Below are 57671 nucleotides of genomic sequence, written 5' to 3'. Positions count from 1 at the left end.
CTGCAGGCAGAGCCGCTGCATCCGTACCACCGGCTTGCGCCATGTCCGGACGACCGCCACCCTTACCGCCGACCTGCTGAGCGACCATTCCAACCAGTTCCCCTGCTTTCACGCGATCTGTCACGTCCTTAGACACACCCGCAATCAGAGAAACCTTACCTTCCACTACCGTTGCCAGAACGATAACGGTAGACCCCAGTTGATTTTTCAGATCATCAACCATGGTACGCAACATTTTCGGCTCAACGTCCGCGAGTTCACTGACCAGCAGCTTCACACCGTTGATATCAACCGCTTTGCTGGAAAGATTTGCACTCTCCTGCGCCGCAGCCTGTTCCTTCAATTGCTGCAATTCTTTTTCCAGTTGACGTGTACGCTCCAGCACGGAACGAACTTTGTCAGCGATATTCTGGCTATCGCCTTTCAGCAGCTGCGCAACATCGCTTAAGCGATCGCTCTCAGCATGCACGGTTTGTATAGCGCCTTCACCGGTTACCGCTTCGATACGACGAACGCCTGCCGCAGTACCTGACTCGGACACTATGCGGAACAGACCGATATCACCCGTACGGCTGGCGTGAGTACCGCCACACAGTTCGGTAGAGAAATCACCCATGCTCAGAACGCGCACATGGTCGTCATATTTCTCGCCAAACAGCGCCATTGCGCCTTTGGCTTTTGCCGCTTCGAGATCCATGATGTTCGTTTCAATCGGCAAGTTGCGACGGATTTGCGCATTCACCAGATCTTCAACAGCACGGATTTCAGCAGGCTTCATCGCTTCGGTATGAGAGAAGTCGAAGCGCAGTAGTTTATCGTTAACCAGCGAGCCTTTCTGTGCCACATGTGTGCCCAGAACCTGGCGCAGCGCCGCGTGCATCAGATGCGTTGCGGAGTGGTTCAGGCGAATACGCGCACGACGTGCTTCATCCACATCAGCCTGTACTGCATCACCAATTTTCAGAGAACCCGCAGACAGCTTGCCAATGTGACCAATGGCCTGGCCATATTTCTGTGTGTCGCTAACGGCAAACGCAAAACCTGCGCCTTTCAGTTCACCCTTATCGCCAACCTGACCACCAGACTCCGCATAGAACGGCGTCTGATCCAGTACGACAACAGCGTCCTGACCTGCGTTAATTGCGTCTACCGCTTTACCATCAACAAACAGCGCGGTGACTTTGCCGTTCAGTTCCAGGTGCTCGTAGCCTTTAAATTCAGAGGCGCCATCAACACGAATCATTGCATTGTAGTCTGCGCCAAAACCGCTGGCTTCACGTGCGCGACGGCGCTGTTCTTCCATTGCAGCTTCAAAGCCAGCTTCATCAACCTTGATGTTACGCTCGCGGCAAACGTCTGCCGTCAGGTCAACCGGGAAACCGTAAGTGTCATACAGACGGAATGCGGTTTCGCCGTCCAGCGTATCGCCAGACAGTTTTGCCAGTTCTTCATCCAGCAGCGCCAGACCACGCTCCAGAGTACGTGCAAACTGCTCTTCTTCGGTTTTCAGAACCTGCTCAACCATAGCCTGCTGACGCTTCAGTTCTTCACCTGCAGAGCCCATGACGTCCACCAACGGACCAACCAGCTTGTAGAAGAAGGTATCCTTCGCGCCCAGCATGTTGCCATGACGTACCGCGCGACGAATGATACGGCGCAACACATAGCCACGGTTTTCATTCGACGGCACAACGCCATCAGCAATCAGGAACGCACAGGAACGGATATGGTCGGCGATAACGCGCAACGACTTGTTGCTCAGATCGGTCGCGCCGGTGACTTTCGCCACGGACTCAATCAGTGAACGGAACAGGTCGATTTCATAGTTGGAGTTAACGTGTTGCAGCACGGCCGCAATACGCTCCAGACCCATACCGGTATCCACGGACGGTTTCGGCAGCGGTTCCATGGTGCCGTCAGCCTGACGGTTGAACTGCATGAAGACGATGTTCCAAATCTCAATGTAGCGATCGCCATCTTCTTCTGCGCTTCCCGGAGGCCCACCCCAGATATGGTCACCGTGGTCGTAGAAAATTTCGGTGCATGGACCGCAAGGACCGGTATCACCCATCTGCCAGAAGTTGTCGGAAGCATAAGCCGCACCTTTGTTATCACCGATGCGGATGATACGTTCGCGCGGAATACCGACTTCTTTTTCCCAGATTTCATAGGCTTCATCGTCAGTTTCATAGACGGTGACCCACAGACGCTCTTTTGGCAGGGCAAACCAGTTTTCACCGGTCAGTAGTTCCCATGCATATTGAATAGCATCGTGTTTGAAGTAATCGCCGAAGCTGAAGTTGCCCAGCATTTCGAAGAAAGTGTGGTGACGTGCAGTGTAACCGACGTTTTCCAGGTCATTGTGCTTACCACCCGCACGTACACAACGCTGCGAGGTGGTTGCGCGGGAATAATTACGCTTGTCGAGGCCAAGGAAAACATCCTTGAACTGGTTCATCCCGGCGTTGGTAAACAACAAAGTAGGGTCATTGTTCGGTACCAGGGAGCTGCTGGCAACTACCTGGTGTCCTTTACTATGGAAAAAATCGAGAAACGCCTGACGGATCTCAGCGGTGCTCTTGCTCATAATTATCCTGAAGAAATCAAGCTAACGAAATGTCATTACCAGCATCGGCAAGCAAACTGCGCCTCTGGCAATCGAAAAGTGGGAATAAGATAAGTTTTCTTTACTGGGAAGTAAAATCCCGTATGCGGTCAATCGTCAAAATTTCGCCATATTGCCTGAATATCTTCCATCAGATAGCCGCGATAGAGCAAAAAACGCTGGACCTTTACCTTATCTGAAAAATCGACAGGTAAAGGTTCACCGTACTTCCGAATGGCCTGCTCACGCGCAAGCACTGCCCAGTCAATTTCGCACTCACGCATGGCCCGCTCGATAGCTTCACGCGTGATCCCTTTTTGGTTTAATTCCTGGCGCACCCGGGCAGGTCCATAACCTTTGCGGCTACGGCTGGCGATAAACTGTTGCACGAAGCGATCATCATCCAGATAACGACTTTCAATACACCAGGCGATGACCTTGTCGTAATCCTCCGGCGTGGCATCAATTTCTTCTGGTCCATTTTTCCCCATCACCGGAGCGGCCAGCTTGCGCCGCAGTTCCTGCTCGCTGTGATCGCGCATCGCCAGAATACGTACGGCGCGGTCAAGCAGTCGGGAATAAGCGGAACGGCGGGAAGTTGCTTCTGTCATAGTAAGCCTTCAGAAATGAAAAAGGGCTGCATGATATGCAGCCCTTTACTATATGCGATTCAAAACATGCGATTCAAAACAGATTATCAGAAATCTTCGTTCGTTTCTTTTACGTCTTCGCCGCTGTCATCAACGGAGAAATCAGGCGTTGAATCCTGGTTATTGAGCAGTAGCTCACGTAATTTCTTCTCAATTTCTTTCGCAGTTGCCGGGTTTTCTTTCAGCCAGTTGGTCGCATTCGCTTTACCCTGACCGATTTTCTCACCGTTGTAGCTGTACCATGCACCAGCTTTTTCAATCAGCTTCTCTTTCACGCCCAGGTCAACCAGTTCGCCGTAGAAGTTGATGCCTTCACCGTAAAGGATCTGGAATTCAGCCTGTTTGAACGGCGCTGCAATTTTATTTTTCACAACCTTAACGCGGGTTTCGCTGCCAACCACGTTGTCACCTTCTTTCACCGCACCAATACGACGGATATCCAAACGAACAGACGCATAGAATTTCAGGGCGTTACCACCGGTGGTGGTTTCCGGGTTACCGAACATAACGCCAATCTTCATACGGATCTGGTTGATGAAAATCAGCAGCGTGTTGGACTGCTTCAGGTTACCGGCCAGCTTACGCATTGCCTGGCTCATCATACGCGCCGCAAGGCCCATGTGAGAGTCGCCAATCTCGCCTTCGATTTCTGCCTTCGGCGTCAATGCGGCAACGGAGTCGACAACGATAACGTCAACCGCACCGGAGCGCGCCAGTGCATCACAGATTTCCAGCGCTTGTTCACCGGTATCCGGCTGAGAACACAGCAGGTTATCGATATCAACGCCAAGCTTACGGGCATAGACCGGGTCCAGTGCGTGTTCTGCATCGATAAATGCACAGGTTTTACCTTCACGCTGCGCAGCGGCAATAACCTGCAGGGTCAGCGTTGTTTTACCGGAGGATTCAGGCCCGTAGATTTCGACGATACGGCCCATTGGCAAACCGCCCGCGCCCAATGCGATATCCAGAGAAAGCGAACCGGTGGAGATAGTTTCCACATCCATGGAACGGTCTTCACCCAGGCGCATGATGGAGCCTTTACCGAATTGCTTTTCGATCTGACCCAGCGCTGCCGCCAACGCTTTCTGTTTGTTTTCGTCGATAGCCATTAATTACTCCTGTCATGCCGCTTTCGGGTTAAACCGCGAAACGTGATAGATAATGTTCTGTTGAGGCAATTATACTGTATGCTCATACAGTATCAAGTATTTTGTAGAAATTGTTGCCACAGGGTTTGTAACGCGTAGGCGGTCGCCTGTCGACGGACCGCATCGCGATCGCCGCTAAAGCATTCCCGGCGGGTAATCCCCTCGCCGCTCGCGCTGGCAAAGGCAAACCATACCGTTCCCACAGGTTTTTCTTCGCTACCGCCATCCGGCCCCGCAATACCGCTTATCGAAACAGCGAAATGCGCGCGGGCGGCTTTTAACGCGCCTATCGCCATCTCCACCACCACAGGCTCACTCACCGCGCCATGCTGGGCCAGCGTCTCTTCGCGCACGCCAATCATCTGCGCTTTGGCTTCATTGCTGTAGGTCACAAACCCGCGTTCAAACCAGGCGGAGCTTCCGGCAATATCCGTAATCGCTTTGGCTACCCAGCCGCCGGTGCAGGATTCCGCCGTCGTCACGGTTGCCCCGCGCGCTTTCAGCGCCAGGCCAACCTGCTCGCTTAACTGCATCAGTTCACTGTCGGTCATTTCAGCCTCTGTCAGTTAAAAAAATATGCCGGACAAGATAGCACTTTCATGACCAATGTGGGGATGGGGAGAACGTTTTACGAGGGGGATTCCAAAAATTGCTCCGTTGCACAAATAAGACCTGCCGGATGGCGATGCCAGGACATCTTATCCGGCCTACCAGAGATATCTTCCGGTAGGCCGGTGGAGCGATTACTGTACGCGCGCCAGCGCCACCGCCTGACCTAACTGCCAGACTGCCATCGCGTAATGCGTGCTGTGGTTATAGCGGGTAATCGTGTAGAAGTTCGGCAGTCCGTACCAGTACTGATAACCCGTGCCAATATCCAGGCGCAGCAGGCTGGCCTGCTGATGATTCCCCAACGACTGCTGCGGCGTCAGGCCCGCGGCAGCAAGCTGAGAAATGCTGTACTGGGTTTTAAAGCCGTTCGCAAGCCCAGGTGCCTGACCATTTGCCGGAACCGCGACCGTATCGCCTTTCACCCAGCCGTGGCCCTTGAAGTAGTTCGCCACACTACCGATGGCATCAACCGGATCCCACAGGTTAATGTGTCCATCGCCATTGAAATCAACGGCATATTGTTTATAGGAAGACGGCATAAACTGGCCGTATCCCATTGCCCCCGCGAAAGAACCTTTCAAATCGAGCGGATCGTCGCTTTCATCTCGCGCCATCAGCAGGAAGGTTTCCAGTTCACCAGAGAAGTATTCCGCACGACGAGGATAGTTAAACGACAACGTCGCCAGCGCATCCAGAATCCGCGTTTTACCCATCACGCGGCCCCAGCGAGTCTCTACACCAATAATACCGACAATAATTTCCGGCGGAACTCCGTAGACCTGCCACGCACGGTTCAGCGCATCTTCATATTGATTCCAGAAAGCCACGCCGTTTTGCACGTTGTCAGGTGTGATGAACTGTTTGCGATAGCGCAGCCATGCGCCGTTAGGTCCGGCTGGCGGTTGAGTCGTCGGTGCCTGGCGGTCCATCAAACGCAATACCGAGTCCAGACGCTTGGCCTGCGACAGGATCTCCTGCAGCTGCTGGCGGTCAAAGCCGTGCTTGTTCACCATTTTCTCGATGAACTGCTGCGCGTTCGGATTATTGGCAAAATCGCCGCCCGTTTGCATGACGTTGTGCTGTGGCTCAAGCAGGAAGCCGCCGGATGGCGCACCCGTAGTCGTTTGAGTCTCTGAAGGTTTAGGTTTGCTGCTACAGGCAGCGAGCAGTACGAAAAGGGGGAGTAACGCTACATAACGACGCTTGAACATGAGACATCCATTAAACAAATTCAGCCTGGGAGAAGTATGGTAAAGCATCCTCCGCCATACAAGGAAGCGGTAGTCGCTCTCCTTCACAGAATTTACATCCCCTTTCATCTCTGACCATCACATTTGCGAGCCTTCACGCAAAAACTTTCAAATTAAAATATTTATCTTTTATTTTGAGATCAAAATAACACTTTTATATCTTTCAATCTGATTAAAATCAGCCACCGTTTGGCAAGATAACTAAAAATCCCTACAGGAGAGAATAATGATCGACACCATCACACTCGGTGCTGAGTGGTTTATCGGGCTGTTCCAGAAAGGCGGAGAAGTGTTTACCGGCATGGTGACCGGTATTCTGCCCCTGCTGATCAGTCTGCTGGTCATCATGAATGCGCTGATTAACTTTATCGGTCAGCAGCGCATTGAACGTTTTGCCCAGCGTTGCGCCGGAAACCCGCTGTCCCGCTATTTGCTACTGCCGTGCATCGGCACATTTGTATTTTGTAACCCAATGACGCTGAGTCTGGGTCGCTTTATGCCAGAAAAATACAAGCCCAGTTACTACGCCGCCGCGTCTTACAGTTGCCATTCCATGAACGGCTTATTCCCGCACATCAACCCCGGCGAACTGTTTGTCTATCTGGGGATCGCCAGCGGACTGACCACGCTGGGGCTTCCGCTTGGCCCACTGGCGGTGAGCTATTTACTGGTCGGTCTGGTGACCAACTTCTTCCGTGGCTGGGTGACCGATTTCACCACCACTATCTTCGAGAAAAAAATGGGCATTCAACTTGAGCAGAAGGTACATCTGGCGGGAGCAACATCATGACACGTATTCGTATTGAAAGAGGCACCGGCGGCTGGGGTGGCCCGCTTGAACTGGATGCCGTTCCGGGCAAGAAAATTGTCTATATCACCGCAGGAACTCGCCCCGCGATCGTCGACAGGATAGCAAGCCTGACCGGCTGGCAGGCCGTTGATGGCTTCAAAGAGGGCGAGCCGCCGGAGAGCGAAATTGGTGTGGCGATCATCGACTGCGGCGGCACGCTGCGCTGTGGGATCTATCCCAAACGTCGTATACCGACGGTGAATATTCACGCTACGGGTAAATCCGGCCCACTGGCTCAGTATATTGTCGAAGATATCTATGTCTCTGGCGTAAAAGAAGAAAACATTACTGTTGTCGGCGAAGCGTCCGCCACGCCAACGCCCGCAAGCAGCAGCATGGGACGCGATTACGACACCAGCAAGAAAATTACCGAGCAAAGTGATGGTCTGTTGGCAAAAGTGGGGATGGGCATGGGTTCAGCCGTTGCGGTTCTGTTCCAGGCCGGGCGCGACACCATCGATACCGTCCTGAAAACTATTTTGCCATTTATGGCGTTCGTCTCAGCACTGATCGGCATCATTATGGCTTCGGGTCTGGGAGACTGGATCGCCCATGGACTCGCACCACTGGCCAGCCATCCGCTGGGATTGGTCACTCTGGCACTGATCTGCTCTTTCCCACTGCTGTCGCCTTTCCTCGGCCCCGGTGCGGTTATCGCCCAGGTTATCGGCGTGCTAATCGGTGTACAGATTGGTTTGGGGAATATTCCCCCACATCTGGCGCTACCTGCCCTGTTCGCCATTAACGCCCAGGCCGCATGTGACTTTATTCCTGTCGGGTTGTCGCTGGCCGAAGCGCGTCAGGACACGGTCCGCGTCGGTGTGCCATCTGTTCTGGTGAGCCGCTTTCTGACCGGCGCGCCAACCGTTCTCATCGCCTGGTTTGTTTCCGGCTTTATTTACCAATAAGAGGCACTCAAAAATGACCGTGATTTATCAAACCACCATCACCCGTATCGGCCAGAGCGCCCCGGATGCATTGTGCGACCAGATGCTGATTACCTTTCGTGAAGGCGCGCCCGCGGATATCGAGGAGTTTTGCTTCATCCATTGCCACGGCGAGCTGAACGGTTCGTTGCAAGCTGGGATCCAGTTTGAACTAGGCCAGCATCACTACCCGGTCACCGCCGTTGGCAGCGTGGCGGAACAAAACTTACGTGAACTCGGGCATATCACTCTGCGCTTTGACGGACTGAGTGAAGCGGAATTCCCCGGTACCGTACACGTTGCAGGTCCCGTACCGGACGGTATCGCGCCGGGCTGTATTTTGAAGTTTGTTGCTTAAGATTGAAGGAGATAAAGATGAATCAGGTTGCCGTTGTCATTGGTGGAGGCCAGACCCTTGGGGCATTCCTTTGCCGTGGGCTTGCGACAGAAGGATACCGCGTCGCGGTGGTGGATATTCAAAGCGATAAAGCCGCCAACGTGGCGCAGGAAATTAACGCCGAGTTTGGCGAAGGTACAGCCTACGGTTTTGGCGCAGATGCCACCAGCGAACAGAGCGTGCTGGCGCTGTCGCGCGGAGTGGATGAAATATTCGGTCGTGTTGATCTGCTGGTTTACAGCGCGGGTATCGCTAAAGCCGCGTTTATCAGCGACTTTCAGCTTGGGGATTTCGACCGCTCGCTGCAGGTCAATCTGGTTGGCTACTTCCTCTGTGCACGTGAATTCTCACGCCTGATGATCCGCGATGGTGTGCAGGGACGCATTATCCAGATCAACTCCAAATCAGGGAAAGTGGGCAGCAAACACAATTCAGGCTACAGTGCGGCAAAATTTGGCGGCGTGGGCTTAACCCAGTCACTGGCGCTGGATCTGGCGGAATACGGCATTACCGTGCATTCACTGATGCTCGGCAATCTGTTGAAATCACCGATGTTCCAGTCGTTATTACCGCAATATGCAACCAAACTTGGCCTTAAGCCAGATGAAGTTGAGCAGTACTACATTGATAAGGTTCCGCTTAAGCGCGGCTGCGATTATCAGGACGTGCTAAACATGCTGCTGTTTTACGCCAGTCCGAAAGCCTCTTACTGTACCGGGCAGTCCATCAACGTCACCGGCGGTCAGGTGATGTTTTAATGTTGAATTGCCGGATGGCGTCTGCGCTTATCCGGCAAAATCAAAGGAGTACATAATGGTTTCCGCACTGATTACCGTCGCCGCTATCGCCTGGTGCCTGCAACTGGCGCTTGGTGGCTGGCAAATATCCCGCTTTAACCGGGCGTTTGATAGGCTTTGCCAACAGGGTCGGGTTGGTGTTGGTCGCTCCGGTGGGCGTTTTAAGCCGCGCGTGGTAGTGGCCATCGCGCTGAATGAGCAGCAGCGAGTTACAGACACGTTATTTATGAAAGGTCTTACGGTATTCGCCAGACCCGGCAAAATTGCCACGATAACCGGCAAACATCTTGATGATTTACAGCCTGATGTGATCTTTCCCCATGATCCGTTAGCACAGAATGCACTATCATTGGCGCTTAAACTGAAACATGGGTAATTTCGTTGTGAATGCTAATAGCTTGCGAAATTATCATTTTGCAACCTATACCCCAAATAATTCGAGTCGCAGGAAGACCAACGCACATGCAGCTTGAAGTATGACGGGTAAATACATAAGTCAGGGTAATCACGCCTATGAAACCTCGTCAGCGTCAGGCTGCCATATTGGAGCACCTGCAAAAGCAGGGAAAATGCTCGGTTGAAGAACTGGCCCACTACTTTGACACGACTGGCACGACCATTCGCAAAGACCTGGTCATTCTGGAGAACGCCGGAACCGTCATTCGTACCTATGGCGGCGTGGTATTAAATAAAGACGAATCCGATCCGCCAATTGATCACAAAACGCTAATTAATACGCATAAAAAAGAGCAGATTGCCGAAGCTGCCGTCCGTTTTATACACGATGGAGACTCTATTATCCTGGATGCGGGCAGCACCGTACTGCAGATGGTGCCGATGCTCACGCGCTTTAGCAATATCACCGTCATGACCAACAGTCTGCACATTGTTAACGCCCTTTCGGAGCTGGACAACGAGCAAACCATCCTGATGCCGGGCGGGACCTTTCGCAAAAAATCTGCGTCATTTCACGGTCAGCTGGCAGAAAACGCCTTTGAGCAGTTCAGCTTTGATAAACTCTTCATGGGCACCGACGGCATTGACCTCAATGCCGGCGTGACCACTTTTAATGAGGTGTTTAGCGTCAGTAAAGCGATGTGTAATGCCGCTCGCGAAGTGATTCTGATGGCTGACTCGTCAAAATTTGGGCGCAAAAGCCCTAATGTTGTATGCAGTCTGGAAAGCGTCGACAAGCTGATTACCGATGCAGGTATCGACCCTGCATTTCGTCAGGCGCTGGAAGCAAAAGGGATTGAAGTGATCATAACCGGAGAAACCAATGAGTGATGCACTACTGAACGCGGGCCGTCAGACGTTAATGCTGGAACTACAGGAAGCCAGCCGTTTGCCTGAGCGACTGGGCGATGATTTTGTCCGCGCCGCCAATACTATCATCCACTGTGAAGGCAAAGTCATTGTCTCCGGTATTGGTAAATCAGGTCATATTGGCAAAAAAATTGCGGCGACCCTCGCCAGTACCGGCACGCCTGCCTTTTTTGTGCATCCGGCGGAAGCGCTGCACGGTGACTTAGGGATGATCGAAAACCGTGATGTCATGCTGTTTATCTCCTACTCCGGCGGTGCGAAAGAGCTGGATCTCATCATTCCGCGCCTGGAAGACAAATCCGTCGCCCTGCTGGCAATGACCGGAAAACCGACCTCACCGTTGGGCCTGGCCGCCAAAGCCGTGCTGGATATTTCCGTTGAACGCGAAGCCTGTCCGATGCGCCTGGCACCGACGTCCAGTACCGTAAATACGTTGATGATGGGCGATGCGCTGGCAATCGCCGTAATGCAGGCGCGCGGCTTTAACGAGGAAGATTTTGCCCGCTCGCATCCGGCAGGTGCGCTGGGCGCTCGTCTGTTAAATAAAGTGCATCATCTGATGCGCCGTGACGATGCCATCCCGCAGGTGACGCTTACCACCAGCGTCATGGACGCGATGCTGGAGCTCAGCCGCACGGGTCTTGGCCTGGTCGCGGTCTGCGACGACCAGTCACTGGTGAAAGGGGTCTTTACCGACGGCGACCTGCGCCGCTGGCTGGTTGGCGGCGGAGCGCTCACCACTCAGGTTAGCGAAGCAATGACCCAGAATGGCATTACACTGCAGGCGCAGAGCCGCGCGATTGACGCCAAAGAGATCCTGATGAAGCGCAAAATCACTGCCGCACCGGTGGTCGATGAAAACGGTAAACTCACCGGTGCTATCAACCTGCAGGATTTCTATCAGGCCGGTATTATCTAATCCTTCAACCCCAGACGCTTCGCCAGCCGGTGCAGGTTGGCGACGTCTGTTTCCAGCGCCCGCGCACTTGCCGCCCAACTATGGTTATTTTGTGCCAGCGCCCGGCGGATCATCTCCCGCTGGAACGACTCTGTTGCTTCACGCAGGTTGTGATGCTGTGGGATCTCCGCAACAACTTCCGCCGCCGGTGTTACTGGCGCTTCATCCTGCAGGGCAAAATGCTGCGCCTCCAGCACCACTTCATCCCCTGCCCTGGTCGCCCTTGCCAGAACCACCGCGCGGTGAATGGCATGTTCCAGCTCGCGCACATTCCCGGGCCAGGCGTAGCTCAACAGATGACTACGCGCACCAGGACTTAACACCACGCGGGAAAGTCCCAGCCGCAGCCGACACTGTTCGCAAAAATAACCCGCCAGCAAAACCACATCTTCACCGCGCTCACGCAGAGGCGGTACCGAAAGGGGAAAGACGCTCAGCCGGTGGAACAAATCCGCACGGAAATTCCCGGCCAACACCTCTTCGCGTAAATCACGGTTCGTCGCCGCCAGCACTCGCACATCCACGCGCAAGCTGCGATCGTCACCCACGCGCTGAATATCACCGTACTGCAATACGCGCAGCAGCTTAGCCTGTAGCGCCAGCGAGAGTTCGCCTATCTCGTCGAGAAATAGCGTTCCATTGTCGGCCATTTCAAACTTACCGCTACGATTGCTGATAGCCCCGGTAAACGCGCCTTTTACGTGACCAAACAGTTCGCTTTCGGCAACGCTTTCCGGCAACGCCGCGCAGTTCAGATACACCAGTGGATTCACCGCGCGCGGTGAACCTTCATGGATAGCTTTAGCCACCAGCTCCTTCCCGGTCCCTGTTTCGCCGCTAATCAGCACGTTGAGATCGGACCCCGCCACAATCTCAATCTCTTTTTTCAACTGCATCATATTGGGCGACAGGCCAATCATCTGGGTTTCCGTCACCTGCTCGAAAGCCGTCGACGAACCTGGCAGCATATTCTGGCTTTCCAGCTGTTCAATCAGCAACGCATTGCTCAATGCGCCAGCCGCCAGCGCGGCAATCAGCCTAAGCTCCTCATCGCTGAAAACATCGAACTGATCGGGCTCCATGCCATCCAGGGTTAACGCACCAATCAAATTTTGACCGGCGAACAATGGCAGTCCAATACAGGCATGCACCTTCAGACTCTCCTGCCCCGGAATCAGACCATCATACGGGTCTGGCAAATCGCTGTCGGCAGGGAAACGAACCACGTCCCCGGCGCGGGCAATCGCCTCCAGACGCGGATGCCCTTCCAGAGTAAAGCGTCTGCCGAGAACATCCTGCGCCAGCCCATCGATCGCCAGCGGAATAAACTGTCGCGACTCGTAGCGCAGCAGTGCCGACGCGTCGCATTCCAGCACCTGACGCAAGGTGGTGATCAGGCGTTGAAAACGGTCCTGATGCCCAATACCGCTTTGTAATTCAATGGCGATGCCCGCCAGCACGTCTACGGAAAAGCTCATGGCTACCTCATTGTCATTTTGACAATTCATATTGTCATATTGACAATAAAATACATAGTCATTTTGACTACCACCTTATAGGCAATAAATAACAAACCCTTCAAAATCAAATAAATAAAAAGTTGGCACGCAACCTGCAATTAGCAAAACATCTTTTTTGAAAAACGCTGAATTAATTGAGGTTGTTATGTCTATTCTGGTTAAAAATAACATTCATTGGGTTGGCCAACGTGACTGGGAAGTGCGTGATTTCCACGGAACTGAATACAAAACGCTGCGCGGCAGCAGCTACAACAGCTATCTCATCCGTGAAGAAAAAAATGTTCTGATCGATACAGTAGACCACAAGTTTAGTCGTGAATTCGTGCAGAACCTGCGCAGTGAAATTGACCTCGCGGATATCGACTACATCATCATTAACCACGCTGAAGAAGACCATGCCGGGGCGCTGACCGAGCTGATGTCCTGCATCCCGGACACGCCGATTTACTGCACCGCCAACGCCATTGACTCTATCAACGGGCACCACCATCACCCGGAATGGAACTTTAACGTAGTGAAAACCGGTGATTCGCTGGACATTGGTAACGGCAAGCAGCTGATCTTCGTTGAAACGCCGATGCTGCACTGGCCGGACAGTATGATGACCTACATGACCGGCGATGCGGTGCTGTTCAGTAACGACGCCTTCGGTCAGCACTACTGCGACGAACGTCTGTTTAACGACGAAGTTGACCAGACTGAACTGTTCGAACAGTGCCAGCGTTACTACGCCAACATCCTGACGCCATTCAGCCGTCTGGTTACACCGAAAATTACTGAGATCCTCGGCTTCAACCTGCCGGTCGATATGATTGCCACTTCCCATGGCGTGGTATGGCGCGACAACCCGACACAAATCGTTGAGCTGTACCTGAAATGGGCGGCAGATTATCAGGAAGACCGCATCACCATTTTCTACGACACTATGTCCAACAACACCCGCATGATGGCGGACGCGATTGCCCAGGGCATCAACGAAGTTGACCCGAATGTAGCGGTGAAAATCTTTAACGTCGCCCGCAGCGACAAAAACGAAGTTTTGACCAACGTCTTCCGCTCTAAAGGCGTGCTGGTCGGGACTTCCACAATGAACAACGTGATGATGCCGAAAATCGCCGGTCTGGTGGAAGAGATGACCGGCCTGCGTTTTCGTAACAAGCGTGCCAGCGCCTTTGGTTCACACGGCTGGAGCGGCGGTGCAGTAGACCGTTTGTCCACGCGTTTGCAGGATGCAGGTTTCGAGATGTCACTGAGCCTGAAAGCGAAATGGCGTCCGGACCAGGATGCACTGGAACTGTGCCGCCAGCACGGCCGTGAAATCGCGCGTCAGTGGGCTCTGGCTCCATTGCCGGAAACAACCGTGAAAGCCGTAGCCCAGGAAGAAGCCTGTGCATGTGCCGCTGCGGCTGCCGCCGCTCTTGGTCCAAGCATGCAGTGCAGCGTGTGCCAGTGGATTTACGATCCGGCGAAAGGCGAACCGTTGCAGGACGTTGCACCGGGTACGCCATGGAGCGAAGTTCCGGACAACTTCCTGTGCCCGGAATGCTCACTAGGTAAAGACGTCTTCGACGTACTGGCAACGGAGGCAAAATGAGTCACGGCATTGTCATCATTGGTTCGGGCTTCGCCGCCCGCCAGTTAGTCAAAAATATCCGTAAGCAGGATGCGAATGTTCCGCTGACCTTGATTGCCGCGGACAGCATGGATGAGTACAACAAGCCCGATCTCAGCCACGTTATCAGTCAGTCACAGCGTGCAGACGACCTCACCCGCCAGTCGGCGGGGGAGTTTGCCGAACAGTTTAATTTGCGCCTGTTCCCACATACCTGGGTAACCGACATCGATGCCGATGCCCACGTAGTGAAAAGTCAGGACAAGCAGTGGCAGTACGACAAGCTGGTGCTGGCGACGGGCGCTTCAGCCTTTGTACCGCCGGTTACCGGACGTGAGTTAATGCTCACGTTGAACAGCCAACAAGAGTATCGCGCTTGTGAAACGCAGCTGCGTGACGCCCAGCGGGTGCTGATTGTCGGCGGCGGCTTGATTGGTAGTGAACTGGCGATGGATTTTTGTCGTGCCGGTAAAGCGGTAACGCTTATCGACAACGCCGCCAGCATTCTGGCTTCGCTGATGCCGCCAGAAGTCAGCAGTCGCTTACAGCATCGTCTGACCGATATGGGCGTACACCTGCTGCTGAAATCACAGCTTCAGAGCCTGGAGAAAACCAGCACCGGTATTCGCGCCACGCTCGATCGTAGCCGCAACGTAGAAGTCGATGCGGTGATTGCCGCCACCGGACTGCGACCGGAAACCGCACTGGCGCGTCGCGCCGGATTGAACATCAATCGTGGCGTCTGCGTCGACAGCTACCTGCAAACCAGCCACCCGGACATTTATGCTCTCGGCGACTGTGCGGAGATTAACGGTCAGGTGCTCCCGTTCCTGCAGCCGATTCAGCTGAGCGCCATGTATCTGGCGAAAAACCTGCTCGGCGGCAATGCGCCATTGAAACTGCCAGCCATGCTGGTAAAAGTCAAAACGCCAGAACTGCCTTTACATTTGGCCGGGGAAACCCAGCGCCGCGATCTGAACTGGCACATCGCCGCCGAAGCACAGGGGATGGTAGCCAGAGGGATGAACGACGAAGGCCAGCTGTGTGCATTTGTCGTCAGTGAAGACCGCATGAAAGAGGCCTTTGCGCTGCTGAAAACGTTGCCCGTATAAGTCTGTGATGCCGGATGGCGCCGCTTCGCGTCTTATCCGGCCTACGACTTTGCCCGGCAACGCTGCTACTGATTTATTAACCTCACGCACATGGATGTGCGTTGCCACTTGTCGGTATGCCCCGACATGTTTTTCTTGCCCCGCCAGTCCCGGGGCTTTTTTTATTTTTGCGTCAACACCCGCGCCGCGGCAATCACGCCCTGCCCCAATGACAACCCGCCGTCGCCCGCCGGTAAACGCTGCGGGAACAGTAAGGTAAAATCACGCAGATAAAACGCCAGACGGGCCGACAATAAGCGGTTATGCATCACGCCACCGCTGAATACTAACGTTTTAATTCCGCGCGCTTCGGCCTGCTCACGCATCAGCGTGGCAAAACCACACGCCAGCGCGTCGTGAAACGCCCACGCTCTTTCTGCAGGGGCGGTCTGCCAGGTCAGCCATTGCTGCCAAAAAATTGCTAAGTCCAGTTGATTGCCATTAAGCGGCACCGTAACAGGGTGATCAACACCTGCACACTGCGATGCCAGCGCCTCCAGCGCACAGGCCGCCTCACCTTCATAACTCAACGATTCCGGCGCACAATGCAACGCGGCGGCAACCGCATCAAACAGTCGTCCGCACGACGATGCCAGCGGGGCATTGATTCCCCGCTCGATGGCGCGCGCCAGTACGTTCCAGTTTTGATGCTGTAGCCCCGATGTTTCCGGGTAACGCTGCCAGTCAGGAACAAAACGCAGGCACTGCGCGAGCAGATTGCGCCATGGCTGTTTTGCCGCCAGATCGCCACCCGCCAGCGCTACCGCCGGTAAGCCGCCAAGGTGTTCGCATTCACGATAGTTGACCCGCAGACATTCGCCACCCCACAGCTCGCCATTTTCCCCCATGCCGATGCCGTCCAGCGTCAGAGCAATCACATCGCCGCCATCGAGCGGCCAGCCGTGCTCGGCAAGACATGCAGCGGCATGAGCATGGTGATGCAATACCGTTTCGGTTGGCAGATTCATTTCGCTGGCCCACTGGCTGGAAACATAGCCAGGGTGGGCATCATGTACGATACGCTGTGGCGTAAAATCATAAATATTCTGGATCAGGCGTAGCGCATCACGCCACTGCTGCTGAATGCCGTCATCGCTGAGATCGCCTAAATGCTGGCTGATAACCGCCTGTTCGCCACGCACCAGGCAGAAGGTATTTTTCAGATCCGCGCCTAAGCACAGCATCGGCGGCACGTCGCGAAATCCTGGCGGCAGCGCGACCGCATCCGGCACGTAACCCCGGGAACGACGCAGCATTTCCCCACTGTCACGCACCACGGAGTCATCCATCCGCTGCACAATTTCGCGGTTATGCAGCAGGAAACCATCAGCAATCGCACTTAAATCTTCCAGCGCCTGGGCGTTGGTAATGGCCGGAGGCCTGCCGCTGAGGTTGCCGGAGGTCATCACCAGTGGACAATTCATCTCTTGTAAGAGCAAATGCTGCAATGGATTCGCGGGCAGCATGACGCCCACTTCCGTTAACCCTGGCGCAATGCCCTCGCTCAATGCAGCGACATAGCGTTTCTGCACCAGCACGATCGGTGCGGCGGGGGTTGTGAGTAAACGACGCGCGGGTTCAGGCAGTCCGTCATCACCTGGCAGCATTACCGCCAGCGGTTTCGCCGGACGGTGTTTACGCAGCCTGAGCAGCGCGACGGCGTCATCATTGCGCGCATCGCACACCAGATGAAACCCACCAATGCCTTTAACCGCCACAATACCGCCTGCTTTCAGTCGCGATACCGCCGCCTGCAGCGCCTCTTCTTTCTCCGCCCGCTCATCCGTGCTGAACCACTCAAGATGAGGGCCGCACGCCGGACAGGCAACGGGCTGGGCATGGAAGCGACGATCATACGGGTCACGATACTCTTTGTCACATTGCGCACAGAGTGGGAACGACGCCATCACGGTGAACGGGCGGTCATAGGGCATGGCGCGGATAATCGTAAAGCGTGGACCACAGTGGGTGCAGTTGATAAAGGGGTATCGGTAGCGACGTTCGCCGGGGGTATTCATTTCAACAAGGCATTCGGGACAAGTCGCGGCATCCGGAACGATTTGCGTATTCATCGTACCGCCAGCACTTTGACGAATCGAGAAATCGGCAGGCTGCTGCATCCAGGCGATTGCTTCGCTCTCAACGCTGTCAATGCGCGCCAGCGGTGGGCAGTGTTGATGTAACTGCGCAATAAATTCCGCCGGATCTTCCTGTAAACGCACAACCACACCATCACCGTCGTTACACACATCGCCATGCAGTTGTAACCGCTGCGCCAGTTGCCAGACGTAGGGGCGAAATCCGACGCCCTGTACTTTGCCGCGAATACGCAACTGTACGCCGGAGAGGGTGTTTATTGTCATTAGATTATTCCCGCAGTCATCAATCCCGGTTAGCCTGATGGCGCGATGCTTATCAGGCCTACGGGGATGCGAACAGTAGGCCGGATAAGGCGAAGCCGCCATCCGGCATAAGTACTACCGTATTTTACGCGGATTTTCAGATATCAGAACAGCAAAGATGCGGTGGAATCCAGCGCCGCGCGACGGCGTTTTTCCGCACTAAGTTGCTCAAGCTTATTGCGATCGACATAAATCAGCGCGTGAGTCGGGCACACTTCCATACAGGCAGGACCGGCCTCGCGATGGTGGCACAGGTCGCACTTATTGGCTTCAGCTTTTTCTGCACGGACGTTCAGACCCGCGCCGCTGTTACGCACAACCGGACGCACGACTACTTCCATTGCGCCGTAAGGACAAGCCACAACGCAAGTTTTACAGCCAATGCAGCGTTCCTGCATTACGTGAACAAAACCTTTATCACGGCTGATCGCACCGTTCGGGCAGACGTTAGCGCACGGCGCGTCTTCACACTGGCGGCACAGCGTCGCCGTGGAGACATTAACGCCTTTGATGACGTGAATGCGGGGTAAAAAAGTTTCAGGGGTCAGCGATGCGCAGTCCTGGTTATCCTGATGGGATACCACGCAGGCCACTTCACAGGTACGGCAACCAATGCATTTATTGGCGTCTGCAATGATGAAACGGTTCATCAATTTCTCCAGCAATGACAGAATATCTGCCGAAGCATTCACAAATCGTGCCAGAATTTAATTTACTGTTATTAAAGGGATTTTATTTTGAAGAACGCAAGAAGAGCGTGTCATCGTCACTAGTGACGATGACAAATGACAGCCGTCAGCGCGAAGCGGGCGGCGCAACTGAGTCGCGCTGGATGAGTTCACCGGTGAAAGTCTTTGGCGGCGTAAACGCCCCGTCACCCAACATAAAGATCAGGCGCCCAATCGTTTCCTGAATCATTTCTGTTACCGGAATTTTAACGCTGGAAAGCGCCGGAATAGTGTATGCCGCGAGGGCGATATCATCAAAGCCAATCACCGACACCTGTGCAGGAACGCTCACGCCATGCTCGTGCAACTGCTTCATCGCGCCGATCGCCATATCGTCATTACTAGCCACCAGCGCGGTAAAATTGACCTTGCGCGAAAGCAAAGTATCCACACCCGCTGCACCGCAGGCTGGCGTCCATTTCCCTTTAACAATCAGATCATTATTTAGCGCGATACCTTGATGTGCCAGCGCGTCTTTATAACCTGAAAGTCGCTCCACGCCGGTTGGAGAATCCATCGAGCCGGTAATAAAACCAATCTCTTTATGCCCGGCGGCAATGAGCTGAGTAACGGCGTTAAAGCTGGTCTGCTTTTGATCACACCATACGCTGTGGCTACTGTTTTTCCGCAGGCGTCGATTAAGCACCATAATCGGCTGGCTGTGGGCATCGATGATATCGTCTATCTCATCCACGCTGAGAAAACGCGGATAAATCATAATCGCGTCACAGCGCAGGTCGAGCAGGTACTGGATCGCCTGACGCTCTTCCTCAGCGCTGTGCTTACCGTCAGCCAGCAACAACTGGCGTCCTTTATCTTCCGCCATCCGCGCGGTATGAAACAGCAGCTCGCTGAAATAGACGCCGTGATAAAGGGTATTTGTTACCACCAGGCCCAGCGTCTGCGTGGTTTTCGCCGCCAGACTGCGCGCCAGCAAGTTTGGGCGGTAACCACTCTCTTCAATGGCCTGAAACACGCGGTGTTTGGTCTCCTGGCTGACGTAGCCGTTCCCGGAAAGCACCCGGGAAACTGTCGCTTTCGACACCCCGGCACGCTTCGCCACCTCCAGCATCGTGGTCATATTACTCATCCCTATTCTCTCAATGTGACGCAGTGTACTGCACCGTTTCGCCGCTGTCCTTGCTGCTAAATCGCAGACGCTGACATCTGGTGATCGGAGTCACAATTACAAAAAATGATCAAAATTAAATCTTGCTCACTACTCATATTTTAAACATTATTTTGTGGAACCGGTTTCCTATCTGCGTTTCATAACCCAGAAAAGCGACCCGACGTAAACGGATAAAACATAACGTACCCTACTGATAAAACAGGATTAAATCCGATGTCCAAGAATTATGCAGCGCTGGCGCGCTCCGTTGTGACGGCTCTGGGAGGCGTCGACAACATCACAGCAGTGACCCACTGTATGACCCGTTTGCGTTTCGTTATCAAAGATGACTCGCAGGTCGACAGCGCGACTCTGAAGACGCTTTCTGGCGTACTTGGCGTGGTGCGTAGCGATAACCAGTGCCAGGTGATCATCGGCAACACCGTTTCGCAGGCGTATCGCGAAGTAGTCAGCCTGTTGCCTGCCAATATGCAGCCCGCTGAGCCGCAAACCAAACCCCGACTGACGCTGAAGCGGATTGGCGCGGGGATCCTCGACGCGCTGATCGGCACCATGTCGCCGTTGATCCCGGCAATTATCGGCGGATCAATGCTCAAGCTGCTGGCAATGATCCTCGAAATGACCGGCGTGCTGGAGAAAGGATCGTCCACGCTCACCATTCTGACCGTTATCGGTGACGGCGCATTTTTCTTCCTGCCGCTGATGGTCGCCGCGTCGGCCGCTATCAAATTCAAAACCAACATGTCGTTGGCAATCGCCATCGCGGGCGTACTGGTGCATCCCAGCTTCATCGATCTGATGGCGAAGGCTGCGCAGGGTGAGCACGTTGAGTTTGCCCTGATCCCGGTGACGGCAGTGAAATACACCTACACGGTGATCCCGGCGCTGGTGATGACCTGGTGCCTGTCATACATCGAACGTTGGGTCGATCGTATTACTCCGGCGGTAACCAAAAACTTCCTCAAACCAATGCTAATCGTGCTGATCGCCGCGCCGCTCGCCATCGTCATCATTGGCCCGATCGGTATCTGGATCGGTAGCGCAATTTCAGCGCTGGTCTATACCATTCACGGCTATCTCGGCTGGCTGTCGGTGGCCATTATGGGTGCGCTGTGGCCGCTGCTGGTAATGACCGGTATGCATCGCGTCTTCACGCCAACCATTATTCAGACCATTGCCGAAACCGGAAAAGAAGGCATGGTGATGCCGTCGGAAATCGGCGCCAACTTGTCGTTAGGTGGTTCATCGCTGGCAGTGGCATGGAAAACCAAAAACCCGGAACTGCGTCAGACGGCGTTAGCGGCAGCCGCCTCCGCCATCATGGCGGGGATTTCCGAACCTGCGCTTTATGGCGTAGCGATCCGCCTGAAACGACCACTGATTGCAAGTCTTATCAGCGGTTTTATCTGCGGTGCCGTTGCCGGAATGGCCGGACTTGCAAGCCACTCCATGGCAGCTCCTGGCCTGTTCACCAGCGTCCAGTTTTTCGATCCGGCCAATCCGATGACTATCGTTTGGGTATTTGGCGTGATGGCGCTGGCGGTAGTGCTTTCCTTTGTATTAACGCTGATTCTCGGCTTTGAAGATATCCCTGTCGAAGATGCAGCCGCACAGGCCAGAAAAAACCAGGCCGCACAACCGGGCAATATCAATGGAGCCAGCATTTGACTGGTATGAACTGAGGTTAATTATGTCTGTTTTTCCGCAAGGATTTTTATGGGGCGGCGCACTGGCCGCCAACCAGTCTGAAGGGGCATACCGGGAAGGCGGCAAAGGACTGACTACCGTCGATATGATCCCCCACGGCACACATCGGATGCCCGTCAAGCTGGGTCAGGAAAAGCGCTTTGCGCTGCGGGATAACGAATTTTATCCTAGCCATCAGGCGATCGACTTTTATCATCGCTATAAAGAAGATATCGCGCTGATGGCAGAAATGGGTTTTACGGTATTTCGTACTTCCATTGCCTGGAGCCGTCTCTACCCTAACGGCGATGAGCTGACGCCGAATAAAGAGGGCATCGCGTTTTACCAGAGCGTGTTTGCCGAGTGTAAAAAATACGGTATTGAGCCATTAGTCACGCTATGTCACTTCGATGTGCCAATGCATCTGGTCACCGAGTACGGCTCCTGGCGTAACCGCAAAATGGTTGAGTTCTTTACCCGCTACGCCCGTATCTGCTTCGAGACCTTTGACGGGCTGGTGAAGTACTGGCTGACGTTCAACGAAATCAACATTATGCTGCACAGCCCCTTTTCAGGCGCCGGGCTGGTATTTGAAGAAGGTGAAAATCAGGATCAGGTGAAATATCAGTCCGCTCACCACGAACTGATAGCCAGCGCCCTGGCGACTAAAATAGCCCATGAAATTAATCCGCAAAACCATGTCGGTTGTATGCTGGCTGGCGGTAATTTTTATCCTTATTCCTGTAAACCAGAAGATGTGTGGACCGCGCTGGAAAAAGACCGCGAAAACCTGTTCTTTATTGATGTGCAGGCGCGCGGGGCCTACCCGGCTTATTCTGCCCGCGTGTTTCGCGAAAAAGGCGTGGTCATAGAAAAAGCCCCAGAAGATGACGACATCCTGAAAAACACCGTTGATTTCGTCTCGTTCAGCTATTACGCATCGCGCTGCGCCTCGGCGGAAATGAACACCGGCAATACCAGCGCCGCCAACGTGGTGAAGTCGCTGCGTAATCCGTATATTGCGGCCAGCGAATGGGGCTGGGGCATCGATCCGCTTGGTCTGCGCATCACCATGAATATGATGTATGACCGCTACCAGAAACCGCTATTTCTGGTGGAGAACGGGCTGGGAGCGAAGGATGAAATCGATGCCAATGGTGAGATCAATGACGACTATCGCATTAGCTATTTACGCGAACATATTCGCGCCATGGCAGACGCGATTGAAGATGGCGTGCCCCTGATGGGTTACACCACCTGGGGCTGTATCGATCTGGTTTCTGCCTCAACCGGTGAGATGAGCAAACGCTACGGTTTTGTGTATGTGGACCGCGATGACGCGGGCAACGGCACGCTGGCGCGCACCCGTAAGAAATCTTTCTGGTGGTACAAAAAAGTGATCGCCAGCAACGGCGCCGATCTGGCATAACAGATCTGCCGGAGGGGGTTACAGTCTTCCGGCAGAATTACATATTTTCATTTCATTTATTACATTTCAGATGTGGAATCGTCCTTCCAGTTTCAGGTTTGCCCTCATCCTTTTTTACTGGCATTTTATTCAGTAGTTTTTAATCCTGGCCGTTCACCACAAGGAAGCGTGCATGTTTGATAAAAAGGGTAAATCAGCAGAGGTAATCACCAAACCGGTACGTCGCTTGAAAGTCAGCTATGTCAGAAAACGCCATGAAGATCCAAAAACGGGTTACACGCGACGAATCAGTCGGCACGCCTCGCTCACGCTGAACGGCGACTGGCTGGAACAAGCTGGATTTCCGACCGGTACGGCAGTGAATGTATCAGTGATGCAGGGGAAATTAATTATTGAGCAGGCAATTGAATGACGAGGATACACTGGGAAAACAGGCCGGATGTCGTTCACATCCGGCACTGATACGGTTTACTCTTCTGGCGCTTCCAGCTCGGAGAATCCACCGTGTCCTTCCCAACCGGCTAATCGCTGATAGACGGTATCAACAGCATCTTTGATCGGCTGTGTCATCGGGTAGTAAAAACCGACGATGTCCGGTTGAATGCCGAGGAAAATCACCTCACCAACGTCGTCTTTCAGCTGATCGACCAGGTAATTCAGCGGCATGTTATGGGTGGTCATCATGAACATCTCGGCAATGTCATCGGGATCGATAATGCGGATTTCACCTGGGTTCAGCCCCATATCGGTAGCATCAACAATCAACAAACGTTGCGGACGCAGTTCACGGATGGCGACAATATCGTTTTCTGGCGCACTACCACCGTCGATGACAACCCAGTTGCCTTGAGGATTTGCAGCACACATTTCAGCCAGCAGCGGGCCCGCGCCGTCATCGCCCATCATGCTGTTACCCACACATAATAAAACGTCAGTCACGGTGTCTCCTCACCATCAGATAGATGGCGCTTTCCTGGTGTATGTCGTGCAGCATGCTAAGCATCAGTTTGCTCCACTCCTGCTGCTGCGGGGTCTGTACGGCACGCGCATCATCGAACGCGCGTGCCAGCATTTGCACATGGTTGAAATCGATAACGATCTCGCCGTATTTCGGCACACCTTCCATTTTCCGGCGAGCTTCGCTTCCCTCAGCAAGGGTAGCAATCCATGCCAGATATTCGTCCCATGGACAAGTTAACGCCGCTTCCAGGCAATCGATGATCCCAAGGTGGTGACCAATCGCCAGGCTGTAATAGACAACCTGCTGCGCCTCAGCGGGCGTCGCATCGTTCTCATCAATAAACTTACGGCTCAGTTGACTGAACACCACCGTTTCACTCATCGGATACGCGCCTCTTCGACAACATGGTTAAGATGCGTGACGATCTCGGTCAGACGCGGATCGTTTTCCGCCTCCAGCCAGCGCGCCACCTGATGCTCGCCCTGCCCTAACTGCGTCATATAGTCATCAGCAATCTGGCGACCGTAGCGGTATCCCGCCAGACGGCGAGCCTCGCGATCCACCTTCACTCGCAGCGGCTGAACCATATCCGGATGCAGAATTTCGGCGGGCTGTTCGTCCAGTTCACCCGGCGCACGCGCGTGAATTTTTTGTTCCAGCAGACCCAGCGCCATGGCAAAACCATACAGCGTGGCTGCAGGCGTTGGCGGGCAGCCAGGGATATAGACATCCACCGGTACGATTTTGTCCGTGCCGCCCCATACGCAGTATAAGTCGTGGAAAATACCGCCGCTGTTACCGCAAGCACCGTAAGAGATACAAATTTTCGGGTCTGGCGCAGACTGCCAGGCGCGTAGCGCCGGAGAGCGCATGGCACGGGTTACCGCGCCGGTAAACAGCAGGATATCCGCATGACGCGGGGACGGTACCACTTTGATGCCAAAACGTTCGGCGTCAAACAGCGGAGAAAGCGTGGCGAAGATTTCGATTTCGCAACCGTTGCAGCCGCCGCAGTCCACACGGTAAACGTACGCTGAACGCTTGATGCTTTTTAGCAGCGACGCTTTCATGCTGGCAATGGATTCATCCACCGTCATCGGTACCGGAATACCGTTGGCGTCACGTGGGCCTAATAAATTGCTCATCAGCTGGCCTCTTTCATATGGCGAGTCAGTTCAATACGATCAGACGGCACCAGGCATTTCTGGCGCTTACAGTCCGGGCAGGTCTCAAAGCTTTCACGGTGGTTTTCCGCGCGGCTATCACCGTTGTGCTTAAGCAGCGCAATGGCGTAATCAATCTCTTTTTGTACCGCAAACGGACGGTTACATACGCGGCAATTACACAGCGCAAAGCGGGACTGCTGCAGGAAATCCTCTTTCTTCCACACCGCCAGCTCATACTCCTGCGACAGCTTGATCGCCGCCGTCGGGCAAACTTCTTCGCAACGGGCGCAGAAGATGCAGCGACCGAGGTTGAACTGCCACGCCAGCTCATTGGTGGCCAGATCGGTTTCGACCGTCAGCGCGTTCGACGGGCACGCATTCACACAGGCCGCACAGCCGATGCACTGTTGCGGATTATGTTCCGGTTTGCCACGGAAGTTTTTATCGACCGCGATCGGCTCCAGCGGATACGACGACGTCGGTGCCCCGGTTTTGATGACTTTTTTGATAAAGGTAAACATGGCGATTCCTTATTTCAGCGGCGAGTTTTTACGCTCGATGCTGTAGCGCTCAAGTTCTTTGTACGGCACGACTTTGCTCTTCTTCTTACGTACATCGACCACGGTCATACGGTCAGTACAGGAGTAGCAAGGATCGAGGCTACCGATAATCAGCGGCGCATCGGAAACGGTATTACCACGCAGCATGTAGCGCAGCGTCGGCCAGTTGGCGTAGGTCGCCGCACGGCAGCGCCAGCGATACAGTTTCTGGTTGTCGCCGGTCATGCTCCAGTGAATGTCATCTCCGCGCGGCGCTTCAGCAAAGCCCAGTGCGAAACGGTAAGGAATGTAGGTAAAGCCTTCCACCATCAGCGGGCCGCCCGGCAGGTTATCCAGACCAAAGTCGATCATATTTAGTGCGGTGTAGACTTCATTAATACGAACTTTCAGACGAGAAATAACATCGCAGCCTTGCTCGCTATGAACTTCCATCGGCAGCAGACCATAGCCGACAAACGGGTGATCGGCGCGGGTGTCACGCGCGTGGCCGCTGGCGCGAACCATCGGGCCGACGTTACTGAAGTCACGGGCAATTTCCGGATCCAGACGACCAATACCAACGGTACGCTGTTCCATATTCGGCGTACTGAGCAGCATATCGACCAGTTCCTGCACGTCACGACGCATCTGCTGCGCCAGTTGACGGGTCTGGATCATATCTTCTTTCAGCAGATCACGACGGATACCGCCGATCAGGTTCAGACCGTAAGTTTTACGTGCCCCGGTGAGGATCTCAGCCATCTTCATCGACGTTTCACGCACGCGGAAGAACTGCATAAAGCCGGAGTCAAAACCGGTGAAGTGACAGGCCAGGCCCAGGTTCAGCAGGTGCGAGTGCAGACGCTCAACTTCCAGTAGAATGGCACGGATCATCTGCGCACGTTCCGGCACCACGATGCCCATCGCATTCTCAACGGAAGTGGTATAGGCGGTGCTATGCGCAAAGCCGCAGATACCACACACGCGATCTGACAGGAACGTCACTTCGTTGTAACCCATACGGGTTTCCGCCAGTTTCTCCATGCCGCGGTGGACATAGAACAGACGGTAGTCGGCATCGATAATGTTCTCGCCGTCCACGAACAGGCGGAAGTGACCAGGTTCATCGGAGGTGACGTGCAACGGGCCAATCGGCACCACGTTATTTTTCTTGTCGCCCAGTTCGTTGATGAACTCGTAGGTTTCAGCATCGGTAGTCGGCGCCGGGCGCTGACGATAATCCATGCTGTCTTTACGCAGCGGATAGAGTTCGTCCGGCCAGTCATCGGGCAGTACCAGACGGCGCTCATCCGGCAAACCAACCGGGATCAAACCGTACATATCGCGCACTTCGCGCTCGCCCCAGACCGCAGCCGGAACGCGCGGCGTGACGGACGGGAACTCCAGCTTGTTGGCATCGACTTCAACGCGGACGGTTATCCAGCATTTGGTGCCCTGCTCCATCGACATCACGTAATAAACAGCGTAATGGCCGCACAGCTGGCGTTCGTCGTTACCAAACAACACGGACAACCAGCCGCCCTGTTTGTAGTACAGGAACTCCACCACTTCCGGCAGGTAGTTCACCTTGACGGTGATCGTCAGCTGATCTTTGGTCTGCCAGGCTTCATCCAGTACCACGCCCGGAAAGGCCTGATGCAGCGCAGCGAGATATTGTTGACCTAATTTTTCTTCAGACATGCTCAAACTCTCTTAAATCACGCCACCAGCAAGGAGACGAACGCTAAAAACGCAAACCCAAAACCGGCCCAGGTCACGCGTGAAGTGGCGCAAAAACGCAGACGCGCCATGCTGTTTTCGAACAGGGCGATGACCAGCACGCCGAGGACCAGCTTGACGACGGCAATCACCAGCGCCAGCAGTAGCCCACCCGCGGTGAAGGTTTCCATCTGTCCCCACGGCAGGAACACACCAACGAACATTTGCAGAACGACCAGTTGCTTGAGGCTAATGCCCCATTTCAGCACGGCAAAACCGCTGCCGCTGTATTCAGTCAATGGACCTTCCTGCAGCTCTTGCTCTGCTTCTGCCAGATCGAATGGCAGTTTGCCCATTTCGATAAAGGTGGCGAAAGCACAGGCACACAGTGCCAGAATCAGCGGGATGCTGTGCGCAGCAGGCCAGTGGTAAATGGTATCGGCGATATTGCTGATATGGGTTGAACCCGCAACCTGTGCCGCTACCCACAGCCCCAGCAACAGGATAGGTTCAACCAGCACGCCGAGCATCGCTTCACGGCTGGCACCAATGGCGGTAAACGGGCTACCGGTATCCAGTCCCGCGATAGAGAAGAAGAAACGGGCAATGGCGAACAGGTAAATTAAGGTGATCAGATCGCCCAGTTGTGGCAGCGGTGAGCCAACGGTCACTACCGGTAGCGCAGTGGCGATAGTCAGCATCACGCCCACCATCACAAACGGCGTCAGGCGGAAGACCCAGCTGGAATCCGCAGGCGCAATGCTCTGACGACCCAGCAGTTTGATAATGTCGCGGTATTCCTGCAAAACGCCAGGACCACGGCGATTGTGCAAACGCGCGCGCGCCACGCGGGTAACGCCGGACAGCAGCGGCGCAACGGCAAACAACACCAGCGCCTGAATTAACGGATATAAAACACTCATTTTCAGGCTCCTCGTGAAACCACAATCACCACCAGCACCGCCAGCTCAATCAGCGCCAGACGACGGAACAGCACCGGCGCAGCCGCATTCTGCCAGCCCGGAACCAGTGATACCGGATTCAACCACTTACGTAGTTTGAGTACCGGGGCAAAGGCTTCTTTCACCGGCATGGCAAAACCGTGCGCGGTAATGACCATTGACTGCTCGTGATCGTAACCACACACCCATGCCGCACCGCGTGAACGCGACGGCAGACGGTTGCCTTTGAAAATTGCCATGATGATGAACGGCAGCAGCGGACATGCGATCAGCAGCAGCGTGATCATTGGCTGAGAAACGGTGGTGTTCGCAGTTTCCAGCGGCAGCGGAACGGCAGAGGAGATCATCGGCAGCAGCCACGGCGCAGCCACGCCGCCAATCACACAGCAGATAGCCAGCGCAACGACGCTCACGCTCATCAGGATTGGTGCGCAGCAGGCATTCTCAGCCTCCTTCGTACGCGGTGCGCCAAGGAACGTTACGCCATAGACTTTCGCCATACACATCACCGCCAGCGCGCCGGTAATTGCCAGCCCAACCGCCAGCAACGGCCCTAACAGACGACCGACAAACGCCCCGCTGTTACCCAGCTTGAAGAAGGATTGATAGATAACCCACTCACCGGCAAAACCGTTCAGCGGCGGCAGCGCGGCCATCGCCATCAGGCCAACCAACATCGCCAGAGAGATAACCGGCATGCGTTTGCCGATACCGCCCAGTTTTTCGATATCACGATGACCGGTACGGAACCAGATGCTGCCTGCGCCCAGGAACAGAACGCTTTTGAACAGGCTGTGGTTTACCAGGTGGTACAGACCGCCGGTCAAACCCAGCGCAATCAGCGCCGGTTGATTCAGGGAAATCCCGGTCACGCCAGCGCCTAGCCCCAGCAGAATAATGCCGATGTTTTCCAGCGTGTGGTACGCCAGCAGGCGCTGGATATTGTGTTCCATCAGCGCATACAGACCGCCAACAAATGCGGTGATCATGCCCAACACCAGAAGCGTAACACCCCACCATAGCGGCGCATTACCGCCCAGCAGCGACAGGGAGAGAATACCCAGTAGACCGACCTTCATGACGACGGTAGAGAACAGTGCCGCAGCCGGTGCGCTGGCATTGGCGTGTGCCTGTGGCACCCAACCATGCAGAGGAATAATCCCGGCCAGCAGGCCAAAACCTGCCACGCCCAGCAGCCAGATGTCAGACCCGAGCGGCAGCTCCTGGGTGCGCAGGTCTAGCAGACGCAGCTCCAGAGTGCCGTAACGTTGCCACACAAGGTAGCAGGCAACCACCAGCAGCAGCGTACCAATACGCCCCAGCGCAAACCACAGTTTGCCTTCTTTACTGCAGCCGGTGAGGAACACGGCACACAGCGCCATGATTTCCGCCATCACCACCAGCGTACCGAGGTTGCTGGCAACCACCGCACATACCGCCGCGGCCATCAGCAAATTCACCAGCAGGCCGTTAGCTTTCACCTGCGGATGACGATGCCAGTCAATGTTGTACAGGCTGACAAACAGGCCGCACAGTCCCAGCGTAATCAGCCAGATAGCATTCAGCGGAGTAATTTGCAGACTGTGCCCAATAAACGGCATCACGCCGCTCACCGCCAGCGCATTAGTCAGAACGGTAAAACCAGCGGCTGCCGTACACAAGCTGCCGACCGCACCGCCAACTCCAGCAATCCAGCCGCTCAGCGATTTATGAAATGAAAACAGAAATGCCAGAACCGCAGCCGCTGTAAACCAGGCCACGCCGCTGTTAATCAGTGAAATTGCGCTCATTTTGCATCCCCACTCTGAGCCTGCTGAAACAAGGTGAGATCGCCGAAATCGGTATTGAAAGTCAGCTCACGCTTACGTTTGCTGGCGCGGGCGATATCCATGTTGCTCACCAGGTGCAGGGCTTTGGTCGGACACATGCGCACGCAGGCCGGACCAAGCTCGTCAAAACTGCACAGATCGCATTTCACCGCGATGGCACGAACGCCTGGAACCCAGTCCAACAGCGAACTCACGCGAGCAGGCGCTGGCGGAGCCGGAGGCGCTTTTGGCGTATTGGCGTTTGCCGGGATATGCAGCGGACGGCTACCAGAAAACTCTATCGCGCCAAACGGACAAGCAATCCCGCACAGTTTGCAGCTTACGCACAGGCTTTCATTCAGCTGTACGGCGCCATCAACGCGGTTAATGGCATTAACCGGACACACGGTGGCGCAAGGCGCATCTTCACACTGGTGGCAAAGCTGCGGCGCGGATTCTTTTTCATTTAACATCACTTTCAGGCGCGGCATTGACTGCAGGCCATGCTGGCGATGTGTCTCTGAGCAGGCGGCTTCACAGGTGTGGCAGCCAATACAAAGAGTGGAGTCAGCAATTACAAAACGATTCACCAGGCATTCCTCAGGTGATAGTCATTTTTGACGAAAACATGTCTGCAAAATGTCATTTCGACATTTTTCGACATGCCCATTCCCTAAAACATCGTGACGCAGTATGTAAACCGCATCATGACAAAGTGGACAGCACCTGAGGCTTAAGCCGGGCTATGTCCCTCAACCAGTTGGCTTAAATTCACCGGCATATTGTTCTCAACCGCGGTGTACAGGCTGTCGTAGACGGTGGCGATTTTCTCGAGATAGTGCTCCAGCACCTGTTCGCGATCGCGGTTACTGAAACGCTCATCGACTTGACCGTCGATGGTCAACTGTGCCTGTGCAATCAGTTGCTTATCATCACCATCTTTTGTTTCGACGTAGTACTCGATGGTGTGGCTATTGAAGCCATCCGCCAGCGTGACGTAGATAGTGAAGTGTTCAAAAAGGACAAAGCAGAGATCTTTGTCCGGCGCACAGCTCATTGCATGATGCAAACGCGCTTTCGACAGGGTGATCCCCTGAACCAGCGAGTTACAGTAAATACGCCACTGGTCCTGTAGGCGACGATGCCGTTCAGCGATGTAATCGGCTTTTTCGCTTATTTCCCAAATAGTCATGTCAGGTTACCCGTTTAGCAGAGATGAACAGCCTTAAGCACATTTCATGCCAAAATTAAATTACTTAATTTTCATATAGATAAAAAATCAAAGGCGGGTGACGACATGTCATTTCGTCATTGTCGTCATTGTCACGAATGAAAAAAATCAACCTGGCATGCTTATTGCTTTTGATACGGCAACTTCACAGGAGGCGGTATGCACGAAATAACCCTCTGCCAACGGGCACTGGAATTGATTGAACAACAGGCCACGCAACACGGTGCTCAGCGAGTAACTGGGGTCTGGCTCAAAATTGGCGCATTTTCTTGCGTAGAAACCAGCGCTCTCTCCTTTTGTTTTGATCTGGTATGCCGCGGGACCCTTGCAGAAGGTTGTAAACTCCACCTCGAAGAACAAGAAGCCGAATGTTGGTGCGAATCTTGTCAACAATACGTCACGTTACTGACGCAACGCGTGCGCCGATGTCCGCAATGCAACAGCGATATGCTGAGAATTGTGGCCGATGACGGCTTACAGATTCGACGTATTGAAATAGATCAGACTCCAGCGCCGGATGGCGACGCTTAAGCGTTTTATCCAGCCTACAGAAAGAGCTCGTTTGTAGGCCGGATAAGGCAACGCAGTCATCCGGCAACAGATGTATCGCAAGTAAAAAGATCAGGAGTGAGCGATGTGTACGACATGTGGTTGCGCTGAAGGCAACCTATATATAGAGGGTGATGAGCATAATCCCCACTCGGCGTTTCGCAGCGCGCCATTTGCCCCAGCGGCTCGTCCAGCGCTGAATATTACCGGTGTGAAGACCTCAAATTTCACACCGAGCCAGACCGAAGAAGGCGATTTGCACTACGGTCACGGTGAGGCAGGAACCCACGCACCAGGTATGAGCCAACGCCGTATGCTGGAAGTGGAAATTGACGTACTGGACAAAAACAACCGCCTGGCCGAACGCAACCGTGCCCGCTTTGCGGCCCGTCAGCATCTGGTGCTGAACCTTGTTTCAAGCCCGGGCTCCGGTAAAACCACGCTGCTGACCGAAACGCTGATGAAGCTGAAAGATAGCGTGCCGTGCGCCGTTATTGAAGGTGACCAGCAGACGGTGAACGATGCTGCCCGTATTCGCGCCACAGGCACGCCCGCCATTCAGGTCAACACCGGTAAAGGTTGCCACCTTGACGCACAAATGATTGCTGACGCCGCGCCGCGTTTGCCGCTTGACGATAACGGCATTCTGTTCATTGAAAACGTCGGCAACCTGGTCTGCCCGGCCAGCTTCGACCTCGGCGAGCGCCATAAAGTGGCCGTGCTTTCCGTCACCGAAGGTGAAGACAAACCGCTGAAATATCCACATATGTTTGCCGCCGCATCGCTGATGCTGCTCAACAAAGTGGATCTGCTACCGTACCTCAATTTTGACGTTGAAAAATGCATCGCCAGCGCCCGGGAAGTGAACCCGGGAATTGAGATTATCCTGATTTCCGCCACCAGTGGTGAAGGGATGGATCAATGGCTCTCCTGGCTGGAGACGCAGCGATGTGCATAGGTGTTCCGGGTCAAATCCGCACCATTGATGGCAACCAGGCCAAAGTCGACGTTTGCGGTATTCAGCGCGACGTCGACCTGACGCTGGTCGGTAGCTGTGATGAACATGGCCAACCGCGCCTCGGCCAGTGGGTACTGGTCCACGTCGGTTTTGCCATGAGCATCATTAATGAAGCTGAAGCGCGCGATACGCTCGACGCGCTGCAAAACATGTTTGACGTTGAGCCGGATGTCGGCGCGTTGCTGTACGGCGAGGAAAAATAAATGCGTTTTGTTGACGAATACCGCGCACCAGAGCAGGTGATGCAACTGATAGAGCACCTGTCTGAACGTGCCGCCCACCTCCCCTACACGGCTGAACGCCCACTGCGCATCATGGAAGTTTGTGGTGGTCATACCCACGCTATCTTCAAATTCGGCCTCGACCAGTTGCTACCGGAAAACGTGGAGTTTATTCATGGTCCGGGTTGCCCGGTTTGCGTTTTGCCGATGGGTAGAATCGACAGCTGTGTAGAAATCGCCAGCCATCCAGAAGTGATTTTCTGCACCTTTGGCGATGCGATGCGCGTCCCGGGTAAGCAAGGCTCCCTGCTGCAAGCCAAGGCGCGCGGTGCAGATATCCGTATCGTCTATTCACCGATGGATGCGCTGAAGCTGGCACAGGAAAACCCAACGCGTAAGGTGGTGTTCTTTGGTCTGGGTTTTGAAACCACAATGCCAACGACCGCTATCACTCTGCAACAGGCAAAGCAGCGTGACGTGCAGAACTTTTACTTTTTCTGCCAGCACATCACGCTTATCCCTACGCTGCGCAGCCTGCTGGAACAGCCGGACAACGGTATTGACGCCTTTTTAGCACCAGGCCACGTCAGCATGGTGATTGGCACAGATGCCTATAATTTCATTGCTTCAGACTTCCATCGTCCGTTAGTGGTCGCCGGTTTTGAACCGCTCGATCTCCTGCAAGGCGTGGTGATGTTAATTGAGCAGAAAATTGCCGCGCACAGCCAGGTAGAAAACCAGTACCGTCGCGTGGTACCGGACGCCGGTAACGCGTTAGCGCAACAGGCCATCGCCGAGGTGTTCTGCGTCAATGGCGACAGCGAATGGCGCGGTCTGGGCGTTATCGAATCCTCTGGCGTTCACCTGACGCCTGACTATCAGCGCTTTGATGCCGAAGCCCATTTCCAGCCAGCGCCGCAGCAGGTGTATGACGATCCGCGCGCGCGTTGTGGGGAAGTGCTGACGGGCAGATGTAAACCACATCAGTGCCCATTATTTGGCAAAACGTGTAACCCGGAGACCGCGTTTGGCGCCCTGATGGTCTCCTCAGAAGGCGCATGTGCCGCCTGGTATCAGTATCGTCAGCAGGAGTGTGAAGCATGAGCAGCGTACAACTCGCCCACGGTAGCGGCGGTCAGGCTATGCAGCAGTTGATCAACAGTCTGTTTATGGAGGCATTCGCGAATCCGTGGCTGGCGGAACAAGAAGATCAAGCACGTCTGGAACTGGCGCAACTGGTCGCTGAAGGCGATCGTCTGGCGTTTTCAACCGACAGCTATGTTATCGATCCGTTGTTCTTCCCGGGCGGTAATATCGGCAAGCTGGCTATCTGTGGTACGGCTAACGACGTGGCGGTCAGCGGCGCGATCCCGCGCTATCTCTCCTGCGGTTTTATCCTCGAAGAAGGTTTACCAATGGAGACGCTGAAAACCGTCGTTAACAGCATGGCGGCAACCGCGCGCGAAGCGGGTATCGCCATCGTCACCGGCGACACCAAGGTTGTACAGCGCGGCGCGGCGGACAAGCTTTTTATCAACACCGCCGGAATGGGCGCGATCCCCGCCAACATTCACTGGGGCGCACAAACCCTGAGCGTGGGCGATGTGCTGCTGGTCAGCGGTACGCTTGGCGATCACGGCGCAACCATCCTTAACCTACGCGAACAGTTGGGTCTGGATGGCGAACTGGTCAGCGACTGTGCCGTATTGACGCCGCTTATCCAGACGCTACGTGATATTCCCGGCGTCAAGGCGCTGCGTGATGCCACCCGTGGCGGCGTGAATGCGGTAACGCATGAATTTGCCGCATCATGCGGGTTTGGTATTGAGCTGTCTGAAGCAGCCTTGCCCGTGAAGCCCGCAGTGCGTGGAGTTTGCGAACTGCTGGGACTGGATGCGCTCAACTTTGCTAACGAAGGTAAGCTGGTGATTGCCGTTGAACGTCAGGCCGCTGAAACGGCACTTGCCGCGCTGCGCGCGCATCCATTAGGACGCGATGCCGCAATGATTGGCGAAGTGGTAGAACGCAAAGGTGTGCGTCTGGCCGGACTTTACGGCGTGAAACGAACCCTCGATTTACCACACGCCGAACCTTTACCTCGTATATGCTAACTGCCCATTAGCAGCAACGTGTAGGCCGGATAAGCGAAATCGCTATCCGGCAATAATTTACGACTTATACCTATAATTCATTTACCGTTTTCGCACCGTTCTGCGGTGCTTTTCCTGGAAAAGCAATATGTCGTATACACCGATGAGTGACCTCGGACAGCAAGGCCTGTTCGATATTACTCGTACATTATTACAGCAGCCCGATCTCCCGTCTCTTAGCGAGGCGCTTTCGCAGCTGGTCAAGCGTTCAGCGCTGGCCGACTGTGCGGCTATTGTCTTATGGCAGGCACAAACGCAGCGTGCGCGTTATTTTGCGACGCGTGAAAATGGTAAACCCATCGATTATGAAGACGAAACGGTACTGGCTCATGGCCCGGTACGGCGTATTTTGTCTCGCCCCGATGCGCTGCACTGCAACTATCATGAGTTTACGGAAACCTGGCCACAGCTGGCCTCTGGTGGACTGTATTCTGAATTTGGCCACTACTGCCTGCTGCCGCTAGCGGCAGATGGGCGCATCTTTGGCGGTTGCGAGTTCATCCGTAACGAGGATCGTCCGTGGAGTGAAAAAGAATATAACCGTCTACAGACCTTCACCCAGATAGTCGGCGTCGTTGCTGAACAAATTCAAAGCAGGGTCAGCAACAACGTCGATTACGATCTGTTGTGCCGCGAGCGTGATAACTTTCGCATCCTGGTCGCCATCACCAATGCCGTGCTCTCCCGACTGGATATTGATGAGCTGGTCAGCGAAGTCGCCAAAGAGATCCATCACTACTTCGACATTGATGCCATCAGCATCGTGTTACGCAGCGATCGCAAAAACAAGCTCAGCATTTATTCCACCCACTATCTGGATGAACATCATCCGGCTCACGAACAGAGCGAAGTGGACGAAGCGGGCACGCTCTCTGAACGCGTTTTCAAAAGCAAAGAGATGCTGCTGATTAATCTGAGCGAACGCGATACGCTCGCCCCTTACGAACGGATGCTGTTCGAAACCTGGGGCAACCAGCTACAAACCCTGTGTCTGTTACCGCTGATGTCCGGCAATACTATGCTCGGCGTACTCAAGCTGGCACAGTGCGAAGAGAAAGTTTTCACTACCGCCAACCTCAAGCTATTGCGCCAAATTGCCGAGCGTGTGGCAATTGCCGTGGATAACGCGCTTGCCTATCAGGAGATTCACCGCCTGAAAGAACGTCTGGTAGATGAAAACCTGGCGCTGACTGAACAACTCAACAATGTAGAGAGTGAGTTCGGCGAAATCATTGGCCGCAGCGAAGCGATGTACAGCGTACTCAAGCAGGTCGAAATGGTGGCGCAAAGCGACAGCACCGTTCTGATTCTGGGTGAGACCGGAACGGGTAAAGAGCTGATCGCACGGGCCATTCACAACCTGAGCGGACGTAACGCCCGTCGGATGGTGAAGATGAACTGCGCGGCAATGCCTGCCGGATTACTGGAAAGCGATCTGTTCGGTCATGAGCGTGGCGCGTTTACCGGTGCCAGCACGCAGCGGATTGGTCGTTTCGAGCTGGCAGATAAAAGTTCGCTGTTCCTCGATGAAGTTGGCGATATGCCGCTGGAGCTTCAGCCTAAGCTACTGCGCGTTCTGCAAGAGCAGGAGTTTGAACGTCTGGGCAGTAATAAGCTGATCCAGACCGACGTGCGCTTGATCGCCGCTACCAACCGCGATCTGAAGAAAATGGTTGCCGATCGTGAATTTCGTAACGATCTGTACTACCGGCTGAACGTCTTCCCGATCCATCTGCCGCCGCTGCGTGAGCGCCCGGAAGATATTCCGCTGCTGGTAAAAGCCTTTACCTTTAAAATTGCTCGTCGGATGGGACGCAATATCGACAGTATTCCCGCCGAGGCTCTGCGCACGCTGAGCTGTATGGAATGGCCGGGTAACGTGCGTGAGCTGGAAAACGTGGTTGAACGTGCGGTTCTGCTTACCCGAGGCAACGTACTGCAACTGTCTCTTCCGGATATTGCCCCTTTGACGCCGTCTACCCCTCCGGTGGCAACCGAAGTCGCACAGGACGGCGAAGATGAATACCAGTTGATTATGCGCGTACTGAAAGAAACCAACGGTGTGGTTGCCGGTCCCAAAGGCGCGGCACAAAGGCTGGGGCTGAAACGTACAACGTTACTCTCACGCATGAAGCGATTGGGTATAGATAAGGATGCACTGGTATAGCCAGAGTGGCTATACTGGGTGATATCTCAACGAAAGGAGGCAGTATGGCGGTATCAGCACGTAATCAATTAACCGGTACAGTGAGCGCAGTCGCTACAGGCGCAGTGAATGATGAAGTTGAACTAACGCTGGCTGGCGGCGCAAAACTGGTCGCGATTGTGACCCATAGTAGTCAGCAGGCACTGGGTCTGGCGAAAGGAAAAGAAGCCATTGCGCTGATCAAAGCGCCGTGGGTGACGCTGGCGACTGAAGACTGTGGCCTGAAATTCTCTGCCCGTAACCAATTTGCCGGTAGCGTTTCACAGGTAACCGAAGGCGCCGTTAACGCCACCGTACACATCAAAACTGATGCCGGTTTTGACATTGTCGCGGTCGTGACGAACGAAAGTCAGCAAGAGATGAAACTGAGTCAGGGAAGCCGGGTCATCGCGCTGATCAAAGCCTCGGCCATTCTGATTGCCACCAAAGCGTAATCGCCATTCATCACCGCATGGCCAGATTACCCGATGGCGCTACGCTTATCGGATTTACACAACGGTTCCGTTTACCTTGTAGGCCGGATAAGGCATCGCCACCATCCGGCACACAAAGACGCTATTTTTTCCGCTGGTATTTCTCTGGCAATTCCGGGACAGGGCGTTTGTCATCAATCAGATGACGCACGGTCAGAATCGGATGACGCCAGAGCATTCTTGGCCCAGCCCAACGCATAATTTGCTTCATCTCTTCGCGTTTGGCAGATTGATAGCAGTGCACCGGACACTGCTTACAGGCCGGTTTTTCCTCACCAAAGACACACTTATCGAGGCGCTTTTGCGCATAGGCAAACAACGCATCGTAATGCCCCGGCTCGTCTGAAGCCTGCGGACACTGGCGCTCGTAGAGTGAGATCATTCTCTGGATCGTCATTTTTTCACGTGCAATACGTTTGCCGGACATGATGCCTCCATAATTAAGTTGCATAAATAATACACTTTAACTAAGCACAGGACTATTGCTGGAGGTCATCCATTCCTTAGCACCCTACGCAAATAAGAATTATTTTCATTTATTTATGCCATGTGCTATATAACATAGCAAAGGCTATATTCGATGATAAATTAACCATTTTGTTGTGAGGGATACTATGCCGCATCTGCCCCATCTCAAGTCATTTCTCCTTGCCAGCGCGTTAACGGCGCTGACGCTGTCACCCGCCTGGGCGAAAGAAAAATTTAAAGTGGTAACCACCTTTACGGTGATTGCCGATATGGCAAGCAATGTAGCAGGTGATGCGGCGGACGTTAGTTCTATCACCAAACCGGGGGCTGAAATTCACGAATATCAACCAACCCCAGGTGATATTAAACGGGCGCAAGGCGCACAGCTTATTCTCTCCAACGGTCTTAACCTCGAACTATGGTTTGCCCGCTTCTACCAAAATTTGTCCGGCGTACCAGAAGTGATGGTCTCAAACGGCGTCCAGCCAATGGGCATCAGCGAAGGACCGTACAACGGTAAACCAAACCCGCATGCCTGGATGTCAGCGGAGAACGCACTTATCTACGTGAATAACATTCGCGATGCGCTGATGAAATACGATCCGGACAATGCCGCGACCTACCAGAAAAACGCACAGAATTATAAAGCGAAAATCCAGCAGACCCTGGCGCCACTGCATACAGAACTGGCAAAGCTCCCTGCTGATAAACGCTGGCTGGTCACCAGTGAAGGCGCATTCTCCTACCTGGCACGTGATAACGGCCTGAAAGAGCTGTATCTGTGGCCGATCAATGCCGATCAGCAAGGTACGCCGAAGCAGGTACGCAAGGTAATAGATGCGATCAGAGAGCATCATATCCCAACGGTATTTAGCGAAAGCACCGTGTCCGACAAACCAGCGCGTCAGGTTGCCCGTGAGTCTGGCGCGTATTACGGCGGCGTGCTGTATGTCGATTCGCTCAGCGCTGCCGATGGTCCGGTACCGACCTATCTGGATTTACTGCGCGTCACCACGCAAACCATTGTTAACGGCATCAACAAGGGTCTGGAGAGACAACCATGAGTCACTCTGCGATTACCGTAAATCAGGTTACGGTGACGTATCGCAACGGTCATACCGCATTGCGGGACGCCACTTTTCAGGTTCCGGGCGGCTCAATTGCCGCTCTGGTCGGCGTCAACGGGTCGGGAAAATCAACGCTTTTTAAAGCGCTGATGGGTTTTGTCCGCCTGGCGCAAGGGGAAATCTCAATTCTGCAACAGCCGGTAAATAAGGCGCTCAAACAGAATCTGATCGCCTATGTCCCTCAGTCAGAAGAGGTGGACTGGTCGTTTCCGGTACTGGTGGAAGATGTGGTGATGATGGGACGCTTTGGCCATATGGGCTGGCTGCGTCGGCCAAAACAGATCGACCACGCCTGCGTGGATGCGGCGCTGGCGCGGGTTGATATGCTGGACTATCGCCATCGTCAGATAGGTGAACTGTCCGGTGGGCAGAAAAAGCGTGTTTTTCTGGCAAGGGCAATCGCACAGGACGGACAGGTTATTTTACTGGATGAACCCTTCACCGGCGTGGATGTAAAAACCGAGGCCCGGATCATCGACCTGCTGCGTGAACTGCGTGATGAAGGTCGAACCATGCTGGTCTCTACCCATAATCTGGGATCCGTCACCGAGTTTTGTGATTACACGGTGATGATTAAGGGCACGGTGCTGGCAAGTGGACCAACCGATACCACCTTTACCCCCGAGAATCTCGAGCTGGCATTTAGCGGCGTACTGCGTCACGTTGCGCTGAGCGGCGGCGAACAACACGTGATTACCGACGATGAACGCCCGTTTATTTCGCGACGTGCGGCAAGCGAGGGGGAATAATCATGAACTGGCTGACAGAGCCGTTTAGTTACCAGTATATGCTCAACGCCATGTGGGTCTCGGCGATGGTCGGCGGCCTGTGCGCGTTTCTCTCCTGCTATTTGATGCTCAAAGGCTGGTCGCTGATCGGCGATGCGCTGTCGCACTCTATTGTTCCGGGCGTGGCAGGCGCTTATATGTTAGGGCTTCCCTTCGCGCTTGGCGCATTTCTTTCCGGTGGGCTGGCAGCGGGCAGTATGCTGTTTCTTAATCAGCGTTCACGCCTGAAGGAAGATGCGATTATCGGGCTGATTTTTTCGTCTTTCTTCGGTATCGGGCTGTTTATGGTGTCGCTCAATCCGATGTCGGTGAACATCCAGACCATTATTCTCGGTAATATCCTGGCAATTGCGCCGGAAGATATTCTGCAACTGGCCATCATCGGGGTTATCTCGCTGACTATCCTGTTTTTGAAGTGGAAAGATCTGATGGTGGTCTTTTTTGATGAAAACCACGCGCGCTCTATCGGTTTGAATCCGGGGCGTTTAAAACTGCTGTTTTTTACGCTGCTCTCCGTTTCCACAGTCGCCGCACTGCAAACCGTCGGTGCATTTCTGGTGATTTGCCTGGTGGTTACGCCCGGAGCGACGGCCTGGCTGCTGACCGATCGTTTTCCACGCCTGCTCACCATCGCCGTAGCTATCGGCAGCCTGACCAGCTTTTTCGGCGCCTGGCTGAGCTACTGGCTGGACGGCGCAACCGGCGGAATTATCGTCGTTCTGCAAACATTGCTGTTCCTGCTGGCATTTGTCTTCGCACCAAAACATGGTCTGCTGGCGAATCGCCGACGCGCCCGACTGGTGAACAAGGAGTCAGTATGATCTTAACAACGCTATTAGAACCCTTTCAGTTTAGCTTTATGGTCAATGCGCTGGTTATCTCCACCATTGTCGCCGTGCCCTGCGCGCTGCTGTCGGTATTTTTAGTACTCAAAGGCTGGGCGCTGATGGGCGATGCCATGAGCCATGCGGTTTTTCCAGGGATCGTTCTGGCTTATATCGCAGGCATCCCGCTGGCAATTGGCGCATTTGTCGCTGGATTGTTCTGCGCGATAGCAACCGGATACCTCGACGATAACAGCCGCATTAAGCGCGACACCATCATGGGCATTGTTTTCTCCGGGATGTTCGGTGCGGGACTGGTGCTGTATGTTTCCATTCAGTCGGAAGTGCATCTGGATCATATTCTGTTCGGCGATATGCTCGGTATATCACTGACCGATATCATACAAACAACGGCGATCGCTTTGGGGATCGCGCTTATTATTGGGCTTAAGTGGAAAGATCTGCTACTGCATGCGTTCGATCCGCATCAGGCAAAGGCCAGTGGGCTTAACACCCCCTTACTGCACTACGGCCTGTTGTGCATGATCGCCCTGACGATTGTCGCCACGCTAAAATCTGTCGGGATTATTTTGTCGATTTCTTTACTGATTGCTCCCGGCGCCATCGCGATCTTAATGACGCGAAAATTTTCTCACGCCTTGTGGCTGGCGGTGGTGATGTCGGTCATTACCTCATTTATGGGGGTGTATCTGTCATTTTTCATCGACAGCGCACCGGCTCCCACCATCGTCGTATTATTTTCCCTGCTGTTTGTGATTACTTTTATTTATGCAACCCTGCGCGATCGGCGTTTAGAGAATCAACTTCAGGTGCATGATGTATAAATAATGCTTCATAATATGTCAGCTAATGATGTTTATGCCTCTAGAGCCTCGTTTCCACATCCTGACGGGTATTATCGTTATTCCATAAGATAAAAAAGAGCAACCACGAAATGAAAGAGTAATTTGATACAAACTTCACCGGCCACACCACAATGGTAAATTAGGGTGTGGCATTGATACTTGAAGTTCATCTGTTAAAGATAAAGAAATCGACTCATTAACCAGTTTTTAATTAACTATCTAATTTTATGATCATTATTTCTCCACTCACTGAAGAAATATAATCTGCAGGTTTATAGATAAATCCATACAACATCGGCAAAGCTCATATCACACCCCAGAAAATAATTAATAATTTTTTATTAAGCCATACTAGTGCGGGTTATGGCTCCAAAATCCTTCGCCGCACCAAACACCCCATAACTGAACCGTATATACACTCTAAGCATTCACGTATGCTCTTTGAGCTGCCTGGGCAGACATTAATCTCAAAGGTTAAATTACATCAACATCATTATTTAGCCTGCACTTCGGGAAATGATATCAGGCATAAAAGCAATACTGAGAGGTACTCGTCCCATATCATTAAAAGATGAAATTTAACGCTTCATAAGAAAATAAACAAAGAATAAAAAACTATAATCTCCAATTTTTTCGAATTATATGGCTAGAAAAATAAAAATACTGTTTCATGTCCGTCATCCAATCCGACCTGTAACCAGGCTCATTAATCAGGAAAGTTAATATGACGTTAAGAAAGACATACATGAAACTTGCTCTGGCTATTTTGTTCGAAATATTTGCAACAACTATGCTGGTCCTTTCTGAAGGATTTACTCGCATCCTTCCTTCTATTTTATCCATAATAGGGTATGGGCTTTGCTATTATATCCTAACTTATGTATTTCGCAGAATGCACCTTGGCGTTGCTTATGCGATCTGGTCTGGTGTGGGTATCGTCGCAGTAAATATAATTGGCGTGTTAAATTTCGGCTATTCAATAAGTGGCGGCCACTTACTGGGCATGTGGTTAATCGTCGCCGGAGTTATTGTTATTAATTTTTCCGCAAAATATAAAACGATGGAAAACACATGATTCAAATAATACTCATGAGTACAACATGGTTATTTATTGCCATTCTTACTGAAGTTTTTGGTACTGCCATGCTACCCAAAACCCGACATTTTCGGAGACTCGCCCCAACCATATTTTGTGCGTTAAGTTACGTAGTTTGTTTTTATGCCCTGGGGCAAGCAATGAAATTAATGACACCAGGTATCGCTTACGCAATCTGGTGTGGTATGGGCACAGTATTAATTACTGTGATAAGTAGTATTTATTACGACATGCATACCAGCATATTTGAAAAAGCAGGTATTGCACTGATCCTGAGTGGCACGCTGCTGATGGGATTTGCATAAAAGGAGTTATTAAATGGAAAAGCAACTTACCGATCGTATTGACGCCCTGAAAGCACAATATTTCAGCGCAAAGCCGTTTATCTCTGTTTCAAGGGCACAGGCGGTTACAGAGGTCTATAAAAACAACCCCGGGCTGGATCTGATTATGTTACGGGCACTTGCCTTTCGGCGCGCCTGCGAACGGGCACCTTTATGGATTGCCGAGAATGAGCTTATTATCAGCCACCCGGCAGGCGGTCCGCGCGGTGGAGAAGTATCACCTGAGCTCAGCTGGCGCTGGGTAGCTGAAGAACTGGATACCGTAAAAGAGCGTAAACAGGATCCCTATCAGATAAGTGACAGCGCAAAGCGTATTCTCAGAGAAGAAATCTTCCCTTTTTGGCGCGGTCGCTCGCTGGATGAAATCGCGGAAACTCAACTCCGTCATGCAGGCCTCTGGGAATGGTGCAATGAATACGGCGTCTGCGACGTAACCATTAAAACCCAGAATGGCGGAGGTGATACCTGTCCGGGTTACGACACGTTATTACTGACAGAAGGTATGGGCGGTTTGCGTGACAGGGCTATTCACGCAATTGAACAGCTAAGTTTAACCTGCGCAGAAGATATGGAACGCCACCAATTTTATCTGGCAACGAAAGAGACCTGCGATGCGGTGATCCATTACGCCCATCGTTACAGCGACTACGCCGCACAACTGGCTGATGAACAAACCGATCCTCAACGCAGAGTAGAATTGAACCGTCTCGCTGACATTTGTCGCCGTGTACCTGAACACGCGCCGCGTAATTTTTATGAGGCGCTTCAGTCCCTGTGGATTGTACAGTCTCTGTTTTGTCTTGAAGAAAACCAGACCGGTATTTCACTGGGACGCGTCGATCAGTATCTCTGGCCATTACTGGAGCGTGACCTGGCAGAAGGGACATTGACTCATGCCCACGCAGAAGAATTACTGTGTTGCTGGATGATTAAAATGGCAGAGAGTTTGTGGATCTGTAGTGAGTCTACAGCAAAATATTTCGCTGGATATCAACCATTTATCAATATGGTTGTTGGCGGGCAAAAACGTGAGGGCGGCGATGCCACTAATCAGCTGACAATGATGATTATGGCCTGCTCACGGAAATTGAAAATTTATCAACCCAGCCTGGCTGTAAGGATACATAACCAGTCGCCGTGGCACTATCTGCGGGAAATTGTGGAAGTTATCCGCGGGGGAACGGGTTTTCCGGCCTGCCATTTCGATGACGCGCATATCAAAATGATGCTGCGCAAGGGATTTGATTATGAAGATGCACGTGATTATTGCCTGATGGGCTGTGTTGAGCCTCAAAAGTCCGGAAAAATGTATCAATGGACATCTGTAGGCTATACCACGTTTACTCGGCCACTGGAACTGGCGTTTAGTAATGGTTATGGGCCACAGGGTGAGCGTATCGGTCCTCAGACCGGCGAACTGACAGAGATGACCAGTTACAACGATTTTGAAGCGGCAGTAAAACAGCAACTGGCGGCTATTACGGCTAAAGCGGCCCAAGCCACACTCATCATTCAGAAGTTGCACAGACAGTATGCCCCAAAACCGCTTATTTCCTGCCTGATTGAGGGATGCTTGGAAAAAGGTCGCGATGTTACCGCGGGCGGAGCGTGGTTAAACAACGGCCCCGGGCTTATCTGGACAGGTCTGGCTGATTTAGCGAACGGGTTGATGGCCATTAAAAAAGTGGTGTATGAGCAAGAGCAGGTCACTTTGTCTGAGCTGGATGAAGTGTTGAAAGCCAATTTTGTTGGGCATGAAGCGCTTCGCCAGCGCTGCCTGCGAGCACCGAAATACGGCAATGATATTGCAGAAGTTGACGAACTGGCGCGTTCCCTTATTCATTACACTGAGCAAGAGCATCGCCGCTATCACATGCTTTATGGCCGCTTCACGCATGGCACGCTATCTATTTCAAATAATACGCCGTTCGGACTGGCAACCGGTGCGTTACCTGGCGGCAGACTGGCTCATAAACCTCTGGCCGACGGAATAAGCCCATCGCAGCAAACCGATATCAATGGCCCGACGGCAGTGATTAACTCGGTGAGCAGGATAAACGTTGAAGAGATGGAAATCGGCATGGTGCATAACCTCAAACTAATGCACGGTATGTTGGAAAGCGATGAAGGCATTAATCAACTGATTAACCTGCTTCGCACCGCCAGTATGCTTGGTAATGGGCAAATGCAGTTTAGCTACGTCGATAATGAAGAGCTGAAGCGCGCGCAGGCACGTCCGGAGGAGTATCCGAATTTGATGATTCGTGTGGCCGGATATAGCGCATTTTTTGTTGAACTCAGCCGTGAGGTGCAGGATGAAATCATTAGCCGTACCGTTCAACATGAATGCTGAGCCGCTAACAGGCCGCGTCTTTAATATTCAGCGCTTCTCGTTACATGATGGCCCGGGTATTCGCAGCGTCGTATTCCTTAAAGGATGTCAGATGAGCTGTATTTGGTGCGCGAATCCCGAAGGATTGCGTCAGGATAATGACGTGCTGTGGCGTGCCAGTAGTTGCCAGCACTGCGGGGCCTGCGTTGATGCCTGCCAGAAAGGTATTCATCAGTGGAGTAATAAGAATCACGTTATTGATCCCAGTATGTCGTGTGATGGCTGCCGTCTTTGTGAAGAAGCTTGCCCGTCCCAGGCGCTTAAGATTGTCGGACGTCAGATGTCAGTTGATGAGGTACATCAAGAGGTCGTAAAAGATGTAGCTTATTATCAGTTATCAGGAGGAGGCGTTACGCTCAGCGGCGGTGAAGTGATGCTTCAACCGGATTTTGCAGTCCAGGTACTACAAAACTTACGCCGGGAGGGTATCCATACCGCGGTGGAAACGGCAGGGTTCGCCCCCTGGTCAGCGGTTGAGAAAGTCAGTACTGTGGCTGATCTGGTGCTCTATGATCTCAAGCTGGCGGATGACACACTTCATCAACGATTTACCGGGGTCAGTAATATCCGTATTTTACGCAATCTTGAAAAATTACTGACGTTGAATACTCCAGTACGCCTGAGGATCCCAGTAATTCCCGGCGTTAACGATTCATCACATGAAATAAATAATATGCTCCTGCTTATCAGCAATCTTACTGCCGGAAAGACATCTTTTCAGGGTATTGATTTATTGCCTTACCATGCTTACGGCGTACAAAAATACTCACTGCTGGGACGCGATTACCCGGCCAGTACTATTATCAGGAAGGGTACAGAAAGTAATGGCGCAACATTCCTTCAGATTGCAAAAGACAGAGGAATCTCCGCTACGCTTTCAACCAGCCTGGTGGGTTAAAAGAACTGTGCCGCAATTGCACAACTTTGGCTTAACAACATTACTCATTTTTTCAGCAAACTGTCTGTTATCTGTAGTGATTTTGCTTATAAGCTAATAACTGAGAATATTACTACTTCGGGCTAAATTCATTAGCAACTGTTAAATTCGTTAATAATTACCAGTTATATTGATGAGAATTTTCATAAATGTAACCAATGTACGGGAGGCAATTTAGCGCATAATCACCCGGATATCTGTGTTATAATTTTCTGTAATAACGCAGGTATCTGGTAATTGCTAATATGATTTTTTTAATTGCGGAGAAAATAAAGTTTAATCCAGAGGATGGATCGCTAACCCATTGCGCCACAAAGGAAACGGTAAAACTCACCCTAACGGCCAGCCGCTTGCTGGAAACCCTATTAAGGGCGTCAGAAGGGATACTATCACGTGAGAAATTATTAACTATGGTCTGGGACGATTATGGTTTACAGGCGTCCAATAGCAGCCTTAATCAGTATATCAGTATCTTACGTCGCGCATTATCTGCATTCGGCTGTGAAGAACTGATAATTACTGTACCGAAGATGGGGTTCAGGCTAAATCCTGACATCACACTTCAGTTAACCCAGACAGTGCCGCTCAGTATACCTGAACAGGTCACTTCTCAACGTACCGGGAAACTGTTTTCTTTAAAAAATGCGTACCTCACGATGATTATCGTTCTGACATTATTCATTTGCGGTACGATCGTTTTTTTTAATACCGTCTCATCGGTCAGTACCAGTCACTACCCGTTGTATAAAGACAGTCTGGCGACCGGGTGCGAGGTGGTGTATATGAAAAATCTGAGTGAGCGAGATCGGGAGAAAGCCAGGAAGAATATTGCTGCCATTCTTAAGGACAATGCCGCCACCTGCGGCCCTGAACAAAAGGTGATATTTGACAGCAATGACTCCTTTACCGCGCAAAGCGCCGGGCGCACCCTTTTTTCGCTTTGCACAGCAGGAAAAAATAATCAAATTATCGCGTGTGACAACGTCTACTACCACAACTGGAAGCAATCATGAAAATTAAATGGATAGTGTGCATGGGTCTTGTCCTGATTGCTGTCTGCCTGGGTGTTTCATTTAACTATGCCCATGGAATCAGTAACTTCAAATGTACGAATCAGTCACGCTATCGTATAACAAGAAATTCAGTGGTATATGATTTCTATGTTAAGCAAACCATTCAATTATATGAAGATAATACGGGTTTTATTTCATTTAATGGTAAGGTTGCGGGAGGCGATGTAACACAAAGCGTGAGCCGTAAAATTCTTCTGCGGGATGGTCATCAGATAGATAACCATACTCTCCAGTACCAGAATGACGGCGTTCGCAGATTACCGGCAGATCATGTTGAGGATGATATTTTTCAAATCTTACTGGCAGAAGTCAGCGGTGATGACGCAACCCTGATTTTTGAGCGAGAAAGAATTGATAACCACGCCTGGCTTATCGGTAATCCGGATGCCTGGGTTCTCACTTGTGTTGAATATTAAAACAATAAAAGCGTGACTGCAGAGTTAAATAATTAAACCTGTAATGACATTAAATCACTTCCTTTGTTTTAATATTAAATCACAGCAGTATTAAACAACATCCTGAATTTACCATACCATGTACCAGTGGCTACCCCTCATTACGGTTGCGGATACGGTATTAATTAAAAATCACATATTAAAGAATCTGTTAAGTATTAGTGAGATTGGAATTCACAATTTATCAGAGATCCGGTTTCATCTAAATATAACATTGTTATATACACAGTGATATTGAAGGCGGCGAATGAAATTTTACCAATAAGAATTTGAATTAACTTGTCCATTCCTCCGGAGTAAGGACCGTGTTGTATCTGTTTCTTCTTGTACGACAAGAATGCATGTAACTAGCGGAAAAACTAAAGGAAGTTATATACCAACCAAACTGAGTCTGCATTGTGTCAGCCTCTGGCTGGCATTCTGCTTTCATTCGCTCACATATATAACCCTACAAAATTAATTACATCATTATCGCTGAGGATATAAAATTGGCTCGTTATTTACCCCTGATTATCTTTGCCGTTTTTTTAATTACAGCGTGCGAGCAGAAAGAAATAGATTTACCCATTCAGCCTCGCACAATTAAAGTTGTGGAGGTGGGAAAGTCTGAAAAGGCCCGTCAACGTATTCTCCCCGCAAGAATTGAGTACAGTGATTCCACCGCACTATCTTTTGAACGCTCGGGCCGTATTGAATGGCTTGATATCCGCCAGGGAACTCCAGTGGCGAAAGGACAAGTGATCGCCCGGCTCTCTAGCGATGAAGCCCGGCAACGGGTAAAAGAACGGCAGACCACCGCCGACCTCGCACAGCGACAGTTTGAACGCTTCCAGGCATTGTCTGCGCGCCATGCCGTCTCACGTGATGAGATGGATGTACAACGTGCCAAAAGAGATGCTGCAAACGCGGCGCTACAGATCGCTCGTGAAGAACTGAACCAAATGATACTCACCGCCCCGTTCTCCGGTATCGCTGTCAGTGTAAATGCTCGAAGCCATCAGGTTGCGACAGCCGGACAAACTATCGCCACTCTGGCTCGCACCGACATGCTCGATGTGGCATTCAGCGTACCGGAAAACCTGTTTACCGCAATGGACATTCGCAATGTGACCTATCGACCACTGGTGCAAATCACTGCACTGCCTGGCCGCCAGTTTCAGGCTGATTACAAAGAGCACTCGGCTAGCAGCAACAATAACACGCTCACCTGGAAGATGATTTTAACCATGCCACGACCGTCTGACTTCCCTGCTGTTGCTGGGGTCAGTGGTACGGTCACCATCGATTTGTCAAAACTGCCAGTCAGTACCTTGCGTGAAAAGCTGGTCGTGCCAGTTGAAGCTGTGTTTAACCCGGACAACAGCCCACTCAATCACCCCCACGTCTGGGTGGTAAAGGGCAGCGGCGAGCAGCTTACGCTGGAAGAACGCAGTGTAACCACTGGTGAACTCACCGAGGGCGGTATCGTAATAACCCACGGTCTAACAAACGGTGAACGGGTGGTCGCTGCCGGGGTGAATGAAATACATGCTCAGCAGCAGGTCCGTATCTGGACACGTGAAGGGGGACTGTAATGGATATCTCCCGACAGTTTATTAATAATCCCGTCCGTGTCTGGCTGCTCATTCTGTTACTAGGTATCGGCGGTATTTTTGCACTACTTAACATCGGTCGTCTTGAAGATCCAGAGTTTGCTATTAAAAGCGCCGTGGTTGTTACCCTCTATCCAGGGGCATCCGCCGAGCAAGTAGAAGAAGAAGTAACACTGCCACTGGAAAAAGCCCTGCAGCAACTGCCCTATCTGGATAACATCAGTTCGATTTCATCCAACGGGATGTCGCAAATCACAGTGAACATCGCTTCGCACTACCACTCGGATAAATTACCCCAAATCTGGGACGAATTACGTCGTCGGGTAGGTGATGCAGGACGCGTATTTCCGCCTGGTGTCATGCAGCCTTTCGTAAACGATGATTTTGGCGATGTTTTTGGATTTTTCTTCTCAATTTCCGGTGACAATTTCAGCAATAAAGAGCTTGCACAATATGCCGAACAGCTGCGACGTGAGCTGGTACTGGTGCCTGGCGTAGGCAAGGTCATGACCGGAGGAATCATAACGTCACAGATCAATGTAGAGGTGTCACTGATAAAAATGGCTGCGCGCGGCATCACGCCGGCTCAGCTATCCGCTGCGCTGAGTCGACTGAATGTTGTGTCAAACGCTGGGGTGATAAAATCTGGTACAGAATCAATCCGTATACATTCCACTGGCGAATTCGAAAATCTTGATGAACTGGGCCATCTACTTGTTAGCCCAGCGGGTGACAGCGCCAGCACACGCCTGAAAGATATAGCCACACTCACGCGCGGTCTCGCTGATTCGCCCTCCAGCATTTATCACGCCAACGGTCAACCCGCCGTGATGATGGGGGTATCATTTATACCCGGCGTGAATGTGATTGACGTGGGACAAGCGCTGAAATCTAAGTTACTACAGATGTCTGAGGAAAAACCCGCCGGTATACAGATCGGTGTATTTTACGACCAGTCTGCTGAAGTGGCATCTTCAGTAAATGGCTTTCTTACTAATTTTCTAATGGCGCTAACGATAGTCATCGGAATATTGGTGATATTCATGGGGCTGAGCAGCGGCATTATTATAGCCCTGTCATTAGCGCTCAATGTGCTGGGCACGTTGTTTATTATGTATCTGTGGGGACTTGAGCTTCAGCGCATCTCCCTGGGGGCGCTGATAATCGCGCTGAGTATGCTGGTAGATAATGCGATAGTGGTTGTGGAGGGATTACTCATTTCGCGTCAGCAGGGCGTGTCAGGGGTAAAAGCGCTAAACTTAATTATTCGGCGATCCGCACTTCCGCTGTTGGGAGCCACAATTATTGCTATCCTGGCATTTGCTCCTATTGGCCTGTCACAGGACTCAACGGGCGAATACTGTAAATCGCTGTTTCAGGTATTGTTAATTTCACTGATGCTGAGCTGGTTCACGGCCCTAACCATTACGCCAGCACTGGTTAAATGGTGGCTATTTAAAACCGAATCCCCTCTTAAGCAGCCATCAGAATTCGCTCCCTATAGTGGCAGTTTTTACCGACTCTATCAGCGTATCCTGAATACACTGTTGGCACACAAAACAGCCACACTTTCAGTCATGGCAGTACTGCTGGCGTTGGCAATCTGGGGCTTTGGCTCGGTACGACAAAATTTCTTTCCTTCAGCCAGTACACCGATTTTTTTTGTGGATCTGTGGCTACCTTATGGTTCGGACATCACCTCCACGGAAAAGCTGGCTAGTGATATTGAAAAAATAATTGACGGTCGCCCGGGCGTGGTTTCCACGGTGTCAACGATAGGTCATGGCAGCATGCGGTTTATCCTGACTTACAACGGTCAGCGCCAGTACAGCAATTACGCACAAATCATGGTAAGAATGGACAATGAGCGCAATATTGGGGTACTGACGAGCCAGTTGGATACCGTTATCGCGCAGGATTACCCGCAGGTCAATGCCAGTACCAATCGCGTGATGTTTGGCCCTGCGGGCAGTAGCAGTATTGAGGTACGCATCAGAGGGACAGCGCCCGATATCATGCGCCAGATTGCCAGCAAAGTAAGTACTATTCTGGCCGACAATCGCGATACCAGTAGTGTAAGTAACGACTGGCAAAACCGCAGTAAAGTCATTCGCCCACAATATAATCCAGTGCTCGGTCAAGAGTTAGGTGTGGATAAAAAAGAAGTAGATGACGCGTTGGAAATGAATTTTTCCGGCAGTCGCATCGGGCTATATCGCGAAGGCACGGATATGATGCCGATAGTGGTGCGTCCGCCCGAAAACGAGCGGCATGACATTAATCATCTTAATAATGTCCAGGTCTGGAGCCAAAATCAGCAACGCTACATTCCGCTCAGTAACGTGGTCGATGGGTTCATATTACAGTGGGAAAATCCACTGATTCTGCGTCGCGATCGCAGCAGGGTTATGACCATCATGACCAACCCTGACCCACTGAGCAATGCCACTTCCGCCGATATTCTGGCACGCGTTCGCCCACAGATTGAACAGATTCCGTTGCCGCACGGTTACAACATTACGTGGGGAGGAGATGCGGAAAGTTCAAGCGAGGCACAGCAAGGCCTGTTCTCTACCCTGCCGTTAGGTTATCTGGTGATGTTCACCATTACCGTGTTGATGTTTAGTTCGCTGAAAAATGCTTTCGCCATCTGGCTTACCGTGCCGCTGGCATTAATTGGCGTCACAACAGGGTTTTTACTTATCGACATTCCGTTTGGCTTTATGGCCCTGATAGGTTTGCTGAGTCTGAGTGGAATGTTGATCCGTAACGGGATTGTCCTGGTTGAGGAGATTGAGCATCAGAAACAGGTGAAGCCGCAACATGAAGCGCTTATATCCGCCGCCACTTCACGTTTACGTCCTGTTCTGCTCACAACCTTCACCACTGTACTGGGTTTCGCGCCGCTGCTGAGGGATGTCTTTTTTCAGGGCATGGCCGTGGTTGTTATGTTTGGTCTGGGTTTTGCGACAATCCTTACCTTAATGGTTCTGCCGGTCCTCTATGACTGCCTGCACCGTCCGGAGACACCATGAAACATCACGGGGTAAATGTTAAAAATCGACAGGCTGCTTGTCGTTTACAGGAGAACAGACGTCAATGCATCAGAGCGGGTTAAAATCATTAACGCCCCTTATTCAGGGGCTACTTTTGCTGACATGTTTGACCATACTATTGGCTGGATTGCACATGGCAGCACCACTGGTTAATCAGGTCCTCCTGGCGCTGTTTCTCGCCGTGATGCTTGATCCACTGATCGAACGCCTGGAGAAACACGGACTCCCTCGACTCCTTACTTCGCTATCAGTGATTGTGGCTCTGCTGTTACTGATCGTTATTATCATCAGCTCGCTCAGCGCCTCAGCACCGGGGTTAATTCAGCTCAGTCGCCTGGCATCGGTTCAGATCGCCACCCAGCTTCATGCTCTGACATTTTTTCTGAGCGAGGCGGGTATTTTCCTTTCCACCAATCTGGTGCTTAGTTTCATCGATACCAGTGCCATACTTCGTCTGATAACCAGCCAGCTGTCGCTGATTCCGGGCATGTTGTCCTGGTGGCTGATGGTATTTCTTATGCTGCTATTTATGTTGTACGAACTGCCAGTGTTAAAAACCACTCTGCGCACCACTCAACATCGTTCGGGTGTGATCCGTGCGCTGCTGGAAGGCATACAAAGCGTGATCGTTTATGCACGCGTAAAAACGCTGACGGGACTGCTCGGTGGCCTGGTTGTCTGGGCCGCCGCCTGGCTACTGGGTTTAAAGTTTGCTTTTCTCTGGGGCATGCTGATGTTTATTTTCAATTATGTCCCGGTGGTCGGCTCCTTACTTGCCGCGATTCCGCCGGTCCTTCAGACGATGATCTTTTTCGATATACAGGCCGGCCTGTTGGTCGCTGGATTTTTCGTGGTGCTAAACCTTTCCCTGAGTTCAGTGATGGAACCACTTATGCTCGGCAAACGGTTGAATTTACCACTGACGGTTCAACTACTGGCATTCCTGATCTGGCAGGCACTACTTGGCATAACTGGAGCTATACTGGCCATTCCACTCACCTTTTTACTGAAAAAAGTGTGGCAAGCATTACGTGAACTGGAATGACGTATATATGCAGACGAGAGAAGTTGTGGAAAGTTACCAATTTTAAACTGAATAAGTTTACCAGTCGGGGACTCGCGTAACGTTAGAAAAAAGACTTCATCCTGGTGGCACCAGATGAGAGACGTAAACCACGATTTTCGCCTACGTCAGCTTCATCTTTGCCACCAGGCTTCATCATTTTTACCGCTTTAAACGAAAGTGGCTTTCCCTCTTGTTTTCCTGCCATAAAGACTCCGTTATCATGCACCTCATACCGTCATGAAATCCTACTGTTAACTGTAGGATTTCATGATATTCGATGAGACAACGTGAAACCTAATGATAACCATAAAATTCACTAACTCATTAAAAATTAAGAAATATGGACATCACACTCCAATGAGTACAATAGAAAACCTAGACTCTCACACGCCGATGATGCATTGGTGTGTTAATGCTGATTATTAAAGATTATTTTCCACCAGAGAATAAAAAATACATTTTAACCTACACTTTTGTAACTATCTGATTTTAAGAATATTGTTTGCTGTACTCATCCAGCGTTATACTCTCTCTGTTTTCCCCTCCTTCTAATAACACAGGGCATCTCCATGAGCCGATACCATGTATCCAGCAGTGAAGGCCAGTATGAGAAAGACTCTGGCGAGCAGGTTTTGGCTAATAAGCTGGGGATTGCGACTTCTGATGAGATGGATGAGGCTGAACTTGTCCTGTTAGAACAACTCTACCAGTCTGTTTTTGAAGAGCAGTTCCCGGAAGGACAGCTCAGCGTAGCCATGCTAAAAAGCTGGCATCGCCGCTGGTTAGGTAACATCTACGAGTGGGCTGGACAAGAAAGAGCGGTGAATATTAGCAAAGGCGGCTTTATGTTTGCCCCCTCAGCGCAGGTGCCAAAACTGCTGAACGAATTCGACACTAAGTATCTGGCTCAATACACACCGTGTAGCGGCATGGACGAAGAACAACTCATCACCGCTATCGGTAAGCGTACAGCGAGAACCGTATTGACGGGAACGGGTTATTCAGTTGGCAGGGTTATTCGCCAGGGTAACAGTTCGCTGACCTGATTGACCGGCCAGTCAGCTATGACGTTGAGCACATGACAGAGATACCTCTCTGGCTCCACGCCGTTCAGTTTGCACGTCCCGATCAGGCTGTACAGCAGTGCTCCGCGCTCACCACCGTGGTCAGAGCCGAAGAACAAGAAGTTTTTGCGGCCCAGGCTGACCGTCCGCAGCGCATTTTCAGCGATATTGTTATCGGCTTCAGCCCAGCCATCGTCTGCATAGTACGTCAGTGCTGGCCACTGGTTCAGTGCGTACGCGAACGCCTTCGCCAGCTCTGAGTGTCGCGACAGCGTTTTCATCTTTTCACGCAGCCAGCTTTCCAGGGATTTCAGTCGCGGTTTAGCTTTCTGCTGACGCTCACCAAGACGCTGCTCTGCCGGCATTCCCCGTATTTCAGCCTCGATAGCATACAGTTCGCCTATCCGTTTCAGGGCTTCCTCCGTCAGCACTGATGGAGTACGAACGTGCACATCATGGATCTTGCGGCGGGCGTGAGCCCAGCAGGCTGCTTCAGTTATCTGTCCATTGCGGTACAGCTCGTTGAACCCGGCGTACGCATCCGCCTGCAGAACACCGCTGAAGCCCGCAAGATGGCTCTGCGGATGGATGCCTTTTCTGTCCGGGCTGTAAGCGAACCACACGGCCGGCGCCAGCGCTGACCCGGCGTTGCGGTCGTCGCGAACGTACGTCCACAACCGCCCGGTCTTCGTCTTTTTATTACCTGGTAACAGTACCGGGACGGGCGTGTCATCGGCGTGGAGTTTGCCACCCATCAGGACATAGTCCTGAAGCGCCTCTTCCAGCGGCGACAGTAGCCGGCAGCATGCATCCACCCAGCCCGACAGCAGTGAGCGACTCAGTTCCACGCCCTGGCGGCCGTATATTTCAGACTGGCGGTACAGTGGTGTGTGCTCTGCATACTTTGAGGTCAGCACGCGGGCCAGCAACCCCGGGCCGGCGATACCCCGCTCAATGGGCCGTGAAGGCGCCGCTGCCTGCACGATCGCATCGCACTGAGTACAGGCATGTTTTTCACGTACTGTCCGGATAACCCGGAAGGCGCTGCGCATCAGCTCCAGCTGTTCGGCGGCATCTTCACCCAGGTAACTCAGCGAACCACCGCACTCCGGGCAACAGGATTCTGCCGGAAGCATACGCTTTTCATCACGCGGGAGTGATTCGGGGAACGGTCTGCGGGTGCGGGTCTGACGCAGCGAGCGCTGCACTTCCGGGTCATCCACACGACCGGTCAGCGTATCGCTTTCTTTCTGAAGCACCTTCAGGTCAGCTTCCATCTGTGCGATACGACGGGATACTTTTTCGGAACGGCTGCCGAAGTTCATCCGGCGGAGTTTATCCAGCTGCGCCTGCAGGTGGTCTATTTCGCGCTCACGGTCGGCCAGCTTTTCCAGCAGGGCGCGGTTCAGCGCTTCCTGTTCGGCAAGCCGCTGTTTCAGCAGAAGGATTTCGTCAGAAGAGGTGTCGTTCATAAGCCCGTATTTTACCAGGCTTATTCAGCAACAACCAGGATAAAGAGGCCTACAACATGGTCAGAGATGTCAGCAACCGTTTAGGTTGTCGCCAGTCGATGCCTTCCATCAGCATCGCCAGCTGGGCCGGGGTCAGGAACACTTTGCCATCACGGGCAGAGGGCCAGGCGAAGCGACCACGCTCCAGCCGTTTGGTCAGCAGGCACAGCCCGTCGCCGGTGGACCACAGCAGTTTGACCTGGTTGCCGCTGCGACCCCGGAAGATGAAGACGTGGCCGGACATCGGATCGTCTTTCAGCGCCGTCTGTACTTTTGCGGCAAGACCGTTGAAGCCATTTCTCATATCAGTGGTACCGGCAACCAGCCAGATTTTGGTACCTGTTGGTAACGGGATCATCGCTTCAGCTCCTGTATCAGCAGAGCCAGGAACTTTTCGCTGACAGTGCCGTTGAGGCGGAGCGTCCCGTGCCGGAACGTTATCTCACAGCTGATACTGAGGGCTTCCGGGCTCTCAGTGGGCGGCTCTGGCTGTACGTCAGCGGCATCGAGAGTCACAGGAAGTAGCTGCGGGTTCTCTGAAGAAGGTAATAGCAGCTTTCCCTCGCGCCATTGTTGGCGCCATTTGAACAGCAGATTGGCGTTAATGCCATTTTCAAGCGCCAGTTTTGAGATGGATGTTCCTGGTTCGCAGGAGGCAGCAACGAGTTGTTGCTTAAACTCAGGAGAATAATTAGGGCAGCCTTTTCGCCTGCCGGGAGTCACATTTTTCTGCATATCTGACACTTTGGTTCCCACTACTTATTTGGTGGACACCACTTTGTCGGATGCTTCGGATTATGACCAGACGGTTCACGCTGTACGCTTAC

Annotated in this window: 55 protein-coding genes and 1 pseudogene (1 of these 56 running past the window's edge); 33 read left to right on the top strand and 23 right to left on the bottom strand. The window is 52.5% G+C overall.

Annotated features, from left to right (window positions below):
* The 5 genes from alaS to mltB all read right to left on the bottom strand — a co-directional run.
* A protein-coding gene (alaS, locus tag OGV85_RS19530) for an alanine--tRNA ligase (RefSeq protein WP_003037323.1) crosses the window boundary here: on the bottom strand, nucleotides 1-2587 show its 5' portion. It extends 41 nt beyond the left edge of the window; the window shows 2587 of its 2628 coding nt (coding positions 1-2587); the start codon lies at nucleotides 2585-2587; its stop codon lies beyond the left edge, outside the window.
* A 128-nt stretch (nucleotides 2588-2715) separates the two neighbouring features.
* Entirely contained in the window at nucleotides 2716-3216 is a 501-nt protein-coding gene (recX, locus tag OGV85_RS19525; RefSeq protein ID WP_003037326.1) for a recombination regulator RecX, read from the bottom strand.
* 86 nt (nucleotides 3217-3302) lie between these two features.
* Nucleotides 3303-4367 carry a recombinase RecA gene (gene recA / locus OGV85_RS19520; protein ID WP_003037330.1) on the bottom strand — a complete coding sequence of 355 codons (1065 nt, stop codon included), beginning with the start codon at nucleotides 4365-4367 and terminating at the stop codon, nucleotides 3303-3305.
* A gap of 92 nt (nucleotides 4368-4459) precedes the next feature.
* On the bottom strand, nucleotides 4460-4957 hold the full coding sequence (gene pncC, locus OGV85_RS19515; protein WP_003037333.1) for a nicotinamide-nucleotide amidase: 498 nt from the start codon (nucleotides 4955-4957) through the stop codon (nucleotides 4460-4462).
* A gap of 192 nt (nucleotides 4958-5149) precedes the next feature.
* Nucleotides 5150-6229 carry a lytic murein transglycosylase B gene (gene mltB, locus OGV85_RS19510; protein ID WP_003037336.1) on the bottom strand — a complete coding sequence of 360 codons (1080 nt, stop codon included), beginning with the start codon at nucleotides 6227-6229 and terminating at the stop codon, nucleotides 5150-5152.
* A 265-nt stretch (nucleotides 6230-6494) separates the two neighbouring features.
* Between mltB and srlA the strand changes: the two genes are divergently transcribed.
* The 7 genes from srlA (at nucleotide 6495) to gutQ (ending at nucleotide 11483) form a co-directional block, all read left to right on the top strand.
* Entirely contained in the window at nucleotides 6495-7058 is a 564-nt protein-coding gene (srlA, locus tag OGV85_RS19505) for a PTS glucitol/sorbitol transporter subunit IIC (RefSeq protein ID WP_003037339.1), read from the top strand.
* On the top strand, nucleotides 7055-8026 hold the full coding sequence (gene srlE / locus OGV85_RS19500) for a PTS glucitol/sorbitol transporter subunit IIB (RefSeq protein ID WP_061547638.1): 972 nt from the start codon (nucleotides 7055-7057) through the stop codon (nucleotides 8024-8026). The genes srlA and srlE overlap by 4 nt, the downstream gene beginning before the upstream one ends.
* A gap of 13 nt (nucleotides 8027-8039) precedes the next feature.
* The gene (gene srlB, locus OGV85_RS19495; protein ID WP_003846051.1) at nucleotides 8040-8402 is read left to right on the top strand and encodes a PTS glucitol/sorbitol transporter subunit IIA; all 363 of its coding nucleotides are present in this window, start codon (nucleotides 8040-8042) and stop codon (nucleotides 8400-8402) included.
* A 17-nt stretch (nucleotides 8403-8419) separates the two neighbouring features.
* Nucleotides 8420-9199: a sorbitol-6-phosphate dehydrogenase gene (gene srlD, locus OGV85_RS19490; protein ID WP_003037345.1), complete on the top strand. Its 780-nt coding sequence runs from the start codon at nucleotides 8420-8422 to the stop codon at nucleotides 9197-9199.
* Between the two features lie 55 nt (nucleotides 9200-9254).
* Entirely contained in the window at nucleotides 9255-9614 is a 360-nt protein-coding gene (gene gutM / locus OGV85_RS19485; protein WP_003037348.1) for a transcriptional regulator GutM, read from the top strand.
* 137 nt (nucleotides 9615-9751) lie between these two features.
* On the top strand, nucleotides 9752-10525 hold the full coding sequence (srlR, locus tag OGV85_RS19480) for a glucitol operon DNA-binding transcriptional repressor SrlR (RefSeq protein ID WP_003037350.1): 774 nt from the start codon (nucleotides 9752-9754) through the stop codon (nucleotides 10523-10525).
* On the top strand, nucleotides 10518-11483 hold the full coding sequence (gene gutQ / locus OGV85_RS19475) for an arabinose-5-phosphate isomerase GutQ (RefSeq protein ID WP_286553861.1): 966 nt from the start codon (nucleotides 10518-10520) through the stop codon (nucleotides 11481-11483). Before srlR ends, gutQ begins: the two co-directional genes overlap by 8 nt.
* Here gutQ and norR read toward each other — a convergent pair.
* Nucleotides 11480-13000, bottom strand: a complete 1521-nt coding sequence (norR, locus tag OGV85_RS19470) for a nitric oxide reductase transcriptional regulator NorR (protein WP_003846057.1) — start codon at nucleotides 12998-13000, stop codon at nucleotides 11480-11482. The two genes, gutQ and norR, sit on opposite strands and share 4 nt — an antisense overlap.
* Nucleotides 13001-13187: 187 nt before the next feature.
* Between norR and norV the strand changes: the two genes are divergently transcribed.
* The gene (norV, locus tag OGV85_RS19465) at nucleotides 13188-14636 is read left to right on the top strand and encodes an anaerobic nitric oxide reductase flavorubredoxin (RefSeq protein WP_061547639.1); all 1449 of its coding nucleotides are present in this window, start codon (nucleotides 13188-13190) and stop codon (nucleotides 14634-14636) included.
* On the top strand, nucleotides 14633-15766 hold the full coding sequence (norW, locus tag OGV85_RS19460) for an NADH:flavorubredoxin reductase NorW (RefSeq protein ID WP_003037362.1): 1134 nt from the start codon (nucleotides 14633-14635) through the stop codon (nucleotides 15764-15766). Before norV ends, norW begins: the two co-directional genes overlap by 4 nt.
* A 161-nt stretch (nucleotides 15767-15927) precedes the next feature.
* On the opposite strand, the gene hypF is transcribed toward norW, so the two are convergent.
* The 3 genes from hypF to OGV85_RS19445 form a co-directional block, all read right to left on the bottom strand.
* Nucleotides 15928-18168 (bottom strand): carbamoyltransferase HypF, encoded by a 2241-nt coding sequence (gene hypF, locus OGV85_RS19455; protein ID WP_061547640.1) that lies wholly within the window; start codon nucleotides 18166-18168, stop codon nucleotides 15928-15930.
* Between the two features lie 143 nt (nucleotides 18169-18311).
* The gene (hydN, locus tag OGV85_RS19450) at nucleotides 18312-18857 is read right to left on the bottom strand and encodes an electron transport protein HydN (protein WP_003037366.1); all 546 of its coding nucleotides are present in this window, start codon (nucleotides 18855-18857) and stop codon (nucleotides 18312-18314) included.
* Nucleotides 18858-19002: 145 nt separating this feature from the next.
* Entirely contained in the window at nucleotides 19003-20016 is a 1014-nt protein-coding gene (locus OGV85_RS19445) for a LacI family DNA-binding transcriptional regulator (RefSeq protein ID WP_061547667.1), read from the bottom strand.
* 264 nt (nucleotides 20017-20280) lie between these two features.
* On the opposite strand from OGV85_RS19445, the gene ascF reads away from it, so the two are divergent.
* The 3 genes from ascF to OGV85_RS19430 all read left to right on the top strand — a co-directional run bounded on the left by ascF (nucleotide 20281) and on the right by OGV85_RS19430 (nucleotide 23594).
* On the top strand, nucleotides 20281-21735 hold the full coding sequence (gene ascF / locus OGV85_RS19440; protein ID WP_003037374.1) for a PTS cellobiose/arbutin/salicin transporter subunit IIBC: 1455 nt from the start codon (nucleotides 20281-20283) through the stop codon (nucleotides 21733-21735).
* Nucleotides 21736-21757: 22 nt separating this feature from the next.
* Complete coding sequence (locus OGV85_RS19435) at nucleotides 21758-23182, top strand: 6-phospho-beta-glucosidase (protein ID WP_061547668.1); 1425 nt, start codon at nucleotides 21758-21760, stop codon at nucleotides 23180-23182.
* A gap of 172 nt (nucleotides 23183-23354) precedes the next feature.
* Nucleotides 23355-23594: a SymE family type I addiction module toxin gene (locus OGV85_RS19430; RefSeq protein ID WP_003037379.1), complete on the top strand. Its 240-nt coding sequence runs from the start codon at nucleotides 23355-23357 to the stop codon at nucleotides 23592-23594.
* A 56-nt stretch (nucleotides 23595-23650) separates the two neighbouring features.
* On the opposite strand, the gene hycI is transcribed toward OGV85_RS19430, so the two are convergent.
* From hycI to hycA, 9 genes are all read right to left on the bottom strand, one after another.
* Nucleotides 23651-24121, bottom strand: a complete 471-nt coding sequence (gene hycI, locus OGV85_RS19425; RefSeq protein ID WP_003037382.1) for a hydrogenase maturation peptidase HycI — start codon at nucleotides 24119-24121, stop codon at nucleotides 23651-23653.
* Nucleotides 24114-24524 (bottom strand): formate hydrogenlyase maturation HycH family protein, encoded by a 411-nt coding sequence (locus tag OGV85_RS19420; protein WP_003037385.1) that lies wholly within the window; start codon nucleotides 24522-24524, stop codon nucleotides 24114-24116. Before OGV85_RS19420 ends, hycI begins: the two co-directional genes overlap by 8 nt.
* Complete coding sequence (hycG, locus tag OGV85_RS19415; protein WP_003037388.1) at nucleotides 24521-25288, bottom strand: formate hydrogenlyase subunit HycG; 768 nt, start codon at nucleotides 25286-25288, stop codon at nucleotides 24521-24523. Before hycG ends, OGV85_RS19420 begins: the two co-directional genes overlap by 4 nt.
* The gene (gene hycF, locus OGV85_RS19410; protein ID WP_003037391.1) at nucleotides 25288-25830 is read right to left on the bottom strand and encodes a formate hydrogenlyase subunit HycF; all 543 of its coding nucleotides are present in this window, start codon (nucleotides 25828-25830) and stop codon (nucleotides 25288-25290) included. Before hycF ends, hycG begins: the two co-directional genes overlap by 1 nt.
* Nucleotides 25831-25839: 9 nt before the next feature.
* The gene (hycE, locus tag OGV85_RS19405; RefSeq protein ID WP_061547641.1) at nucleotides 25840-27549 is read right to left on the bottom strand and encodes a formate hydrogenlyase subunit HycE; all 1710 of its coding nucleotides are present in this window, start codon (nucleotides 27547-27549) and stop codon (nucleotides 25840-25842) included.
* 17 nt (nucleotides 27550-27566) lie between these two features.
* Nucleotides 27567-28490 (bottom strand): respiratory chain complex I subunit 1 family protein, encoded by a 924-nt coding sequence (locus tag OGV85_RS19400; RefSeq protein WP_003037395.1) that lies wholly within the window; start codon nucleotides 28488-28490, stop codon nucleotides 27567-27569.
* Nucleotides 28491-28492: 2 nt separating this feature from the next.
* A complete protein-coding gene (hycC, locus tag OGV85_RS19395; RefSeq protein ID WP_003037397.1) occupies nucleotides 28493-30319 on the bottom strand; it encodes a formate hydrogenlyase subunit 3 in 1827 nt (608 codons plus the stop codon).
* Nucleotides 30316-30927 carry a formate hydrogenlyase subunit HycB gene (hycB, locus tag OGV85_RS19390; RefSeq protein ID WP_003037401.1) on the bottom strand — a complete coding sequence of 204 codons (612 nt, stop codon included), beginning with the start codon at nucleotides 30925-30927 and terminating at the stop codon, nucleotides 30316-30318. Before hycB ends, hycC begins: the two co-directional genes overlap by 4 nt.
* 143 nt (nucleotides 30928-31070) lie before the next feature.
* Complete coding sequence (gene hycA / locus OGV85_RS19385; RefSeq protein WP_003840271.1) at nucleotides 31071-31529, bottom strand: formate hydrogenlyase regulator HycA; 459 nt, start codon at nucleotides 31527-31529, stop codon at nucleotides 31071-31073.
* 198 nt (nucleotides 31530-31727) lie between these two features.
* Here hycA and hypA point away from each other — a divergent pair, with 198 nt between their 5' ends.
* The 7 genes from hypA to OGV85_RS19350 all read left to right on the top strand — a co-directional run bounded on the left by hypA (nucleotide 31728) and on the right by OGV85_RS19350 (nucleotide 38146).
* Nucleotides 31728-32099, top strand: coding sequence for a hydrogenase maturation nickel metallochaperone HypA (hypA, locus tag OGV85_RS19380; protein WP_003037406.1), 372 nt, complete (start codon nucleotides 31728-31730; stop codon nucleotides 32097-32099).
* A 103-nt stretch (nucleotides 32100-32202) separates the two neighbouring features.
* Nucleotides 32203-33075, top strand: coding sequence for a hydrogenase nickel incorporation protein HypB (gene hypB / locus OGV85_RS19375; protein ID WP_003037409.1), 873 nt, complete (start codon nucleotides 32203-32205; stop codon nucleotides 33073-33075).
* A complete protein-coding gene (gene hypC / locus OGV85_RS19370; protein WP_003037411.1) occupies nucleotides 33066-33338 on the top strand; it encodes a hydrogenase 3 maturation protein HypC in 273 nt (90 codons plus the stop codon). Before hypB ends, hypC begins: the two co-directional genes overlap by 10 nt.
* A complete protein-coding gene (hypD, locus tag OGV85_RS19365) occupies nucleotides 33339-34460 on the top strand; it encodes a hydrogenase formation protein HypD (protein ID WP_003037413.1) in 1122 nt (373 codons plus the stop codon).
* The gene (gene hypE, locus OGV85_RS19360; RefSeq protein ID WP_003037416.1) at nucleotides 34457-35467 is read left to right on the top strand and encodes a hydrogenase expression/formation protein HypE; all 1011 of its coding nucleotides are present in this window, start codon (nucleotides 34457-34459) and stop codon (nucleotides 35465-35467) included. Before hypD ends, hypE begins: the two co-directional genes overlap by 4 nt.
* Nucleotides 35468-35594: 127 nt before the next feature.
* Nucleotides 35595-37673: a formate hydrogenlyase transcriptional activator FlhA gene (flhA, locus tag OGV85_RS19355; RefSeq protein WP_061547642.1), complete on the top strand. Its 2079-nt coding sequence runs from the start codon at nucleotides 35595-35597 to the stop codon at nucleotides 37671-37673.
* Nucleotides 37674-37717: 44 nt separating this feature from the next.
* Nucleotides 37718-38146 (top strand): TOBE domain-containing protein, encoded by a 429-nt coding sequence (locus OGV85_RS19350; protein ID WP_003037421.1) that lies wholly within the window; start codon nucleotides 37718-37720, stop codon nucleotides 38144-38146.
* Nucleotides 38147-38267: 121 nt separating this feature from the next.
* Here the strand turns inward: OGV85_RS19350 and OGV85_RS19345 are convergent, their stop codons facing one another.
* Entirely contained in the window at nucleotides 38268-38612 is a 345-nt protein-coding gene (locus OGV85_RS19345) for a nitrous oxide-stimulated promoter family protein (RefSeq protein WP_003037424.1), read from the bottom strand.
* Between the two features lie 187 nt (nucleotides 38613-38799).
* Between OGV85_RS19345 and OGV85_RS19340 the strand changes: the two genes are divergently transcribed.
* The 13 genes from OGV85_RS19340 to OGV85_RS19280 all read left to right on the top strand — a co-directional run bounded on the left by OGV85_RS19340 (nucleotide 38800) and on the right by OGV85_RS19280 (nucleotide 54248).
* Complete coding sequence (locus OGV85_RS19340; protein ID WP_061547643.1) at nucleotides 38800-39717, top strand: metal ABC transporter substrate-binding protein; 918 nt, start codon at nucleotides 38800-38802, stop codon at nucleotides 39715-39717.
* Nucleotides 39714-40529, top strand: a complete 816-nt coding sequence (gene sitB / locus OGV85_RS19335) for an iron/manganese ABC transporter ATP-binding protein SitB (RefSeq protein WP_003840297.1) — start codon at nucleotides 39714-39716, stop codon at nucleotides 40527-40529. Before OGV85_RS19340 ends, sitB begins: the two co-directional genes overlap by 4 nt.
* A 2-nt stretch (nucleotides 40530-40531) precedes the next feature.
* The gene (gene sitC, locus OGV85_RS19330; RefSeq protein ID WP_003037433.1) at nucleotides 40532-41389 is read left to right on the top strand and encodes an iron/manganese ABC transporter permease subunit SitC; all 858 of its coding nucleotides are present in this window, start codon (nucleotides 40532-40534) and stop codon (nucleotides 41387-41389) included.
* Complete coding sequence (gene sitD, locus OGV85_RS19325; RefSeq protein WP_061547644.1) at nucleotides 41386-42237, top strand: iron/manganese ABC transporter permease subunit SitD; 852 nt, start codon at nucleotides 41386-41388, stop codon at nucleotides 42235-42237. Before sitC ends, sitD begins: the two co-directional genes overlap by 4 nt.
* A gap of 766 nt (nucleotides 42238-43003) precedes the next feature.
* Nucleotides 43004-43333, top strand: a complete 330-nt coding sequence (locus OGV85_RS19320) for a DMT family transporter (RefSeq protein WP_225623509.1) — start codon at nucleotides 43004-43006, stop codon at nucleotides 43331-43333.
* On the top strand, nucleotides 43330-43659 hold the full coding sequence (locus OGV85_RS19315) for a DMT family transporter (RefSeq protein WP_008322725.1): 330 nt from the start codon (nucleotides 43330-43332) through the stop codon (nucleotides 43657-43659). Before OGV85_RS19320 ends, OGV85_RS19315 begins: the two co-directional genes overlap by 4 nt.
* A 13-nt stretch (nucleotides 43660-43672) precedes the next feature.
* Entirely contained in the window at nucleotides 43673-46051 is a 2379-nt protein-coding gene (cutC, locus tag OGV85_RS19310; protein ID WP_003840305.1) for a choline trimethylamine-lyase, read from the top strand.
* Nucleotides 46014-46988 carry a glycyl-radical enzyme activating protein gene (locus OGV85_RS19305; RefSeq protein WP_003037447.1) on the top strand — a complete coding sequence of 325 codons (975 nt, stop codon included), beginning with the start codon at nucleotides 46014-46016 and terminating at the stop codon, nucleotides 46986-46988. Before cutC ends, OGV85_RS19305 begins: the two co-directional genes overlap by 38 nt.
* 284 nt (nucleotides 46989-47272) lie before the next feature.
* A complete protein-coding gene (locus OGV85_RS19300; RefSeq protein ID WP_061547645.1) occupies nucleotides 47273-48040 on the top strand; it encodes a winged helix-turn-helix domain-containing protein in 768 nt (255 codons plus the stop codon).
* Nucleotides 48037-48516 (top strand): FidL-like protein, encoded by a 480-nt coding sequence (locus OGV85_RS19295; protein WP_048217207.1) that lies wholly within the window; start codon nucleotides 48037-48039, stop codon nucleotides 48514-48516. Before OGV85_RS19300 ends, OGV85_RS19295 begins: the two co-directional genes overlap by 4 nt.
* 527 nt (nucleotides 48517-49043) lie before the next feature.
* On the top strand, nucleotides 49044-50129 hold the full coding sequence (locus OGV85_RS19290) for an efflux RND transporter periplasmic adaptor subunit (RefSeq protein WP_003034211.1): 1086 nt from the start codon (nucleotides 49044-49046) through the stop codon (nucleotides 50127-50129).
* The gene (locus tag OGV85_RS19285; protein ID WP_061547646.1) at nucleotides 50129-53182 is read left to right on the top strand and encodes an efflux RND transporter permease subunit; all 3054 of its coding nucleotides are present in this window, start codon (nucleotides 50129-50131) and stop codon (nucleotides 53180-53182) included. Before OGV85_RS19290 ends, OGV85_RS19285 begins: the two co-directional genes overlap by 1 nt.
* A gap of 64 nt (nucleotides 53183-53246) precedes the next feature.
* Nucleotides 53247-54248 (top strand): AI-2E family transporter, encoded by a 1002-nt coding sequence (locus tag OGV85_RS19280; RefSeq protein WP_032949911.1) that lies wholly within the window; start codon nucleotides 53247-53249, stop codon nucleotides 54246-54248.
* Between the two features lie 82 nt (nucleotides 54249-54330).
* Here the strand turns inward: OGV85_RS19280 and OGV85_RS19275 are convergent, their stop codons facing one another.
* Nucleotides 54331-54474 (bottom strand): hypothetical protein, encoded by a 144-nt coding sequence (locus OGV85_RS19275; protein ID WP_003034206.1) that lies wholly within the window; start codon nucleotides 54472-54474, stop codon nucleotides 54331-54333.
* 364 nt (nucleotides 54475-54838) lie between these two features.
* On the opposite strand from OGV85_RS19275, the pseudogene OGV85_RS19270 reads away from it, so the two are divergent.
* Nucleotides 54839-55312: pseudogene (locus tag OGV85_RS19270) on the top strand (Fic/DOC family protein); the annotation flags it as partial.
* Here OGV85_RS19270 and tnpC read toward each other — a convergent pair.
* Genes tnpC through tnpA form a run of 3 tightly spaced genes read right to left on the bottom strand, consistent with a single transcriptional unit; the run spans nucleotide 55267 to nucleotide 57579 of the window.
* Nucleotides 55267-56805, bottom strand: coding sequence for an IS66 family transposase (gene tnpC / locus OGV85_RS19265; RefSeq protein ID WP_003843773.1), 1539 nt, complete (start codon nucleotides 56803-56805; stop codon nucleotides 55267-55269). The pseudogene OGV85_RS19270 and the gene tnpC sit on opposite strands and share 46 nt — an antisense overlap.
* Nucleotides 56806-56854: 49 nt before the next feature.
* Entirely contained in the window at nucleotides 56855-57202 is a 348-nt protein-coding gene (tnpB, locus tag OGV85_RS19260) for an IS66 family insertion sequence element accessory protein TnpB (RefSeq protein ID WP_003843771.1), read from the bottom strand.
* The gene (tnpA, locus tag OGV85_RS19255; protein WP_032939119.1) at nucleotides 57199-57579 is read right to left on the bottom strand and encodes an IS66-like element accessory protein TnpA; all 381 of its coding nucleotides are present in this window, start codon (nucleotides 57577-57579) and stop codon (nucleotides 57199-57201) included. Before tnpA ends, tnpB begins: the two co-directional genes overlap by 4 nt.
* Nucleotides 57580-57671 lie beyond the last annotated feature (92 nt).

Source organism: Citrobacter sp. Cf132 (assembly GCF_030333885.1).
Classification (GTDB): Bacteria; Pseudomonadota; Gammaproteobacteria; order Enterobacterales; family Enterobacteriaceae; genus Citrobacter; species Citrobacter freundii.
This window is presented reverse-complemented; position numbering and strand designations above follow the sequence as displayed.

Coding starts and splice junctions, on each gene's coding strand:
- recX (WP_003037326.1), bottom strand. CDS start 3,216: ATGACAGAAGCAACTTCCCGCCGTTCCGCTTATTCCCGACTGCTTGAC.
- recA (WP_003037330.1), bottom strand. CDS start 4,367: ATGGCTATCGACGAAAACAAACAGAAAGCGTTGGCGGCAGCGCTGGGT.
- pncC (WP_003037333.1), bottom strand. CDS start 4,957: ATGACCGACAGTGAACTGATGCAGTTAAGCGAGCAGGTTGGCCTGGCG.
- mltB (WP_003037336.1), bottom strand. CDS start 6,229: ATGTTCAAGCGTCGTTATGTAGCGTTACTCCCCCTTTTCGTACTGCTC.
- srlA (WP_003037339.1), top strand. CDS start 6,495: ATGATCGACACCATCACACTCGGTGCTGAGTGGTTTATCGGGCTGTTC.
- srlE (WP_061547638.1), top strand. CDS start 7,055: ATGACACGTATTCGTATTGAAAGAGGCACCGGCGGCTGGGGTGGCCCG.
- srlB (WP_003846051.1), top strand. CDS start 8,040: ATGACCGTGATTTATCAAACCACCATCACCCGTATCGGCCAGAGCGCC.
- srlD (WP_003037345.1), top strand. CDS start 8,420: ATGAATCAGGTTGCCGTTGTCATTGGTGGAGGCCAGACCCTTGGGGCA.
- gutM (WP_003037348.1), top strand. CDS start 9,255: ATGGTTTCCGCACTGATTACCGTCGCCGCTATCGCCTGGTGCCTGCAA.
- srlR (WP_003037350.1), top strand. CDS start 9,752: ATGAAACCTCGTCAGCGTCAGGCTGCCATATTGGAGCACCTGCAAAAG.
- gutQ (WP_286553861.1), top strand. CDS start 10,518: ATGAGTGATGCACTACTGAACGCGGGCCGTCAGACGTTAATGCTGGAA.
- norR (WP_003846057.1), bottom strand. CDS start 13,000: ATGAGCTTTTCCGTAGACGTGCTGGCGGGCATCGCCATTGAATTACAA.
- norV (WP_061547639.1), top strand. CDS start 13,188: ATGTCTATTCTGGTTAAAAATAACATTCATTGGGTTGGCCAACGTGAC.
- norW (WP_003037362.1), top strand. CDS start 14,633: ATGAGTCACGGCATTGTCATCATTGGTTCGGGCTTCGCCGCCCGCCAG.
- hypF (WP_061547640.1), bottom strand. CDS start 18,168: ATGACAATAAACACCCTCTCCGGCGTACAGTTGCGTATTCGCGGCAAA.
- hydN (WP_003037366.1), bottom strand. CDS start 18,857: ATGAACCGTTTCATCATTGCAGACGCCAATAAATGCATTGGTTGCCGT.
- OGV85_RS19445 (WP_061547667.1), bottom strand. CDS start 20,016: ATGACCACGATGCTGGAGGTGGCGAAGCGTGCCGGGGTGTCGAAAGCG.
- ascF (WP_003037374.1), top strand. CDS start 20,281: ATGTCCAAGAATTATGCAGCGCTGGCGCGCTCCGTTGTGACGGCTCTG.
- OGV85_RS19435 (WP_061547668.1), top strand. CDS start 21,758: ATGTCTGTTTTTCCGCAAGGATTTTTATGGGGCGGCGCACTGGCCGCC.
- OGV85_RS19430 (WP_003037379.1), top strand. CDS start 23,355: ATGTTTGATAAAAAGGGTAAATCAGCAGAGGTAATCACCAAACCGGTA.
- OGV85_RS19420 (WP_003037385.1), bottom strand. CDS start 24,524: ATGAGTGAAACGGTGGTGTTCAGTCAACTGAGCCGTAAGTTTATTGAT.
- hycG (WP_003037388.1), bottom strand. CDS start 25,288: ATGAGCAATTTATTAGGCCCACGTGACGCCAACGGTATTCCGGTACCG.
- hycF (WP_003037391.1), bottom strand. CDS start 25,830: ATGTTTACCTTTATCAAAAAAGTCATCAAAACCGGGGCACCGACGTCG.
- hycE (WP_061547641.1), bottom strand. CDS start 27,549: ATGTCTGAAGAAAAATTAGGTCAACAATATCTCGCTGCGCTGCATCAG.
- OGV85_RS19400 (WP_003037395.1), bottom strand. CDS start 28,490: ATGAGTGTTTTATATCCGTTAATTCAGGCGCTGGTGTTGTTTGCCGTT.
- hycC (WP_003037397.1), bottom strand. CDS start 30,319: ATGAGCGCAATTTCACTGATTAACAGCGGCGTGGCCTGGTTTACAGCG.
- hycA (WP_003840271.1), bottom strand. CDS start 31,529: ATGACTATTTGGGAAATAAGCGAAAAAGCCGATTACATCGCTGAACGG.
- hypA (WP_003037406.1), top strand. CDS start 31,728: ATGCACGAAATAACCCTCTGCCAACGGGCACTGGAATTGATTGAACAA.
- hypB (WP_003037409.1), top strand. CDS start 32,203: ATGTGTACGACATGTGGTTGCGCTGAAGGCAACCTATATATAGAGGGT.
- hypC (WP_003037411.1), top strand. CDS start 33,066: ATGTGCATAGGTGTTCCGGGTCAAATCCGCACCATTGATGGCAACCAG.
- hypD (WP_003037413.1), top strand. CDS start 33,339: ATGCGTTTTGTTGACGAATACCGCGCACCAGAGCAGGTGATGCAACTG.
- hypE (WP_003037416.1), top strand. CDS start 34,457: ATGAGCAGCGTACAACTCGCCCACGGTAGCGGCGGTCAGGCTATGCAG.
- flhA (WP_061547642.1), top strand. CDS start 35,595: ATGTCGTATACACCGATGAGTGACCTCGGACAGCAAGGCCTGTTCGAT.
- OGV85_RS19350 (WP_003037421.1), top strand. CDS start 37,718: ATGGCGGTATCAGCACGTAATCAATTAACCGGTACAGTGAGCGCAGTC.
- OGV85_RS19345 (WP_003037424.1), bottom strand. CDS start 38,612: ATGTCCGGCAAACGTATTGCACGTGAAAAAATGACGATCCAGAGAATG.
- OGV85_RS19340 (WP_061547643.1), top strand. CDS start 38,800: ATGCCGCATCTGCCCCATCTCAAGTCATTTCTCCTTGCCAGCGCGTTA.
- sitB (WP_003840297.1), top strand. CDS start 39,714: ATGAGTCACTCTGCGATTACCGTAAATCAGGTTACGGTGACGTATCGC.
- sitC (WP_003037433.1), top strand. CDS start 40,532: ATGAACTGGCTGACAGAGCCGTTTAGTTACCAGTATATGCTCAACGCC.
- sitD (WP_061547644.1), top strand. CDS start 41,386: ATGATCTTAACAACGCTATTAGAACCCTTTCAGTTTAGCTTTATGGTC.
- OGV85_RS19320 (WP_225623509.1), top strand. CDS start 43,004: ATGAAACTTGCTCTGGCTATTTTGTTCGAAATATTTGCAACAACTATG.
- OGV85_RS19315 (WP_008322725.1), top strand. CDS start 43,330: ATGATTCAAATAATACTCATGAGTACAACATGGTTATTTATTGCCATT.
- cutC (WP_003840305.1), top strand. CDS start 43,673: ATGGAAAAGCAACTTACCGATCGTATTGACGCCCTGAAAGCACAATAT.
- OGV85_RS19305 (WP_003037447.1), top strand. CDS start 46,014: ATGAAATCATTAGCCGTACCGTTCAACATGAATGCTGAGCCGCTAACA.
- OGV85_RS19300 (WP_061547645.1), top strand. CDS start 47,273: ATGATTTTTTTAATTGCGGAGAAAATAAAGTTTAATCCAGAGGATGGA.
- OGV85_RS19295 (WP_048217207.1), top strand. CDS start 48,037: ATGAAAATTAAATGGATAGTGTGCATGGGTCTTGTCCTGATTGCTGTC.
- OGV85_RS19285 (WP_061547646.1), top strand. CDS start 50,129: ATGGATATCTCCCGACAGTTTATTAATAATCCCGTCCGTGTCTGGCTG.
- OGV85_RS19280 (WP_032949911.1), top strand. CDS start 53,247: ATGCATCAGAGCGGGTTAAAATCATTAACGCCCCTTATTCAGGGGCTA.
- OGV85_RS19275 (WP_003034206.1), bottom strand. CDS start 54,474: ATGGCAGGAAAACAAGAGGGAAAGCCACTTTCGTTTAAAGCGGTAAAA.
- tnpC (WP_003843773.1), bottom strand. CDS start 56,805: ATGAACGACACCTCTTCTGACGAAATCCTTCTGCTGAAACAGCGGCTT.
- tnpB (WP_003843771.1), bottom strand. CDS start 57,202: ATGATCCCGTTACCAACAGGTACCAAAATCTGGCTGGTTGCCGGTACC.
- tnpA (WP_032939119.1), bottom strand. CDS start 57,579: ATGCAGAAAAATGTGACTCCCGGCAGGCGAAAAGGCTGCCCTAATTAT.